Origin of the sequence: Geminicoccus sp. (assembly GCF_036263595.1) — a bacterium.
In the GTDB taxonomy this organism is placed as follows: Bacteria; Pseudomonadota; Alphaproteobacteria; order Geminicoccales; family Geminicoccaceae; genus Geminicoccus.
On record NZ_DATAGQ010000152.1, the window covers coordinates 1 to 54,148 of the forward strand.

The 54,148-nt window shown below is 66.1% G+C and carries 56 protein-coding genes; 26 read left to right on the plus strand and 30 right to left on the minus strand.

Annotation, left to right across the window (positions count from 1 at the left end; genetic code table 11):
• The coding region (locus VHL31_RS16260) for an SDR family NAD(P)-dependent oxidoreductase (RefSeq protein WP_329662280.1) at positions 1-899 on the minus strand (899 nt) is incomplete at its 3' end.
• Complete coding sequence (locus VHL31_RS16265; RefSeq protein ID WP_329662281.1) at positions 896-1,330, minus strand: ribonuclease domain-containing protein; 435 nt, start codon at positions 1,328-1,330, stop codon at positions 896-898. The genes VHL31_RS16265 and VHL31_RS16260, both read right to left, overlap by 4 nt.
• 150 nt (positions 1,331-1,480) lie before the next feature.
• On the opposite strand from VHL31_RS16265, the gene VHL31_RS16270 reads away from it, so the two are divergent.
• Positions 1,481-1,834 carry a helix-turn-helix domain-containing protein gene (locus VHL31_RS16270; protein WP_329662282.1) on the plus strand — a complete coding sequence of 118 codons (354 nt, stop codon included), beginning with the start codon at positions 1,481-1,483 and terminating at the stop codon, positions 1,832-1,834.
• 47 nt (positions 1,835-1,881) lie between these two features.
• Complete coding sequence (locus VHL31_RS16275) at positions 1,882-2,268, plus strand: VOC family protein (protein ID WP_329662283.1); 387 nt, start codon at positions 1,882-1,884, stop codon at positions 2,266-2,268.
• Positions 2,269-2,285: 17 nt separating this feature from the next.
• Here the strand turns inward: VHL31_RS16275 and VHL31_RS16280 are convergent, their stop codons facing one another.
• The 3 genes from VHL31_RS16280 to VHL31_RS16290 are packed head-to-tail and all read right to left on the minus strand — an operon-like array spanning position 2,286 to position 5,432.
• Positions 2,286-3,563 carry an amidohydrolase family protein gene (locus tag VHL31_RS16280; protein WP_329662284.1) on the minus strand — a complete coding sequence of 426 codons (1,278 nt, stop codon included), beginning with the start codon at positions 3,561-3,563 and terminating at the stop codon, positions 2,286-2,288.
• 52 nt (positions 3,564-3,615) lie between these two features.
• Positions 3,616-4,500: a DMT family transporter gene (locus VHL31_RS16285; protein WP_329662285.1), complete on the minus strand. Its 885-nt coding sequence runs from the start codon at positions 4,498-4,500 to the stop codon at positions 3,616-3,618.
• The gene (locus VHL31_RS16290) at positions 4,500-5,432 is read right to left on the minus strand and encodes a DMT family transporter (protein WP_329662286.1); all 933 of its coding nucleotides are present in this window, start codon (positions 5,430-5,432) and stop codon (positions 4,500-4,502) included. Before VHL31_RS16290 ends, VHL31_RS16285 begins: the two co-directional genes overlap by 1 nt.
• Positions 5,433-5,551: 119 nt before the next feature.
• Here VHL31_RS16290 and VHL31_RS16295 point away from each other — a divergent pair, with 119 nt between their 5' ends.
• Entirely contained in the window at positions 5,552-6,046 is a 495-nt protein-coding gene (locus VHL31_RS16295; protein WP_329662287.1) for an RT0821/Lpp0805 family surface protein, read from the plus strand.
• A gap of 10 nt (positions 6,047-6,056) precedes the next feature.
• Here the strand turns inward: VHL31_RS16295 and VHL31_RS16300 are convergent, their stop codons facing one another.
• The 8 genes from VHL31_RS16300 to VHL31_RS16335 form a co-directional block, all read right to left on the minus strand.
• Complete coding sequence (locus VHL31_RS16300; RefSeq protein ID WP_329662288.1) at positions 6,057-6,515, minus strand: GFA family protein; 459 nt, start codon at positions 6,513-6,515, stop codon at positions 6,057-6,059.
• 133 nt (positions 6,516-6,648) lie between these two features.
• Complete coding sequence (locus VHL31_RS16305; RefSeq protein WP_329662289.1) at positions 6,649-7,680, minus strand: histone deacetylase family protein; 1,032 nt, start codon at positions 7,678-7,680, stop codon at positions 6,649-6,651.
• On the minus strand, positions 7,677-8,582 hold the full coding sequence (locus VHL31_RS16310) for a nitrilase-related carbon-nitrogen hydrolase (protein ID WP_329662290.1): 906 nt from the start codon (positions 8,580-8,582) through the stop codon (positions 7,677-7,679). Before VHL31_RS16310 ends, VHL31_RS16305 begins: the two co-directional genes overlap by 4 nt.
• Before the next feature lie 176 nt (positions 8,583-8,758).
• Positions 8,759-9,826, minus strand: a complete 1,068-nt coding sequence (locus tag VHL31_RS16315) for a hypothetical protein (protein WP_329662291.1) — start codon at positions 9,824-9,826, stop codon at positions 8,759-8,761.
• 362 nt (positions 9,827-10,188) lie between these two features.
• Positions 10,189-10,908, minus strand: coding sequence for a cytochrome c biogenesis CcdA family protein (locus VHL31_RS16320; RefSeq protein ID WP_329662292.1), 720 nt, complete (start codon positions 10,906-10,908; stop codon positions 10,189-10,191).
• Between the two features lie 13 nt (positions 10,909-10,921).
• Complete coding sequence (locus VHL31_RS16325) at positions 10,922-11,317, minus strand: thioredoxin family protein (protein ID WP_329662293.1); 396 nt, start codon at positions 11,315-11,317, stop codon at positions 10,922-10,924.
• Positions 11,318-11,393: 76 nt separating this feature from the next.
• Entirely contained in the window at positions 11,394-11,942 is a 549-nt protein-coding gene (locus VHL31_RS16330) for a regulatory protein RecX (RefSeq protein ID WP_329662294.1), read from the minus strand.
• Positions 11,939-12,979, minus strand: a complete 1,041-nt coding sequence (locus tag VHL31_RS16335) for an extracellular solute-binding protein (RefSeq protein WP_329662295.1) — start codon at positions 12,977-12,979, stop codon at positions 11,939-11,941. Before VHL31_RS16335 ends, VHL31_RS16330 begins: the two co-directional genes overlap by 4 nt.
• A gap of 197 nt (positions 12,980-13,176) precedes the next feature.
• Here VHL31_RS16335 and VHL31_RS16340 point away from each other — a divergent pair, with 197 nt between their 5' ends.
• Positions 13,177-14,478 carry a sorbosone dehydrogenase family protein gene (locus VHL31_RS16340; RefSeq protein WP_329662296.1) on the plus strand — a complete coding sequence of 434 codons (1,302 nt, stop codon included), beginning with the start codon at positions 13,177-13,179 and terminating at the stop codon, positions 14,476-14,478.
• A gap of 21 nt (positions 14,479-14,499) precedes the next feature.
• Here the strand turns inward: VHL31_RS16340 and VHL31_RS16345 are convergent, their stop codons facing one another.
• The 3 genes from VHL31_RS16345 to VHL31_RS16355 are packed head-to-tail and all read right to left on the minus strand — an operon-like array spanning position 14,500 to position 17,280.
• A complete protein-coding gene (locus VHL31_RS16345) occupies positions 14,500-15,294 on the minus strand; it encodes an ABC transporter permease (RefSeq protein WP_329662297.1) in 795 nt (264 codons plus the stop codon).
• A 2-nt stretch (positions 15,295-15,296) separates the two neighbouring features.
• A complete protein-coding gene (locus tag VHL31_RS16350; RefSeq protein WP_329662298.1) occupies positions 15,297-16,190 on the minus strand; it encodes an ABC transporter permease in 894 nt (297 codons plus the stop codon).
• A gap of 4 nt (positions 16,191-16,194) precedes the next feature.
• Positions 16,195-17,280, minus strand: coding sequence for an ABC transporter ATP-binding protein (locus tag VHL31_RS16355; protein ID WP_329662299.1), 1,086 nt, complete (start codon positions 17,278-17,280; stop codon positions 16,195-16,197).
• A gap of 192 nt (positions 17,281-17,472) precedes the next feature.
• On the opposite strand from VHL31_RS16355, the gene VHL31_RS16360 reads away from it, so the two are divergent.
• The 16 genes from VHL31_RS16360 to VHL31_RS16435 all read left to right on the plus strand — a co-directional run bounded on the left by VHL31_RS16360 (position 17,473) and on the right by VHL31_RS16435 (position 32,258).
• The gene (locus tag VHL31_RS16360; protein ID WP_329662300.1) at positions 17,473-17,967 is read left to right on the plus strand and encodes an RbsD/FucU family protein; all 495 of its coding nucleotides are present in this window, start codon (positions 17,473-17,475) and stop codon (positions 17,965-17,967) included.
• 34 nt (positions 17,968-18,001) lie between these two features.
• Positions 18,002-18,913 (plus strand): sugar phosphate isomerase/epimerase, encoded by a 912-nt coding sequence (locus VHL31_RS16365; RefSeq protein ID WP_329662301.1) that lies wholly within the window; start codon positions 18,002-18,004, stop codon positions 18,911-18,913.
• Positions 18,914-18,920: 7 nt separating this feature from the next.
• Complete coding sequence (locus tag VHL31_RS16370) at positions 18,921-19,769, plus strand: sugar phosphate isomerase/epimerase (protein WP_329662302.1); 849 nt, start codon at positions 18,921-18,923, stop codon at positions 19,767-19,769.
• A gap of 10 nt (positions 19,770-19,779) precedes the next feature.
• Positions 19,780-20,838 carry a sugar phosphate isomerase/epimerase gene (locus VHL31_RS16375; protein WP_329662303.1) on the plus strand — a complete coding sequence of 353 codons (1,059 nt, stop codon included), beginning with the start codon at positions 19,780-19,782 and terminating at the stop codon, positions 20,836-20,838.
• 10 nt (positions 20,839-20,848) lie between these two features.
• Positions 20,849-22,033 carry a Gfo/Idh/MocA family oxidoreductase gene (locus VHL31_RS16380; RefSeq protein ID WP_329662304.1) on the plus strand — a complete coding sequence of 395 codons (1,185 nt, stop codon included), beginning with the start codon at positions 20,849-20,851 and terminating at the stop codon, positions 22,031-22,033.
• 32 nt (positions 22,034-22,065) lie between these two features.
• Positions 22,066-23,238, plus strand: coding sequence for a Gfo/Idh/MocA family oxidoreductase (locus VHL31_RS16385; RefSeq protein ID WP_329662305.1), 1,173 nt, complete (start codon positions 22,066-22,068; stop codon positions 23,236-23,238).
• Between the two features lie 72 nt (positions 23,239-23,310).
• Positions 23,311-23,898: a DJ-1/PfpI family protein gene (locus tag VHL31_RS16390; RefSeq protein ID WP_329662306.1), complete on the plus strand. Its 588-nt coding sequence runs from the start codon at positions 23,311-23,313 to the stop codon at positions 23,896-23,898.
• Between the two features lie 14 nt (positions 23,899-23,912).
• Positions 23,913-24,770 carry a FadR/GntR family transcriptional regulator gene (locus tag VHL31_RS16395; RefSeq protein WP_329662307.1) on the plus strand — a complete coding sequence of 286 codons (858 nt, stop codon included), beginning with the start codon at positions 23,913-23,915 and terminating at the stop codon, positions 24,768-24,770.
• 168 nt (positions 24,771-24,938) lie between these two features.
• Positions 24,939-26,027, plus strand: coding sequence for an ABC transporter ATP-binding protein (locus VHL31_RS16400; RefSeq protein ID WP_329662308.1), 1,089 nt, complete (start codon positions 24,939-24,941; stop codon positions 26,025-26,027).
• A 73-nt stretch (positions 26,028-26,100) separates the two neighbouring features.
• On the plus strand, positions 26,101-27,576 hold the full coding sequence (locus VHL31_RS16405) for an extracellular solute-binding protein (protein WP_329662309.1): 1,476 nt from the start codon (positions 26,101-26,103) through the stop codon (positions 27,574-27,576).
• Positions 27,577-27,647: 71 nt separating this feature from the next.
• Positions 27,648-28,583, plus strand: coding sequence for a sugar ABC transporter permease (locus tag VHL31_RS16410; RefSeq protein WP_329662310.1), 936 nt, complete (start codon positions 27,648-27,650; stop codon positions 28,581-28,583).
• Position 28,584: 1 nt separating this feature from the next.
• The gene (locus VHL31_RS16415; protein ID WP_329662311.1) at positions 28,585-29,454 is read left to right on the plus strand and encodes a carbohydrate ABC transporter permease; all 870 of its coding nucleotides are present in this window, start codon (positions 28,585-28,587) and stop codon (positions 29,452-29,454) included.
• Between the two features lie 4 nt (positions 29,455-29,458).
• Positions 29,459-30,556, plus strand: coding sequence for an ABC transporter ATP-binding protein (locus VHL31_RS16420; RefSeq protein WP_329662312.1), 1,098 nt, complete (start codon positions 29,459-29,461; stop codon positions 30,554-30,556).
• Complete coding sequence (locus VHL31_RS16425; RefSeq protein ID WP_329662313.1) at positions 30,553-30,894, plus strand: hypothetical protein; 342 nt, start codon at positions 30,553-30,555, stop codon at positions 30,892-30,894. Before VHL31_RS16420 ends, VHL31_RS16425 begins: the two co-directional genes overlap by 4 nt.
• A 41-nt stretch (positions 30,895-30,935) precedes the next feature.
• Complete coding sequence (locus tag VHL31_RS16430) at positions 30,936-31,880, plus strand: sugar kinase (protein ID WP_329662314.1); 945 nt, start codon at positions 30,936-30,938, stop codon at positions 31,878-31,880.
• Positions 31,881-31,970: 90 nt separating this feature from the next.
• Positions 31,971-32,258, plus strand: coding sequence for an HlyU family transcriptional regulator (locus VHL31_RS16435; RefSeq protein WP_329662315.1), 288 nt, complete (start codon positions 31,971-31,973; stop codon positions 32,256-32,258).
• A gap of 21 nt (positions 32,259-32,279) precedes the next feature.
• Here VHL31_RS16435 and VHL31_RS16440 read toward each other — a convergent pair whose 3' ends face one another.
• From VHL31_RS16440 to VHL31_RS16455, 4 genes are all read right to left on the minus strand, one after another.
• Positions 32,280-33,584 (minus strand): hemolysin family protein, encoded by a 1,305-nt coding sequence (locus tag VHL31_RS16440; protein ID WP_329662316.1) that lies wholly within the window; start codon positions 33,582-33,584, stop codon positions 32,280-32,282.
• 148 nt (positions 33,585-33,732) lie between these two features.
• On the minus strand, positions 33,733-34,344 hold the full coding sequence (locus tag VHL31_RS16445; RefSeq protein WP_329662317.1) for a transporter substrate-binding domain-containing protein: 612 nt from the start codon (positions 34,342-34,344) through the stop codon (positions 33,733-33,735).
• A gap of 21 nt (positions 34,345-34,365) precedes the next feature.
• Complete coding sequence (locus VHL31_RS16450; protein ID WP_329662318.1) at positions 34,366-34,578, minus strand: hypothetical protein; 213 nt, start codon at positions 34,576-34,578, stop codon at positions 34,366-34,368.
• Between the two features lie 346 nt (positions 34,579-34,924).
• The gene (locus VHL31_RS16455) at positions 34,925-36,451 is read right to left on the minus strand and encodes an altronate dehydratase family protein (RefSeq protein WP_329662319.1); all 1,527 of its coding nucleotides are present in this window, start codon (positions 36,449-36,451) and stop codon (positions 34,925-34,927) included.
• A 394-nt stretch (positions 36,452-36,845) separates the two neighbouring features.
• Between VHL31_RS16455 and VHL31_RS16460 the strand changes: the two genes are divergently transcribed.
• From VHL31_RS16460 to VHL31_RS16470, 3 genes are all read left to right on the plus strand, one after another.
• A complete protein-coding gene (locus VHL31_RS16460) occupies positions 36,846-37,595 on the plus strand; it encodes an ABC transporter substrate-binding protein (protein ID WP_329662320.1) in 750 nt (249 codons plus the stop codon).
• Positions 37,596-37,675: 80 nt separating this feature from the next.
• On the plus strand, positions 37,676-38,332 hold the full coding sequence (locus VHL31_RS16465; RefSeq protein ID WP_329662321.1) for an amino acid ABC transporter permease: 657 nt from the start codon (positions 37,676-37,678) through the stop codon (positions 38,330-38,332).
• 8 nt (positions 38,333-38,340) lie between these two features.
• Complete coding sequence (locus VHL31_RS16470; protein WP_329662335.1) at positions 38,341-39,075, plus strand: amino acid ABC transporter ATP-binding protein; 735 nt, start codon at positions 38,341-38,343, stop codon at positions 39,073-39,075.
• Between the two features lie 8 nt (positions 39,076-39,083).
• On the opposite strand, the gene VHL31_RS16475 is transcribed toward VHL31_RS16470, so the two are convergent.
• Positions 39,084-40,127, minus strand: a complete 1,044-nt coding sequence (locus tag VHL31_RS16475) for an HlyD family secretion protein (RefSeq protein WP_329662322.1) — start codon at positions 40,125-40,127, stop codon at positions 39,084-39,086.
• 16 nt (positions 40,128-40,143) lie between these two features.
• Positions 40,144-41,685, minus strand: a complete 1,542-nt coding sequence (locus VHL31_RS16480; protein ID WP_414653755.1) for an MFS transporter — start codon at positions 41,683-41,685, stop codon at positions 40,144-40,146.
• 137 nt (positions 41,686-41,822) lie between these two features.
• Between VHL31_RS16480 and VHL31_RS16485 the strand changes: the two genes are divergently transcribed.
• On the plus strand, positions 41,823-42,737 hold the full coding sequence (locus VHL31_RS16485; RefSeq protein ID WP_329662324.1) for a fatty acid desaturase family protein: 915 nt from the start codon (positions 41,823-41,825) through the stop codon (positions 42,735-42,737).
• A 15-nt stretch (positions 42,738-42,752) separates the two neighbouring features.
• On the opposite strand, the gene cobT is transcribed toward VHL31_RS16485, so the two are convergent.
• The 4 genes from cobT to VHL31_RS16505 all read right to left on the minus strand — a co-directional run bounded on the left by cobT (position 42,753) and on the right by VHL31_RS16505 (position 47,310).
• Complete coding sequence (gene cobT, locus VHL31_RS16490) at positions 42,753-44,672, minus strand: cobaltochelatase subunit CobT (protein WP_329662325.1); 1,920 nt, start codon at positions 44,670-44,672, stop codon at positions 42,753-42,755.
• Between the two features lie 30 nt (positions 44,673-44,702).
• Positions 44,703-45,719 carry a cobaltochelatase subunit CobS gene (gene cobS / locus VHL31_RS16495; RefSeq protein WP_329662326.1) on the minus strand — a complete coding sequence of 339 codons (1,017 nt, stop codon included), beginning with the start codon at positions 45,717-45,719 and terminating at the stop codon, positions 44,703-44,705.
• Positions 45,720-45,938: 219 nt separating this feature from the next.
• Entirely contained in the window at positions 45,939-46,661 is a 723-nt protein-coding gene (locus tag VHL31_RS16500; protein WP_329662327.1) for a hypothetical protein, read from the minus strand.
• A 31-nt stretch (positions 46,662-46,692) separates the two neighbouring features.
• A complete protein-coding gene (locus VHL31_RS16505; protein WP_329662328.1) occupies positions 46,693-47,310 on the minus strand; it encodes a J domain-containing protein in 618 nt (205 codons plus the stop codon).
• A gap of 179 nt (positions 47,311-47,489) precedes the next feature.
• Between VHL31_RS16505 and VHL31_RS16510 the strand changes: the two genes are divergently transcribed.
• Positions 47,490-48,467 (plus strand): NAD(P)H-quinone oxidoreductase, encoded by a 978-nt coding sequence (locus VHL31_RS16510; protein ID WP_349262465.1) that lies wholly within the window; start codon positions 47,490-47,492, stop codon positions 48,465-48,467.
• Here the strand turns inward: VHL31_RS16510 and VHL31_RS16515 are convergent.
• Positions 48,421-49,650: a TIGR03862 family flavoprotein gene (locus VHL31_RS16515; protein WP_329662330.1), complete on the minus strand. Its 1,230-nt coding sequence runs from the start codon at positions 49,648-49,650 to the stop codon at positions 48,421-48,423. The genes VHL31_RS16510 and VHL31_RS16515 overlap by 47 nt on opposite strands.
• 103 nt (positions 49,651-49,753) lie before the next feature.
• Here VHL31_RS16515 and VHL31_RS16520 point away from each other — a divergent pair, with 103 nt between their 5' ends.
• Positions 49,754-50,026 carry an HU family DNA-binding protein gene (locus tag VHL31_RS16520; RefSeq protein ID WP_329662331.1) on the plus strand — a complete coding sequence of 91 codons (273 nt, stop codon included), beginning with the start codon at positions 49,754-49,756 and terminating at the stop codon, positions 50,024-50,026.
• Between the two features lie 260 nt (positions 50,027-50,286).
• On the opposite strand, the gene VHL31_RS16525 is transcribed toward VHL31_RS16520, so the two are convergent.
• The 3 genes from VHL31_RS16525 to asnB form a co-directional block, all read right to left on the minus strand.
• Positions 50,287-51,168: a ferritin-like domain-containing protein gene (locus VHL31_RS16525; protein WP_329662332.1), complete on the minus strand. Its 882-nt coding sequence runs from the start codon at positions 51,166-51,168 to the stop codon at positions 50,287-50,289.
• 159 nt (positions 51,169-51,327) lie between these two features.
• Complete coding sequence (locus VHL31_RS16530; RefSeq protein ID WP_329662333.1) at positions 51,328-52,485, minus strand: FAD-dependent oxidoreductase; 1,158 nt, start codon at positions 52,483-52,485, stop codon at positions 51,328-51,330.
• 11 nt (positions 52,486-52,496) lie between these two features.
• Positions 52,497-54,148: asparagine synthase (glutamine-hydrolyzing) (gene asnB / locus VHL31_RS16535; RefSeq protein ID WP_329662334.1), on the minus strand; the 1,652-nt coding region annotated here is incomplete at its 5' end.

The following is a 54,148-nucleotide window of genomic DNA, read 5'->3' on the forward strand; positions in this document are numbered from 1 at the left end:
ATCTTGGAGCGGGCGGCCGCGTCCACCATGACCGTCTTCAGCATGTCCGTCAGGATCGAACCAGGCCCCACGCCGTTGACCCGCACGCCCTTGTCGGCCAGCGAGAGCGCCATGACGTTGGTGAGCTGGTTCAGCCCGCCCTTGCTGACGACGTAGGGTGTCTGGTTCGGGATCGCCAGCACACCGTTCACCGACGACATGTTCACGATGGCACCCTGTCCTTGCGCCGCCATCACCCTGGCCGCCGCCTGGCCGCACAGGAAGGCGCCTTTCAGGTTGACGCGCAGGACAGCGTCGAAATCGGCCTCTTCCAGCTCGAGAAAGTCGGCGGCACGGATGATGCCGGCATTGTTGACAAGCACGTCGAGCCGGCCGCCAAAGGCCACGGCAGCGTCGATCAGCCCCTGGGCGGACGCACGGTCCCCGACATCCGTCTCGTGGAACAGCGCCTGGCTGCCCTGCCGGCGAAGTGCCTCGGCCAGGGCTTCCCCTTGCGCACGATCGACATCGGCGATCACGACCTTGGCGCCCTCGGTGGCGAAGGCCTCGATGCAGGCGCGCCCGATCCCCTGGGCCGCCCCCGTCACGACCACGGTCTTGCCGGCAAAACGCATTCTCGCTCCGTTCCCATGCGGTTGCGAGGCCGAAGCCTCGATGACGAGCCGGGCGTCGTCGCGCTCGGCCGCCACGTCCTGCAGCACGCGAAGCACGGCGTCCAGGCCGCCATCGCGCCCCTGGTGCCAGACCATCTCGATCGGGCCCCGGACATCCGTGCGCAGGACGTCGAACAGGGCGTCGAGGTTGCGGATGCTGCCCGGCCCGCCGCCGATCGCCTGCGCCACGGCGTCGAACACCTCCTGGCGCCCGGCCAGCCCGGCGCCGATGACGATCCGGATCATTCGGGCACCTCGTGGAAGCTGTCATAGTGATCGACGGTGACGAAGATCAGCCGGTCGCTCGAGAACACGAGGCGCTTGGCGCCGCGGCGGCCGCAGTCGAAGTCGAGGTCCGCCTCGGTCCAGCGGCGCCCCCGGCGATCCGGCAGCCTGCCTTCCCGATTGCCGAATCGATCGCCGCCGATGGCGCGTCCTTCGGCGACGTCGCACAGGTCCTCGCCGGGCCGCCAGCCAAGGCGCTGCGCCTGCCGCTTGGTGATCCATCGCTCGGGCAGCCTGCCTTCGGTCCTGATCGTTTCCACGGCCGCAACGAAGCCGTCCAGGTCGCGCAAGCCCAGGCTTCGGCCGAACGCCCGCAGCTCCGCCTCGTCCGCGAACGCCGCGAAGGGCAGGAACAGCAGGGTCAGCAACAGGATGTGCAGGAGCTTGCGCATATACGTCCACCCGAGCGCCGTCTGACTGGACCGCTGCGGCCGATCGAGCCGGTCCAGCGGCATCCCGCTCATAAAGAACGCCGCGTCGCCCAAGGGATTTGCGACCCGGGGATGACGCGGCGTCAAGGTGGTACGTGCGACACCGATAAGATGGAACGCCAGCCGGCACATTTCAACGGCATCAACCACTTTCAAGCATCACAAACAGCGATCAACAGACACTGTCCGGTGATTGGCGGGACCTGCGGCATCACGGGACGTTGCGTCGCAGCACCAGCCAGGACTACCGGCGTGGGGGGCGGGGAAACTCCGAGGACTCACATGCTCACCCAACCGTTGATGACGGTGCGCGACGTGGCCGAGATGCTCAAGCTGAAGGAAAGCACGATCCGGCAGATGATCGCCGCTGGCAAGCTGCGTGCGATCAAGTTCGGCCGGGAGTGGCGGGTGACCCAACGCGATCTGGAAGCCTGCCTGGAGGCACACGCTTCGAAGGTCGCCTAGCAGCGCCACTCCAGCACCAGCGTCAACTTGGCCCGGGAGAGTGTCGGATGGCAAAACACGGTCGGTTCGTATGGAACGAGATCAACACGCGCGATCCGGAGGCGGCCAAGCGCTTCTTCGGCGCCACGCTCGGCTGGACGTTCCAGGCCGTGCCGCTGCCCGAAGGGCAGACCTACTGGCTGCTCCAGGCGGATGGCGAGGTGGTCGGCGGAATCTTTGACATGAGCGACCCCATGTTCGACGGCATTCCTGAGCACCTGATCGCCTATGTCGAGGTCGACGACGTGGATGCGCGGGTCCGCAAGGTGGCCGAGGCCGGCGGGCAGGTGCTGCGCGAGCCCTGGACCGTTCCTGGCTTTGGCCGCATCGCCATCGTGCGCGCGGTGGGCGGTGCGGTGATGGGCTGGAAGACGACCCTGCCCGAGGCCGGCTGACCAGCGGGTCATGGAGGTCAGGCCGGGGAGATGCCCCGGCCGAACGTCACCATCCCGGGCCGCCCCGGCACGTTCAGGCTGCTCGTCCTGGGCGCGGACCTCGCCAGGACCTTGCCGCCGCGGATCACGTGCAGCCTTGGCGGCTTGATCCGCACGGCTTCGACCGGGTCGGCCGCGTCCAGTACGATCAGGTCCGCCTTGCAGCCCGGCGTGAGGCCATAGCCTTCCAGGTTCATGATCGAGGCCGGGACCGAGGTGACCGCGTCGAAGGCGGACCGGATCTGGTCCATCGACGTCATGGGCACGGCATGCACGCCCATATGGGCGACTTCCAGCATGTCGCCCGAGCCCATCGAGTACCAGGGGTCCATCACGCAGTCCTGGCCGAACGCCACCGGCACCCCGGCCGCCTGCAGCTCGGGCACGCGGGTGAGGCCGCGTCTGCGCGGATAGGTGTCGTGGCGGCCCTGCAGGGTGATGTTGATGAGTGGGTTGCTGATCGCGGCCATCCCGCTTTCCGCGATGAGTGCGATCAGCTTGCTGGCGTAGTAGTTGTCCATGCTGTGCATGGAGGTGAGGTGCGAGCCGGTGACTCGGCCGCCCAGGCCCAGCCGCTGCGTCTCGTAGGCGAACTGCTCGACATGGCGGGAAAGGGGATCGTCGCTCTCGTCGCAATGGAGGTCGACCATCCGGCCGAGATTGGCGCCGAGCTCGCACATCTCGGTCACCGAGCGCCGGCCGTCCTCCATGGTCCGCTCGAAGTGCGGGATGCCGCCGATCACGTCGACGCCCAAGTCCAGCGCGCGCATCAGGTTCTGCATGGCAGTCGGCGAGCGGTAGAGCCCGTCCTGGGGGAAGGCGACGAGCTGCAGGGTCAGGTAGGATGACACGCGGGCGCGCAGCTCGACCATCGCCTCGACGCCGACCAGCCGGTCGTCGCACACGTCGACATGGGTGCGGATGGCGCCGATGCCCTGCGCTACCGCCATGTCGCAATAGCGCAGCCCACGCTCCAGCAGGGCTTCCTGCGTGAGAAGCGGCTTCAGCTCGTTCCAGAGCGCGATCCCTTCCAGGAGCGTGCCGGACCGGTTGAGCCGCGGGAGGCCGAGCGACAGGGTCGCGTCCATGTGGAAATGGCAGTCGATCAGCGGCGGGCTGACGAGGCGCCCGTCAGCGTCGATCTCCTCGAGCGCCGTCGCCTGGATGTTCGGTCCCACCGCCTGGATCAGGCCGTCGGAGATGAGGATGTCCACGCCGGTCTGGCCGTCCGGCAGGGTCGCGTTGTGGACGATCATGTCGAGCTGCAACGGGCGCTCACTTCCAAAGAGGTTCCGGCGAGAGGGCCGCTCAATCTTGCCGTGGGCGATCCTGCCAGACGATCAGGATACCGGCCATCACGATGAGCAGGGCGCCGAACAACATCCACATCGTCGGGCGGTCGCCCCAGACCAGCCAGCCGCTCAGCATGGTCAGCGGAATCGACACGTACTTGAACGGCGCGGCAAAGCTCATCTCGCCGATGCGGAATGCCCTGATATAGCAGAGATAGGCGCCCACGAGCAGCACGGCGCCGGCCGCGAGCAGGCCGAACTCAGGCAGGCCCGGAAGGCTGAGATCTCCCACCGAGGCCAGGCCGCCGCCCAAGGTGATCATGACCAGGGTCGTGATCGTGATCGAATCGGTGGGGATGTTCTTGTCGATCCGCCGGGTGACCAGATCGCCCAGTGCCTGAAGGAGGGCGGCCACCAGCGGCAGCACGACCCACCAGGAAGCGCTCGTGCCCAATGGATCGGTCACGAACAGCATGCCGGTGAAGCCCAGCAGCACAGCACCGATGCGCGCGCGGCCCAGCCGCTCGCCGAGTACCAGGCCGCCCAGGGCGACGCCCCAAAGGGGCGAGGTGAAGACCAGGGTGTTCGCGATCGCGATCGGCAGCTGGGCCACGCCGGACAGGTAGGCGAACACCACGGCGATCTCGATCAGTCCCCGGAACAGCACGAGCGGATGGGCCAGCGTGCGCAGGGACGGGCGCCATCCCCCGAGCCATGCGACCGCCACCACCAGGACGATGCTCATCAGGCCGCGCAGGAACAGGATCTCGGGGATGGTGATCCGCTCCGTCAGCAGCTTCACCAGCGTATCGCCGACCGACCAGAAGGCGACCGCGCCGATGACCAGGGCGGCAGCCCTGAGATTGTCCTTGCGGAGGGGAACGACCTTGCTTGGATCCATCAGGCCGCCTGCATCCGCACGCGCTCGCGGTAGAAGATGAGGCAGCCCGACGCCACGATGAGGAGCGTGCCGGCCAGGTCCCAGCGGTCCGGGACGTCCTGCCAGATCAACAGGCCCAGGATCATGGCGGTCAGGATCGACAAATAGCGGATCGGTGCCAGGAAGCTGATCTCGCCCAGGCGGCTGGCGCGGATATAGGCGAAGAGTGCCAGGGCCGTGATGAGGGCCGAGCCGCCCAGCACCGCCACGAGCGCGAGGGACACATTCGACCAGGGGGCCGCCGGGAGCGAGACGAAGCCGCTTCCCATCATGGCGCTGGCCGTGGAAACCGCCACAACGCCGCTCGGGAGGTCGTGGGGGAGCCTGCGAGTGACCAAGTCCCTGCCCGCGGACAGAAGTGCGGCCAGCAGGGGCAGCAGGAGGGCCGGCTCGAACGCCGTGGAGCCCGGCCGGATCGCGACCAGGATCCCGATGAAGCCCACGACCACGGCCGACCAGCGCCAGATCCCCACGCGCTCGCCGAGCACGGCGGCGCCGAGGGCGGTCGCCAGCAGCGGCGTCGTGAAATACAGGGCGGTCACGGTCGCGATCGGAAGGAGCATCAGCGACGTGAACATTGCCCAGGACAGGGTCGCCTCGAACAACGCGCGCACGAGGTTGGTGGGCTCCAGCACCTGCCGGGTGGACCAGATCGGCAGCTGCGACCGGAACACGATCAGGTAGATCAGGACCATGAACACCCCGCGCACGGCCAGGATCAGGCCGATCTGGGCGCCGCCGCCCGTCAGCACCTTCACCAGCGCGTCGTTGAGCGTGAACAGGGTCGACGCTGCCGCCATCAGCAGTGCGGCGCGAAGATTGTCGGTGGCGATAGGCAGGGTGGGCTCCGGCGCGGACGACGTCCGGTAGCCTGCCCGGGGAACGCATGGCAAGCGCGACCCTTGCATCCATCTGCGGGATGACAGCGTTCATTCAGGAAGAATGAAGTAGGATCCATCGGGGTCGGGTGGCCGGTCCGGACGGGCTGGCGTGACATGGTCGGAGAGGTGCGATGCGCAGGTTGGTGATGGCGACGCTGATGGCCGGATCGCTGGTCGGCTGCTCGACCGGGCCCAGCTACAATCTGTACGCCGACAACACCAAGTCGACCTGGGGCACCGTCCTGGGCGGTGCCGGTGGCGGGCTGCTCGGCGCCTCGCTGGGGGAGGATGCCGATGGCGACCGGGCGCTGGTCTACACGGCGATCGGCACGCTGCTCGGTGCGATGATCGGCAACTCCGTCGGCCAGTCGCTGGATGCGGCGGATCGCGACTATGCCGAGCACGCCGCCAGCGAGGCGCTGGAGTACAACCGCTCCGGCTCGGCCTCGTCATGGCGCAATCCCGACACGGGACATTACGGCTACACCACCCCGATCCGCACCTACGGGTCGAACGGCCAGGACTGCCGGGACTTCGAGACCACGATCTATGTCGACGGCCGGCCGGAGACCGCACGCGGGACCGCCTGCCGGCAGCCGGACGGCACCTGGCGCGTCGTCGGTTGAGGAGAGGCGATCAGGAGCCGGCCTGCTTCATGTAGGCTTCCGTCAGCCAGGCGAAGTCCTCGAATGCCGGCAGCTGCTCGTAGCTGTGGACGGCTGGCGTGGTTGCCCAGGGGAGCTTCTCGCTCGTCCAGGTCTCGACATAGGGCGTGAACCAGCCAGGGTTGTCGAGCATGGTCGGGCGGAGGTTGACGAACCAGTCCATGCCGTCCGCCCGCGTGAACATCCAGCTCTTGCAGTGCGGGCAGAAATAATGCCGGTGGGCACCGTGCAGCCCGCCGATGACGGGCTCGCCCTGCGTGACGGTGAACCCGTCTCTGGGAATGGCCGCACTGAGCGAGTAGGCGCTGGCGGACATGCGCTGGCAGCCCGTGCAGTGGCAGGCCATGGCGAGTAGCGGCGGCTCGCTGATCCGGATGCGGACCTGGCCGCAGCGGCAGCCGCCGTCCTGGGGAAATGGTGGATAGCTCATCGGCTTGCCTTCTCCTGAGCCGGCGATCGCCATGCCGCGATGTGAAGGCCGTGGATCGCGAGGGCGACCGTCCAGCGGTGGATCGGACCACGGAAGACCGGAACCATGGATGCCGGTCGGTGCCTCCGCCCCGCTACCCTTGCTCGAAGCCCTCCAGCACGCCCACCGCGTTCACCCCGATCTCCTCGACCGCATAGCCGCCTTCCATGACGAAATGGGTCGGCAGGTCCAGGCGCGCGATCCGGCGGCCGATCAGCGGGAAGTGGTCCGTTTCCAGCCTGAAATGCGAGATCGGGTCCTTGGCGAAGGTGTCGACGCCCAGCGAGACCACGACCGCGTTCGGCCGATAGGCAACCAGGCGGGCGCAGGCCGCTTCCAGGGCCTCGTTCCAGGACGGCCAGGCGGTGCCCCAGGGGAGGGGATAGTTGACGTTGAAGCCTTCGCCCGCCCCGGCGCCGGCCTCGTCGGCATGGCCGAGGAAATAGGGATATTCCTGCTTCGGATCGGCGTGGATGTTCAGGACCAGCACGTCGGCGCGGTTGTAGAAGATTTCCTGGGTGCCGTTGCCGTGATGGTAGTCAACATCCAGGATTGCCACTCGGTTGGCGCCCTGGTCCAGCAGGTGCTGGGCGGCGATGGCGGCATTGTTGAAATAGCAGTAGCCGCCGAAAAAGTTGCTGCCGGCATGGTGGCCGGGCGGGCGGCAGAGCGAGAAGATGGCACGCTCGCTGCCGCGTGCGATGGCGGCGGCACCGGTCAGGGCGACGTTGGCGCCGGCGCGGATCGCCCGCCAGGTGCCGCCGGTGATCGGCGTGCCGGCATCGATTGAGTAGTAGCCGAGCTTGCCGTCGATCGCGTCCGGCAGGACGCGGCGCAGCCCCGGCGTGGGCCAGACCAGCGGCAGGGCGTCATAGTTGCCATGCACCTTGACCCACTCGTCCCAGGCGGTTTCGAGGAAGGCGACATAGTCGGGGGCATGAACCCGGCGGATCGGTTCCAGACCGAACTCGACCGGCGCCTCGACGGGGCCGAGCCCGACCGCCTCGACCCTTGCCCGCACCAGTTCCGCGCGCTCCGGCTTCTCGAAGCAGGGCTGCAGCTGCCCGTCAATCAGTTCGGAGCGTCCGTGGTGCAGGGCATGGTCCGGGCTGAAGATCGTCCTCACGCACGGTCTCCGATGGTCACTTCCTCCACCTTCACATGGCCGGCGGGCCAGGGCCCGGGCCAGACCTCGAAGCCTTCCCGGCGGCGACGGCGGATCTCGCCCACCGGCAGGTCGCGGGCGATCAGCACGTCCCCGCCAGCATCGCGCGGCTCCAGGAAGGCGAAGATGCCGGTGTCGCCGAACATGGCCTCGCAGGGGCCGTAGACGGCAGCGCCGCTGAAATTGGTGCGGGGTTCCGGCAGGAGTACCGTGCCGACGCAGCCGACAACGCCCACCAGCGTGCCGAGCTCGATCGCGCGTGCCTTGGCGCAGCCGAACACGCGATGGTAGCCCGACCGCTTCGCCGTGTTCGAGGGGACGAGCAGCAGGTCGATGTCCAGGCCGGACAGGATCGTCGACAGGGCGGGCAACTCGACGTCGAGACAGATCAGCATGGCGATGCGCAGGCCTCGCCAGGTGGCGACGCGAACGGTCGAGCCGGTCGCCAGCGCCCAATCGTTCGGGTCCTTCTCGGAGGGGACCAGGCAGAGCTTGTCGTGGGTGAGCAGCGTGCCGTCGGGGAAGACCATGTAGGCGCGGTTGACGAAGCCCGCGCCCGCGGCGGCCGGTCCCGACCAGGTGCCAGCCACGAGCGCCACCCCATGCCGGGCCGGCAGGTCCCGCACCCTTTCGAGCAGGCCGGCACCCGTTTCCGCCATGAACCGGGGCTCGTCGTTGGGCTTGAGCGACGTGCCGCCCCACAGCAGCGTCTGCTCGACGTTCCATTCCGGCAGCACCAGGATTGACGCCCCGGCCGCAGCGGCCTCGGCCATCCTGCGGTCGATCCGCGCCGCCAAGACGTCGAGGTCGGCCGGCTGGTCGCCTGCGTCGTAGGCCCAAAGGGCCAGGCTGATCCGCTCCACCACGCTCTCCCGCCAACTGTGCGACGGCGGTCGCTATAGCGGGTGGTGGTGTTCGGTTAAAGGATGGAGGGGCCAAGTTCGGCAGCGAAGGATTCGTCCCTGCTCCGAAAAGAATGAGGCAGGGACATCGCCCTGCCTCATGCTGAGCCTCAAGGGAAAGATCCCCCTGGTCCCGCTTAGCTCTCTAGCTTGCAGACAACCGCATGAGCGATCACCCATGCACCATCGTAAGGCGCGCTGGACGAGGTAAGCGGAAGTGTGACGCTGTAGCCGTCCACCTCAGGATCGAAATACTGCGTGTGACCATACTGGCCGGGCGCCACAGTCGTAGGCTTGGCGTCGTCGGCGTAAACGTGCAGCTCCTTCATCACGAAACCATCGAACAGATCATACGTAATGGTAGCTTCCGAACCATCCCACGTGATGGCCAACTGACCAACCTTGGTGCCGTTGCTCGTCCTATTGAGGCCTGCTCCGGCCCAGATGTCATAGTAGTTCGGGGTTCCTGAAGTTGTGTTGACCAAGTTGATCGCCCAACCCCAGCGATTCTTGCTGAGCCTCAGGCTATCGAGGCTTTCTGGGTTGCTCTTGCTATCAGTCGTGAAGACAAACTGACCCTTGGCGAAGGCGGTCTGGCAGTTCTCCAGGACAGGGGTTCCTTCGTCACAGCATACGCTGTAGACGCCATAGTACCACCAGCGACCCGGCTCCTCGACGTTGATTGGTTTGTCGCCGCCAAACGCTGTCTGATCCGCCGTATTGCCACCGGAGTCCTCGACGTTTTTCACCTCAGCGTGAGTTACGACATATAGTTTTAGGCCGCATGCCTTAGTGATGTCTGTAATAGAGAGATCAGCTAGTAGAATCTTGAAAGTATATTCGGTTGTTCCGGTTGCATCGGGAAAAGGAGATTTGCCGGTGATGAATGGGAACTGGCCCGGGATCGGTATCCCAGCATTAGGTCCATTCTTCACTGCCGGAAGAAGGGTCAGATCCGTACCAGCCCAGAGATGAAGCGTTCCGAACTTCGCAGTGGGCTGAGTAGTCGTATCCAGCTTGTAGGTCACGTATAGGTAAGTCGTGTCATTGCTGACGGTCACCGTGCCGACCTTGATGGTCTGGCCGGCTGTAAGATCCCATACAGTTGGGACGCATGTTGCTTGTGCGAGACTGATGCCTGTACTTGACGCTACAATAGCAGCAGTCAGAATAGTCGTCGAACGCAGTAAGGAGCGCCTCAACATTTAATTTTCCTCCCGCCGGAAATATCGGTCAACAATGCCTGTCGCAGGCGGAGCACATATTATAGTTGGCTCAGAATTGCTGGCCAATTTCCGTGCTGTACCAATCTCGTGCACTCAAAACTTAATCGAGTATGCACGGCGATGTCAGGGTAGTTTACTCCTGTACTATGACGCAAGAGGAATTGTCGCCTTATGGTTATGCACTTGTCTGCAGATATACACTATAGAAGTGTATTACACGCGAACCTGCAAACGATGGTAGGCATCGCCGGGCTTGCCCGCGGCTCAGACGACCGAAGCACAGGGCGTGACACACTGGCGGAATCGCAGTGGTCGGAAAGTCCAGGTGGTTATTTCCTGATCTAGAACCGGGTCGTCAGCTCGGTCAGCCATGCCGGCGAGGCATCGACCAGGATGGTCTCGATGCGCTTGTCCAGGCCCGTCAGGACGGCGGTGCCCATGACCAGCAGCAAGATGCCGAGCGCGATCTTCGCGCCGTTGCCGGTGCTCTGCAGCCGGCGGCGCCAGCGCAGCATCGCCTCGCGGGACAGCGTCCCCAGCAGGAGCAGGGGCAGGGCGGCGCCAATGCCGAACGTGAGCATGGTCGCTGCCACCGCGGGCAGGTCCTGGCCCTGGGCGGCCAGGACGGACGTCGCGCCCAGGGTCGGGCCGACGCAGGGGCTCCAGACGGCACCGAGCAGCAGGCCCACGCCGAACTGGCCGCCGAGGCCCGTGCTGGAGAAACCGCCGAAACGATGCTCCGTCCAGCCCCCGAGCGAGCCGGCAGCCACGGCGAAGCGTGCCTGGAGCGGCGGCATCACCAGGACCAGGCCGATCGTCAGGATCATGAAGGCGGCGAAGTAGCGGAACAGGCCGGCATCCAGGCCGATGGAGAAGCCGATCGTGGCGACGAACAGGCCGACCGCGACGAAGGACAGCGCCAGGCCAGCCGCCAGGGCGGCCGGGCCATAGCGGTGCTCGCTGGCGGCGGTGCCGAGCACGATCGGCAGCAGCGGCAGCACGCAGGGCGAGAGCACCGACAGGATGCCGGCGAGCAGGGCCAGGCCCAGGGTCGCGATCATGGGATCGTGGTGCTCAGGCGGTCTTGCCGAGCAGAGCGGCGATCGAATCCTGGTTCGTGTCGCCCACCGAGCGGCCGACCTCCTGGGCTCCCTTGAACGCGATCAACGTGCTCTGCATCCGGGCGCCCAGGCTGCGAACGACGTCCTTCTGGCTGTCGAAGTCGACCTCGAGGATCACGAGGTCGGCGAATTCGGGCCGGGCCGCCAGCTCCTCCAGGATCGGCCGCTGCGCCTTGCAGGTCGGGCACCATGGTGCGGTGATGTCCACCAGGATCGGCTTGCCCTGTTCCTGCGCCTTGGCGAAGGCCTGCTCCGTATAGGCCATCGTCTCGGCGGCGAATCCGGCGGCGCTCCAGACGCAGAAGGCCGGCACGGCGAGGGCAAGGAGGAGTCGACGGCTCAGTGGCATGGAGCGCTCCAGCTTCCGGGATGAAGAAGTCGTTCATCCCTACGCTGGGGATCGGCTTACGGTTACATCGTCGCGCTCAGGGCTGGTCCGGGGGCTCGTCCAGGGCGGCACGTGCGATCTCCATGGGGAAGCCGTGGCCGATCAGCTTGGCGAGGTCGGCGCGGCGATATTGCGCGCGTTCCTCCTCCGGCCGATGCCAGCCCAGCCGCCGCTTGCGCACGAAGGCAGCCGCCGCGGCCGCTTCCGGCTCCGGCACCTCGTCCGTCAGGGACTCGTAGGCAGCCTCGACGGTGGTGCGATCGACACCCTGCCTCGCCATGTGATGCCGGATGCCCAGCTTCGACACGCCCCTGGCCACGAGGCTGCGTCCACGGCCGCGGGCGAACGCCGCATCGTCGACATAGCCCAGCTCCGCCAGGCGTTCGATCGCCCGGTCGATCGGCCGCTCGTCGATCGCGGTCGGATCGGCCGACGGGTCGGGCGGACGAAGCTTAGCCAGCTTGCGCAGCAGCACGCGGCGGACCGAGGCGCGGCTGGCCGAGATGCGGGCGAGGTAGCGCAGCCCGGCCGTGAAGAGTTCCCGGACGAGCTTCGCCTCGTCCGGATCGACCTCGGATTCGCTCACTTCTTCAGGCGCGTGAACACCCGGTTGCGCAGCTCGCGGGTCTTCTCGCCGCACTCGCGCGCGGGCTTGAGCCGGTCGGCATATTCGGGCGGGGCGACGACGGCCGGGTCATTGGCCAGGGCGGGCTCCATGAACTCAGTCGATCCCTTGATGCCATTGTTGTAGCCGGTGAAGTTGGATGCCTGGGCAATGTTCTCCGGCTTCATCATCCAGGCCAGGAACTTCCTGGCGCCCTCCTTGTTCGGCGCGCCCTTCGGGACCACGAAATTGTCCTGCCACATGGTGATACCCTCCTTGGGGTATACGTAGATCACGCTCGGCTTGTTCATCTTGGTGCGGTGCGCCGAACCGTTCCACTGGTGATGCATGATCACCTCGCCGGCGGTCATCCGCTCGATGGCACCGTCGGACTGGTACATCGCCAGGAAGGGCTTCTGGTTCTCGAGCACGGCCAGGATCTTCTGGGCGTCCTTGCTGTCCTCGCTGCAGACATCGATCCCGGTGAAGTAGGCGGCCGCGTTCCAGAGCTCGACCTCGTCGTTGAGGGCGGCGATCTGGCCCCTCAGCTCTTCGGGCGGCTCGAAGAAGGATTTCCAGCTTTCCTCGAGCTTGCCGCCCGGTACACGGGCGCTGTCGTAGGTGAAGCCGGTCGTGCCCCACATGTAGGGTATGCTGTACTGGCGGCCGGGATCGAACCAGGGGTCGGTGAACTTCTCGTCGACGTTGGAGAAGCCATCGAGCGTTTTCGCGTCGAACGGTTCCAGCAGGTCGGCCTGGATCATCGTGCCGACCATGTAGTCGCTCGGCACCACGACATCATAGCCCGTGGCCCCTGCCTGCAGCTTGGCGAGCAGAGTCTCGTTGGAGTCATAGACGTCCAGGACGACGGTCGTGCCGGTTTCCGCCTCGAACTTCTTCAGGAGCTCCGGCGGCGTATAGTTGGTCCAGCTGTAGAGATTGACCGTGTCGGCCTGCGCGCCGGCGGTCCCACCGACCAGCAGGGCGACGGCCGCAGTCGTCGCCAGAAACTTGTTCATCCCTGCTCACCCTGTGTCGAGCCCTGTCCCATCGCCCACGATCTTGGCGACGGATGCGGCGGGACGGAAGCGGATTGATGGAGAGGCCTCGCTCGCGGACCGACGGATCGGACGCAGAATGCCCCACCTGCCGGCTTCTCCGGTTCCAAGGATGACGGGCTTTGGCTAGCGTCGCCCGCGGCAAAGAGGGGAACGCCATGAATCTGATCGGCCTTGTCGGCCGTTTCATCGCGCTGGTCGGGTCGGGCACGGTCCTGGTCCGGCACCGGGGCGGCCCGCCAGCTGTGCAGGCCGTGGGCACCACGCCGGCGATCCCGCCAGCCAGGTCCCAGGGCAGCATCCCGACGCTCAAGATGCCGACGGCCAAGGGATGGCCGCAGGGGCAGACGCCGGTGGCGGCGCCAGGGCTCAAGGTCAATGCATTCGCAACGGGACTGAAGCATCCGCGCTGGATCCAGGTGCTGCCCAACGGCGACGTGCTGACCGCCGAAGCGCTGACCATCGCGAACCCGATCAAGGGTGCCGTCGACCTCGCCATGTTCAGCACGATGCAGCGGGCCGCGGCCGTGGGCGAAAGCCCGAACCGCATCACCCTCTTGCGCGACAAGGACGGGGACGGCGTGGCCGAGACCCGGAGCGTCTTCCTGGACAAGCTGAACCAGCCGTTCGGCATGGCGCTCCTGGGGAGCACCTTCTATGTCGGCAACACCGACGGCCTGATGGCCTTCCCCTACGACGCCGGTGCCGACCGCATCACCGGGCCCGGGCGCAGGCTGACCCAGTTCAAGCCAGGCGGGCACTGGACCCGCAGCATCCTGCCGAGCCCGGATGGCTCGAAGCTGTATATCGGCGTGGGCTCGCTCAGCAACATCGCCGAGAACGGCATGCAGGTCGAGGAAGGCCGTGCTGCGATCTACGAGTTCGACGTGGCGAGCGAGACGAGCCGCATCTTCGCATCGGGTCTGCGCAATCCTGTCGGCCTGGCCTGGGAGCCGACCACCGGCGTCCTCTGGACTGTGGTCAACGAGCGCGACGGCCTGGGCGACGAGACCCCGCCCGACTACCTGACCTCGGTCCAGGACGGCGGCTTCTATGGCTGGCCCTACTGCTACTGGGGCAAGACGGTGGACGACCGGGTACCGCAGGACCCCACCCTGGTCGCAAGAGCCATCCAGCCCGACTACGCCCTGGGCGGTCACACCGCGTCGCTCGGCCTTTGCTGGCTGCCGGCCGGTACGCTGCCCAACTTTCCCGACGGCATGGTGATCGGCCAGCACGGCTCCTGGAACCGCAGCAAGCTCAGCGGCTACCGCGTCGTGTTCGTCCCCTTCGAGAACGGGCGCCCGTCGGGCCCGCCGCGCGACATCCTGACGGGCTTCCTCGCACCTGACGAGAGCGTGTCCTATGGCCGGCCCGTGGGCGTGACGATCGGACCGGACGGCTCGCTGCTGATAGCAGATGACGTGGGCGACGTGATCTGGCGCGTGACCGGCGCGTAGTTCCGGTTGGCAGCGGCCGGGTCACCGCCTGACCCGGCCGACCAGCCATGACGCCGCCACGAACAGGATCGAGATCGCCAGCATCAGGGCGGAGACGGCGTTGACCTCCGGCGAGATGCCGATGCGGATCATGCCGAAGATGTAGATCGGCAGGGTCGTGGCACCGGCGCCCGCCACGAAGTAGGTGATCACGAAGTCGTCCAGGCTGATGATGAAGGCCAGCATCGCGCCGGAGATGATGCCGGGCCAAAGCTGCGGGAGCACGATGCGGACGAAGGTCTGGCGTCGGTTCGCGTAGAGGTCCTGGGCGGCTTCCTCCAGGCGCGGGTCCATGCCCTCCAGCCGGGCACGGATCGGCAGATAGGCGAAGGGGATGCAGAACACGGTGTGCGCCAGGATCACCGTGCCCAGGCCCAGGCGAAAGCCCAGCATGATGAAGAACAGGAGCGTCGCCACGGCGGTAACGATCTCCGGCACGATCAGCGGCAGGCTGATCAGCGCGTTCACGCCGTCCTGCCCGGGAAAGCGCGCGCGGTTCATGCCCAGTGCCGCCAGCGTCGCGATCACCGTCGAGAGCACCGTGGCGGTGATCGCCACGGTCAGGGAGTTGCGGAACGCCCGGACCAGATCCGCATTGTCCAGCACGATGCCGAACCAGCGCGTGCTGAAACCGGTCCAGATGGTGGCCTGCTGGTTGTCGTTGAAGGCCAGCGCCAGCAGCACCACGATCGGCGCATAGAGAAACACGAAGAAGAACCATGATACCGGCTTCAGGCCGGGAAAGCGGAACAGGGGGTTTCTGGCAGGGTCGGTCATGGTCAGGCGGCTCCCGGTGCACGGCGGTAGCGCCAGAGGTAGAACATCATCGCGAGCAGCACCGCGGCCAGCAGGGCCATGGAGAGGGCAGCACCGAACGGCCAGTTGCGGGCAGCACCGAACTGGCTCTGGATCAGGTTGCCGATCATCAACGCCTTGCCGCCGCCCAGCAGCTCCGGCGTCACAAAGGCGCCGAGGCAAGGGATGAAGACCAGGATGCAACCGGCGGCGATGCCCGGCATCGCCAGGGGGATCACGACCCGGCGCAGGGCACGCCAGCGGTCGGCGCCCAGATCATAGGCCGCCTCGACCAGGCGCCAGTCCATCTTCTCCAGGCTGGCATAGATCGGCAGCACCATGAACGGCATGAATGTGTAGGTCAGGCCGACCGCGATCGAGAAGGTCGAGTAGAGGACGCCCATGGGCTCGTTGCGCAGGCCCAGGCCCATCAGGACCTGGTCGATCAGCCCGTTGTTCCGGAGCAGCAGGATCCAGGCATAGTTGCGGACCAGCAGGTTGGTCCAGAACGGGATCGTCACCAGGAAGATCAGGATGTTGCGCCGTCGCTCCGGCTGCAGCGCCATGAAGAGCGCGGTCGGGAGCCCCACCGCGAGGGTCAGCACGGTGGTAAGCGCCGCCAGCCAGATGGAGCGAAAGAAGATCTGCAGGTAGTCGGTGTTCAGCAGCAGGCTGTCGTCCAGGTCCCGCTCGAACAGGAACTGGACATAGGGCTCGCTCGTGAAGCTCCCCCAGCTGACGCCGCCGCCGCTGCCGCGCTCCATGAAGGAGATCGCGGCCATGATGGCGACCGGCACCAGCATGAAGAAGCCGATCGTCAGCACGGACGGGGCGATCAGCCAGGCCCGCCGCCGGCCCTCGCCGGTCTGTCTTGCCATGGCGTCAGTCCCCCACCACGCGGATGGCTTCTGGCGGGATGCGCACCCGCAGGGGCGACCCGGGCTCGATGCCGCCGATGGCGCCTCGCCTATTCTGGACCCGTGCCTGGAGCTCGGTCCCGTCGGGCAAGGCGACGGTGCAGATCGTGTCGTTGCCGACATAAAGGATGGTGCGCATGATGGCCGGCATGCCCTGGCCCTCCTCGCGGACGAGATCGACGCGCTCGGGCCGTACCGCCAGCGTCACGTCCGAGCCGGCGCCAAGGCCGGGGATGGCGATGCCCTCCAGCTCCGTGCCCGAGGGCAGGCGATAGAGGGCGCGGCCTCCGATCGATTCCAGGCAGCGCGCTGCCAGGAAGTTGGTCTCGCCGATGAAGTCGGCGACGAAGCGGGAGGTCGGCTGCTCGTAGATCTCGGTGGGCGTGCCGATCTGCAGGATCCGTCCGCCGCTCATCACCGCGATCCGGTCCGACATGGTCAGCGCTTCCTCCTGGTCGTGGGTCACGAACACGAAGGTGATCCCGGTCTCGTGCTGGAGACGCTTCAGCTCGATCTGCATTTCGCGGCGCAGCTTCAGGTCCAGGGCGGAGAGCGGCTCGTCCAGGAGGAGGACCTTGGGCTTGCCGGCAAGCGCCCGGGCCAGCGCCACACGCTGCTGCTGGCCTCCCGAGAGCTCGCGCGGCAGGCGCTTCTCGAAGCCGTTGAGCCGGACGAGGTCCAAGGTGCGGCGCACCTCGGCGTTGATCTCGCTCCTGGGACGGTTCTGCATCTCCGGCGCGAAGGCGACGTTGCGCTGGACGTTGAGGTGCGGGAACAGCGCGTAGGACTGGAACACCGTGTTCACCGGCCGGCGGAACGGCGGCAGGCTCTCGATACGCTGCCCGTGCAGATAGAGCTCGCCCTCCGTCGGCAGCTCGAATCCCGCGATCAGCCGGAGCAGGGTGGTCTTGCCGCAACCGGACGGGCCCAGCAGCGTGAAGAACTCGTTCTCGCGGATGGTGACGGAGACGCGGTCCAGCGCCGTCACCGCATCGGCCGCCGCTCCGAACCGCTTGGTCAGACTGCGCGCTTCGATCGCGTCGCCCTTCATCCACCCACTCCACGTCACCTGCGTACGCGGACCTTAGCGAAGCGTTGGCCGCAGGAAAGGCGGTCGAACCTGCAGCGCACGCCGCTGCAGCCGAAATCGCAGCGCAGCTCGATCCGGTGGTTGATTCGTCGCGAAAGATCGGATTTTTTAACAGCCAAGCGGACGCGACCAGACGTCCCTGAGGGAGGTGACATGCTGATCGGGATCAACCCGCATCTGAGCGGGGATCTCCTGGCGCTCTTGCGCGACATGGGGCACGGCGACCGGATCTGCCTGGCGGACCGGAACTTCCCTGGCCCGGCCATGGCGGCGGATGCCGGCGTGCCGCTGATCCGCACCGACCTGGACACGGTCGGCATCGGCCGGGCGATCCTGTCGGTCTTCCCGCTGGACGGGTTCGTGCGCCATCCGGTCATGCGCATGGAGATCTCCGGCGCGCCGGACGAGATGAACGAGGCCCACACGGCCTTCCTCGGCATGATGCACGAGGTGGCTGGGCCGCACTGGACGATGGGCTCGATCGAGCGGTTCGCGTTCTATCCGGAATCGACCAGATGCCGAGCGATCGTCTGGACGCTCGACAACCGCGCCTATGCGAACTTCATCCTGACCAAGGGCGTGATCGCGGCGGGCGGCAAGGTCGCCGTGCCCGGCCCCGCCGAGAAGAAGGCGCTCGGCCTCGACTGAGCCGCAAAGCGCGAGAGAACTGGGAGGCAGACGGATGCATCGGACCTCGATCGGCACCTGGGCCTACAATGTGGGTCCCTATGGCGCCAACCCGATCCCGTTCGACGAGGTGCTGAGCAAGCTGGCCGAGCTGAAGTTCGACGGGTTGGAACTTGGCGGCTTCAACGGCTATCCCAACCCGCAGAACCATCCGACCAAGGACGATCGCGCGGCCCTGGTCGACAAGGTGAAGAGGCACGGGCTTGCCTTCTCCGGCTTCGCGCAAGACCTCTGGTCGCAGCAGCTCCTGAACACGCGCGACACCACCGACTATCGGTTGGCGTTCAAGGAGAACGCCCAGTTCGCGCAGGACCTGGGCATCAAGGGGATCCGGGTCGACACGGTGCAGCCGCCGACGATCCATCGCGAGGCCGACTATGACGACCTCATGAAGCGGCTGGTCGAGACCTGGGACTGGTGCATCAAGACCGCGGGCGACCACGGCCTCTATGTCACCTGGGAGTTCGAGCCGGGCTTCGCCTTCAATAAGCCGTCGGACGTGCAACGGGTGCTGGACAAGCTGCAGCACGACAATTTCGGCGTGATGTACGACACCTGCCATGGCCAGATGATCGCGGTGAACGGCACACGGCAGGAAGGCAAGAAGGAGACGCTGAAGGGCGGCCAGCTGGAGTTCATCCAGCGCCTGTCCGGGCGGATCAACCACATCCACCTGATCGACAGCGACAACACCTGCCACAAGGACGCCGAGGGCAACGACGAGACCAGCGCCCATCCGCCGTTCGGCGAGGGTGTCTTGAACTTCGACGAGCTGGTGCCGGCGCTGGCCAAGGAGAAGGTGGGGCACGACTGGTGGACGGTCGACCTGTGCTTCTGGCCGGAAGCCTGGCCCTCGACCGAGAAGTGCAAGGCCGCGCTCGACGAGCTCAACAAGAAGTACGGGTGAGGCTGCCATGCTGCTGGGTTTCAACCTGCTGCTGTGGACGACCCACGTCACCCAGGAGCATTTCCACCTGTTCGAGGAGATCAGAAAGACTGGCTATGACGGCGTCGAGCTGCCGATCTTCGAGGGCGACCCCGAGCATTTCCGCAAGGTGGGCCAAGTCGCCAAGGATGCCGGCCTGCGGATAACGGCCGTGACCGTGCTGCCGGACGAGCAGACCTCCGCGATCAGCCCGGATCCGGCATCACGGGCGAACGCGTTGAAGCGGCTGCACTGGGCATTGGACTGCCTGTCGGCCGCCGGCGGCGAGCTGCTGTGCGGCCCGTTCTATCAGCCGCTCGGCGTGTTCACGGGCGAGCCGGCCACGACCGAGGAGCGGGCCGGCATCGTCGAGGTGCATTCACAGGCTGCCGACTATGCCGCGAAGCTGAACCTGAAGCTCGCCGTGGAGCCGCTCAACCGGTTCGAGTGCCATGCGCTGAACACGGTCGAGGACACCGCAGCGGTCGTGACGAAGGTCGCTCGACCCAATTACGGGATGCTCTACGACACGTTCCACCAGAACATCGAGGAAAAGGATCCGGTTGGGGTGATCCTGCCGAACATCGCGCAGATCAACCACGTGCACGTGTCGGAGAACGACCGCGGCACGCCAGGCAAGGGCCACGTGCCATGGGATGCCACCTTCAAGGCGTTCAAGAAGGGCGGCTACCAGGGCTTCTACACCATCGAGGCGTTCGGCCGTGCCTTGCCAGCGCTTGCGGCCGCGACCCGTGTCTGGCGCGACTTCTTCCCTTCCCGGGACGAGGTCTACCGCTTCGGCCATGATTTCCTGCGCGAAGCCCACGCCAAAGCCTGAGGACAGACTGATGAAGACGATGAAAGGGCCGGGCCTGTTCCTTGCCCAGTTCGCCGGCGACCAGGCCCCGTTCAACAGCCTCAAGTCGATCTGCGGCTGGGCAGCAGGCCTGGGCTACAAGGGCGTGCAACTCCCTGGCTGGGACACGCGCCTGATCGACCTGGCAAAGGCGGCCGAGTCGAAGGATTACTGCGACGAGATCAAGGGCACCGCGCAGGAAGCGGGGGTCGAGATCACCGAGATCGCCACCCACCTGCAGGGCCAGCTGGTTGCGGTCCATCCGGCCTATGACGAGGGCTTCGACGCGTTCGCGGCCCTGCATGTGCGTGGCAACCCGAAGGCACGGCAGGAATGGGCGGTGAGCCAGGTGCTGGCCGGGGCCAAGGCCAGTCGCCACATGGGCCTGGACGTCCATGTCACCTTCAGCGGGGCGCTTGCCTGGCCGTACATCTATCCCTGGCCGCCGCGCCCGGCCGGGCTGATCGACACCGCCTTCGACGAGCTGGCCAAGCGCTGGAAGCCGATCCTGGACGCGCATGAGGAAGTGGGCGTCGACCTGGCCTTCGAGATCCATCCGGGCGAGGACCTGTTCGACGGCGCGACGTTCGAGATGTTCCTGGCGCGGGTGGGCAACCACCAGCGATGCAACATCAACTACGACCCCTCGCATTTCTGCCTGCAGGGCCTGGATTACCTGGCGTTCATCGAGCACTACCACGAGCGCATCAAGGCGTTCCATGTGAAGGACGCCGAGCTCAACACGTCGGGCAAGCAGGGCGTCTATTCCGGCTTCCAGGACTGGCCGCACCGGGCGGGACGGTTCCGCTCGCTGGGCGACGGGCAGGTCGATTTCGGCGCGATCTTCAGCCAGCTGGCCGTCTACGACTATGACAGCTGGGCGGTGCTGGAGTGGGAGTGCGCGATCAAGAACAGCATGGATGGCGCGCGCGAGGGTGCCGAGTTCATCGCCAACCACATCATCAAGGTGAGCGAGGGCAGCTTTGAGGACTTTATCGGCCAGGGCGCCGATACCTCGGTGGCGCGCCGCTCGCTCGGCCTGGATCGCTAGGAGCGGATGAATGGTCGGTGAGAGCAGCCAGGCCAAGGCGTCCCGGCGCAAGCTCAGGCTCGGCATGGTCGGCGGCGGGCAGGGGGCGTTCATCGGCGCCGTCCACCGCCTGGCCGCGCGGATGGACGACCGCTACGAGCTGGTGGCCGGCGCCTTTTCCTCCACGGCGGAGAAGTCGAAGGCGTCCGGGGCGGAACTGGGCCTGCCGGAGGCGCGCTGCTACGGCAGCTATGCCGAGATGGCCCAGCGCGAGGCGCGGCTGAAGGAGGGCATCGACGTCGTCGCGATCGTCACGCCCAACCATGTGCACGTGCCGGCGGCGCTGGAGTTCGTCCGGCGCGGCATCCACGTCATCTGCGACAAGCCGCTGACCGTGGGCCTGCGTGAAGGCAAGCGGCTGGCCGACGCGCTGGCCAAGCAGCCCGACGTCGTGTTCGTCCTGACGCACAACTATACGGGCTACCCGATGGTGCGGCAGGCGCGGCAGATGGTGGCGGACGGGCTCCTGGGGAAGATCCGGCTGGTCCAGGCCGAGTATGCCCAGGACTGGCTGACGACCAAGCTGGAAGACAGCGGGCAGAAGCAGGCGGCCTGGCGTACCGATCCCAAGCAGTCCGGCCCGGTAGGCGCGGTCGGCGATATCGGCACGCATGCGATGAACCTCGGCGCCTTTATCAGCGGGCTGACCTTGAGCGAACTGGCAGCGGACCTCACCAGCTTCGTCGAGGGACGGGTGCTGGACGACAATGCCCACGTCATGCTGCGCTTCGAGGGCGGTGCCAAGGGCATGCTCTGGGCCTCGCAAGTGGCACCCGGCAACGAGAACCGGCTGGTCGTGCGGGTCTATGGCGAGAAGGGTGGCCTGTCCTGGTCGCAGGAGGATCCGAACTACCTGCAGTTCGCGCCCTATGGCGAGCCGCCCCGCCTGATCACGCGGGGCGGTGCCGGATCGGGGCCGGTCGCCGGCCGGGTGACCCGGGTGCCGCCCGGGCATCCGGAAGGGTACCTGGAGGGCTTTGCCAACATCTACACGGATGCGGCGGAGCTGATCTCGGCGAAGATCGAGGGCCGCGCCCCGGACGAGGGGGCGACGCTCGTGCCGGGTATCCGGCAGGGTCTGGAAGGGGTGAAGTTCTGCGAGGCCGTCGTCGAGAGCAGCCGGAAGAACGGTGCGTGGGTGAAGGCTGCCGTGTGAACGGCAGGATCGAGGGAGGCTAAGGAAATAAGATGGCGAAGAAGCCCCTGCGCATCGGCATGGTCGGCTACGGCTTCATGGGCCGGGCACATTCCAATGGCTGGCGCCAAGTCGAGCGGTTCTTTCCCGAGCTTGGCCGGGTTCCCGTCCTGCAGATGGCCTGCGCGCGGGACGAGGGAAAGCTGAAGGCGTTCGCGGATGCCTGGGGCTACACCCAGACCACGACCGACTGGCGGCAGGTCGTCGAATCGCCAGATGTCGACGTGGTCGACATCTGCGTGCCGAACAACCTCCATGCCGAGATCGCGAGCGCTGCGGCCAAGGCCGGCAAGGCCATCACCTGTGAAAAGCCGCTCGCCATGACGGTGGCCGAGGGCGAGCAGATGGTGGAGGCGGTGGAGGCCGCCAAGGTGCCCGCCATGGTCTGGTACAATTATCGGCGCGTGCCGGCCGTGACGCTCGCCAAGCAGCTGGTCGACGAAGGCCGGATGGGCAAGGTGTTCCACTACCGTGCCAACTTCCTGCAGGACTGGACGATCTCGCCGGACGTTCCCCAAGGCGGGGCCGGGGTCTGGCGGCTCGATGTCGAGGCAGCCGGCAGCGGCGTCACCGGCGACCTCTTGGCCCACAACATCGACACGGCGATGTGGCTGAACGGGCCGATCGTGAAGGTGGTGGCCGATACGGAGACCTTCGTGAAGGAGCGCCTCCATGTCGAGACCAAGACGAAGAAGCCGGTCGGCATCGACGATGCCTGCGCCTTCCTGGCCCGCTTCGCCAACGGCTCGATGGGCCTGTTCGAGAGCACCCGCTATGCGCGCGGCCACAAGGCGCTCAAGACGTTTGAGCTGAACGGCGAGGACGCGTCCTTCTCGTTCGACCTGCACGACCTGCAATACCTGAACTTCTTCGAGTACAAGAGCCGCCAGACCGGCGAGAAGGCGGAAGGCCACCTGACCGGCTGGCGCAAGATCCACGTCACCAACGGCGAGCACCCCTACATGAGCCATTGGTGGGTGCCCGGGCTGATCGTCGGCTACGAGCACAGCTTCGTCCATGCCTGCGCCGACTTCGTCGCCGGCTTCGACAACGGGTCGGCGGTGCGGCCGGACTTCAGGGATGCACTGCAGACCCAGAAGGTGTGCGAGGCGGTCCTGCGCTCGGCCAAGAGCGGGCAATGGGAGGAGACCGGCGCGCAGCTTTGATCGAGGTGCGCGCCCTTCAGTGAAGAGACGAATGCGCGTCCGCGCCAACGGAACGACAGGGAGCTAGATCACATGCCAGGCAAGAAGATCCTCATGCTGACCGGCGAGTTCAGCGAGGAGTACGAAATCTTCGTGTTCCAGCACGCCATGGAGGCGGTCGGCCATACTGTGCACGTGGTGTGCCCGGACAAGAAGAAGGGCGAGTTCATCAAGACCTCGTTGCACGACTTCGAGAACGACCAGACCTATACCGAGAAACCCGGCCACAACCACCTGATCAACCAGACCTTCGCCGAAGTCGATCCTGCCAGCTACGACGCGGTCTACTGCGCCGGCGGGCGCGGCCCGGAATATATCCGGATCGATCCGCGGGTGCAGCGGATCGTCAAGCACTTCCACGACGCGGACAAGCCGATCTTCACGATCTGCCATGGCGTGCAGATCCTGATGGCGGTGGATGGAGTCCTGAAGGGCAGGAAGGTGGCGGCCCTGCAGTATTGCGAGCCGGAAGTGCGGCTGGCCGGCGGCATCTATGTCGACGTGGAGCCGGATGGCGCCTACCGCGATGGCAAGCTCGTGTCCGGCAAGGGCTGGCCGGGGCTGGCGGCGTTCATGCGCGAGTGCCTCGTCGTGCTCGGCACGCATATCGAGCATCGGTGACGCGGGAAGCCATCATGTCCGGGCTTCCCGCCCTGGTTGCGCCCGTAGCGGTGGCATGGCTGCGGCTCTATCCGCGGACGGGGCTGCACGGCCGTCTCGTCCATCAACTGGGCGAGCGGATCGGCCGGGGGGAGCTGGCGCCGGGCGAGGCGCTGCCCCCCATCGACGACATGCTCGAACTATTCGGGGTCAGCCGGACCTCGATCCGTGAGGCGATGCGGGTGCTGGCCGCCAAGGGGCTGATCGAGCTTCGGCAGCGCACGGGCGGCCGCATCCGCCCCATGGCCGACTGGAACCTGCTCGATCCGGACGTACTGGCGTGGATCGATCCGTTCCGGCTGGAGCCGGGCCTGATGGCGGAACTGGTCGAGGTGCGCTTGGCCATCGAGCCGCAGGCGGCCCGCACCGCAGCGCTGCGGGGCACCGAGCAAGATGTGAACCTGATCACCGGCTGCCTCACGACCATGGAGGTCAGCGCGCTCGATCCGGACCTGGCAGCCTTCTACGCGGCGGATCTGGCGTTCCACGCCAGCATCTTCGACGCTTCCCACAATCGCTTCCTCACCCAGCTGGGACGGGCGCTGATGCCAGCGCTCGACCGTGCCTTCGACCTGCATCGCCACCACGTGCTGCGCCGTGCCGATTCCACCCATCTGCGCTGGCGGATCTGCCCGATGCATGCGGCGATCCTCGAGGCCATCCGCGCCCATGACCCGGTCGCGGCGGAGCAGGCAATGAGGCGGGTGATCGAGAACGCGATCAGCGAACTGGCCTATTTCGAGCAGCGGGGACCGAACCCGTGGGACGACGGGGAAGCCGCGCAGGTGCCGGGGTCCGAGGGTGCCGCGCTCGAAGTGCACCCTGGTGAGTAGGGCGAAAAAATCGGACTTTTTCGGCTGGCAAGATCAGGCTACAGTTTGCGCAACAGGGACGGTGTCGGTGCCGAAGAGCCGTAGCAAGCGGTCAATGGCATCTCATCGTGACACAGGGTTGGCTAAATCGCGCAGGTCCGGGAAAGGGCCGCGCACAGGGGGACAGGCTTGTCCGACTTGATCGTGCAGGATGTCGTCAAGCGATTCGGTCGCGTGACCGCCTTGGATGGCATGAGCTTCGACGTCCGCGAAGGCGAGTTCTATTGCCTTCTCGGCCCGTCGTCGGCCGGCAAGACGACCATGCTCCGCGCGATCTCAGGGTTGGAACGGCTGGATGGCGGCACGATCTCGGTTGGCGGCCGCGACATGGCGGCCATGCCGATCCAGGGCCGCGGCATCGCGATGATCTTCCAGACCTTCGCGCTCTATCCCCATCTCACGGTCCGGCAGAACTTCTCCTACCCACTGGAAAGGGCGGGCGTCGCGTCGTCGGAGACTTCCAAGCGGGTAGGGGAGACGGCGGAACTCCTGCGAGTCAGCCACACGCTCGACCGACTTCCGTCGACCCTGTCCGGCGGCGAGCAGCAGCGTGTCGCGATCGGCCGCGCCTTGATCCGGCGGCCGAAGCTGCTGCTGCTGGACGAGCCGCTGACCAACCTGGATGCGAAGCTTCGCCACGACACGCGGGCGGAGTTCAAGCGCCTGCATCGCGAGCTTGGCATGACCATGCTGTACGCGACTCCGGACCAACTGGAGGCCCTCACCATGGGTCAGCGCGTCGGCGTCATGCAGAGTGGCCGGGTCGTCCAGGTGAACACGCCACGCTCGCTCTACGCGGCACCGATGAACACCTATGTGGCCGGCATGGTCGGATCGCCCGCGATCAACCTGGTCAAGGGCAGGGTGACGCGTCGCAACGGTGGCTACTTCGTCGAACTGCCGTTCGGCGCGCTGCCGGCGGACCATTGGGGCATGCACCTGAGCGGTGGTGAACAGGTGCTCTATGGCGTGCGCCCGCATGACGTGCTGCTCGGCCACGAGCCCAGCCGCGGCCCAGGCTTCGACGCCGTGGTTCATCTGACGGAGCCGCTGGGCGACGTCACCTTGCTCGACCTCGAGGTCGGCGGTGCCGCCATGAAGATGGCGCTGCCGGAAGAGCGTGCGGCGAGTATCGGGCCTGGCACGGAGATCCAGGTCACCTTGTCGGCGGCGGACGCGCACTTATTCCACGCCGAGACGGGCGTCCGCATCGCTTGAGCGACGGCCCGTGCGCATGACGTGAATTCGCGAACGGTGCGACCAACGCACCGCCATAGGGAGGTAGAAGCAGATGAAGAAAAGCTGGAGAGGCTGGCTTTACGGTGCCTCGATGATGGCCGTCCTGGTCGGTGGCGCCGGGATCGTGCCGACATCCGCCCAAGCTGCCGACATCACCATCAACATGGCGGCGCCGGACTGGCCGCCGACGCGGTTCATGAAGGAAGAGTTCGACCGGTCGTTCAAGTCGAAGTCCGGCGACAACATCCAACTCGTGATGGACTTCATTCCCTGGCCGAGCTTCTACGAGCGCGTCGCCGCCTCGCTCACCTCGGGTGAGAAGAAGTACCAGATGATCGTGACCGACAGCCAGTGGCTGGGGTCGTTCGTGGACGGCGGGTACTACAAGGACCTGACCGAGATCATGAAGAAAGATCCCGAACTCAGCGCGATCATGAAGGACATTCATCCGGCACTGGTGTCCGCCTACTCGACCTACCCGAACAAGTCGCGCAAGTTCATCGAAGAAAATCCATTCCCGGCGCCGGATACGAGCTATTACGGCTTCCCGCAATTCCCGGACACCTACGTCACCTTCTATCGCCAGGACCTTTTCTGCAACGAGAAGGAGGCGGCGAAATTCCAGGAGACGTTCAACGCCAAGCTGCCCTGCACCTACGAGGACTGGCAGGACGTCGACTGGACGATGTACGAGAACATCGGCAAGCACTTCATGCGCAAGAAGGGCGAGCCGCTGGGCGACGGCGTGGCCGATGACGACTTCTTCGGCATCTCGTACCAGGCCGGCAAGGGCTATGACTTCTCGACCATGCAGGTGAACGCGTTCATCTGGCAGGCGGGTGGTGACATCTGGGACGAGACCAAGCAGCCGGAAGCCCAGGCGGAAGGGGTCGTGAACAGCGACACCAACGTGAAGGCGTTCGAGCACTATCTCAGTCTCATCAAGTACATGCCGCCCGTGGCCGCGACCGGCCAGGCCGACATCTTCGTCATCCAGGACCTGTTCATGCAGGGCAAGGTGGCGTCGACGATCGACTGGGTGGGCCTGGGCGAGCCGGTGCTCGATCCGAAGACCTCGCGCGTGCACGACAAGTCGGCCTTCGCGCCGGCGCCGGGTACCCGCAAGGAAGACGGCACGATCGACCGGACCGGCAATATCGGCGGCCAGCCCTTCGTGCTCACCACCTGGAACAGCCCCGAGGTCGATGCCGCGGGCATCGAGGTCGTGAAGTGGTGGCTGCAGCCGGACACGCAGAAGAAGTTCGTCGCCAATGGCGGCCAGTCCGGCCTGATGTCGGTCATGGCGGATCCGGAGTACGACAGCCTGCGGCCCTGGAACCGTGCCCACAAGGAGATGATCGACTGGCAGCGTGACGTCTGGCACGTGCCGGAATTCTTCGAGCTGCTTACCCAGCAGCAGGAAGAGTTCGACAAGGCGATCACCGGGCAGGTCTCTGCCCAGGAGGCGCTCGACGCGGTGGCCAGGTTCCAGCAGCAGACGCTGGAGGATGCCGGCCGCATCGAGTGAGCCGGTTCCGTTGAAGACTGGGGCGGGTCCGCCATGACCCGCCCCTTCCTTGATGATTGGACCCAGAGATCATGGCGAGCAGCGCTGTCGTCGCGCGTGAGATGAAGTCCGAGGGCGGTTTCCTCGCCTGGCTGCTGGCGCCGCAGCGGCGCGGCCCACTGCTCGTGGCGCCGGCACTCATCGTGCTGTTCTTGATGAACATCTTCCCGCTGCTCTGGTCGTTCGGCCTGAGCTTCTACAATTACAGCGCACGCAAGCGCGAGGCGCCGGACTTCGTGGGGCTGCGGTTCTTCGAACGCGTGGTGACCGACCCGGTCGTCTGGGAGCGCTTCAAGACGACCGCGATCATCGTGTCGAGCTCGGTGCTGCTCCAGCTCGTCGTCGGCTTCCTCCTGGCGATGCTGTTCCAAAAGCAGTTCCCGCTGCGCCGCATCCTGCTGATGCTGGTGCTGACGCCGATGATGCTGTCGCTGGTCGCGGTCGGCGTATTCTTCAAGCTGTTCTACGAGCCCACTTTCGGCCTCGTCAGCCAAGCCGTCGCCCTGTTCACCGGTGACCGCTATGCCCTGCTGGGGTCGCCCACCGGTGCCATCATCGGCGTCGTCGTCGCCGATGCCTGGATGTGGTCGCCGTTCGTGATGCTGCTGGTGCTGGCGGGCCTGGTATCCGTGCCGAAATATCTCTACGAGGCCGCGGAGATCGACCGTGCCTCGCCCTGGCGGCGCTTCAGCACCATCACCTTTCCCTACATCAAGAGCCTGCTCCTGCTCGCCGTGCTGTTCCGCACCATCGAGACGTTCAAGCTCTTCGACGTGGTCTACATCCTGACCGAAGGCGGCCCCGGCACCGCCACCGAGACGATCGGCGTCTATGTCTACCGCCTAGCCTTCCAGTACTTCCGGACCAGCCAGTCGGCGGCGCTCGCCTACATCATCTTGTTCGTCGTGATCGTGCTCACCTCGCTCTATCTCTACGCGGTCAACCGCCGCGCCCAGGAGGTCGACTGACATGGCCAAGTCCCGCGAGATCGGCCGGGCCGGCTGGGGCTGGACCGCCTTTGCCGGCATCATCAGCCTGATCTACTTCTTCCCGGTCCTGTGGATCATCATGACGGCGTTCAAGACCCGTCCCGATGCCCTGGCGGTCCCGCCGAAGTTCTTCTTCACGCCGACACTCGACAACTTCATCGGCGTGTTCTTCCGCGCAGTCATCAGCGGCGGCGGCTCCGCCCAGGCGACCGAGTTCCCGCTCTATTTCTTCAACTCGATCTTCATTGCCGGCGTGTCCTGCCTCCTGGCGCTGATCATCGGGACGCTCGCCGCCTATGGGTTCTCACGCTATCCGCTCAAGGGCAACGACACCTACATGTTCATCATCCTGACGACCCGCATGATGCCGGCGATCGTCGTGGTGATCCCGATCTTCCTGATGTTCCGCGAGGTCGGCCTGTCCGGCACCTATGCCGGCATCATCTTCCTCTATACCGCCTTCAACCTGCCGTTCACCATCTGGATGGTGAAGTCGTTCTTCGAGGAGCTGAACGGCGAGATCGAGGATGCCGCGCGCATGGACGGCGCCACCGAGCGCCGCCTGTTCTTCGGCATCTGCCTGCCGCAGGTGAAGGCAGGCCTGGCCGCCACCTTCGTGTTCGGCCTGATCCTGACCTGGAACGAGTTCCTCTTCGCGCTGCTGCTCACCGGCGTCGACACCCGCACCGTGCCGGTCGCGGTGGCCCGCACGCTGGGCGGCGAGATGGGCGTGGACTATGGCCTGCTCGCGGCGATCGTCACGCTGTTCCTGATCCCGATCTTCTTCGTGACGTTCCTCCTGCAGAACCAGCTCCTGCGCGGCGTCACCTTCGGCACGGTTCGGAAGTGAGGCCATGACGACCATCGACATCAAGAACGTCACCAAGGTCTACCCGAACGGCTTCAAGGCCGTGGAACGGATCAACCTCTCGGTCGGGCAGGGCGAGGTGATGTGCCTGCTGGGTCCTTCCGGCTGCGGCAAGACCACCACCTTGCGGATGGTGGCCGGGCTCGAGGACATCACCGACGGCGAGTGCCAGATCGGCGGCAAGCGGGTCAACGACCTGCTCGCCCGCGAGCGCAACGTCGCCATGGCCTTCCAGTTCTATGCGCTCTACCCGTCGCTGACGGTGGCGGAGAACCTGAAGTTCCCGCTGCATGCAGAGGGACGTTCGGCGGCGGAGATGGATGCGAAGGTCCGGCAGGTGGCCAGGACGCTGCAACTGGACAGCGTGCTCGACCGCAAGCCTTCGCAGCTCTCCGAGGGCGAGAAGCAGCGCGTGGCGGTCGGCCGCTCGATCATCCGGGATCCGGAATGCTTCCTGTTCGACGAGCCGCTCTCTCGCCTGGACGTCACCTTGCGCGAGCAGATGCGCGGCGAGATCAAGGAAGTGCTGTCCGGCCTGTCCAAGGCCACCGTGATCGTCACCCATGACCAGCTGGAAGCGCTGACCATGGCGACCCGGATCGCGGTCATGCGCGCCGGCGTGATCGAGCAGGTAGCCACGCCTCACAACATCTTCGCCAAACCCGCCAACCTGTTCGTGGCCGGCTTCATCGGCACGCCACAGATGAACCTGATCCCGGCCGTCTATACCGGCATGTCCGAGGGGCATCATGCGGCCTTCAAGCTGCCTGGCGGCCAGCAGATCCTGCTGCAGGTCGATCCTGCGGTGAGCCGGCTGGAACCGGGAACGGCGATCACGCTGGGCATCCGGCCGCGCAACCTGACGCTGGTGCAAGAGCCGGTTGCCGACGGGCTGACCTGCCAGGTCGACATCGTCGAGCCCATGGGGGCCGAGACACTGTCCCATCTCTCGGACGGGACGCTGTCGATGCGGGTCGTGTGCGACTGGCGAGTCCAGATCGACGAAGGTGATCGGGTCAATGTCCGGTTCCAGCCGGGCTATGTCCATGTGTTCGGCCCGGACGAGCAGGCGGTGCGCTCATGAGCAGTCCCACGACGACGGGCGGCCTCTCGGCCCGGCAGGCGAAGACGGTCGAGTACGCGATCATCGGGCTGTGCTGCGTCGCGCTGATCATGATCTTCCAGCCCTTCTCGATCGGGCTCTTCACCGCAGGATGCATCCTCGTCGTGATCGGCGGGCTGGCGTTCAATCTCGTGCCGCTGTGCCGGCCGGGCGTCAGGGTCGGCTCGCTGCTCAAGGCGACGGGCATCATCCTCCTGATCCTGGTGATCGTGGCCTTGCTGGGCATCGGCTCGGCGCAGGTCTACGTGAACCGGCTGGCGGCCGATCGCGCGGCGACCGAGGCACAGCAGGCCGAGTAGCCAAGCTCCATTTCGGCAGTCTTCCGGAGAGGCGAAGGACGGTGCGCTACGACGTTGCGGCCATCGGGTTCTATACGCTCGACATTCTGGGACGGCCGGTCGACGCCATTCCGCCGGGCGGCGGCGTCGCGTTCGTCGACGAGATCAGGCTGGTCGTGTCCGGCACGGCCGGCGCCACCGCGGTCGACTTGGCGAAGCTCGGGATGCGCTGTTTGGCAGCAGGGGCGGTCGGCAGCGACGAGCAGGGCCGGTTCGTCCTGGACAAGCTGCGCCGGCATGGAGTTGACGTGTCGGCGATGCAGCGGATCGAGGGCGTGCCGACCTCCACGACGATCATGAACGTGCGCAGCAATGGCGAGCGCCCAGCCCTGCACATGCGGGGTGCCTCCGATCATTTCCTGACCCAGGAAGCGGCCTACCCGCAGCTGCTCGACGCCAGCTTCATTCACCTGGGCGGCACCGGGTTCCTGCGCGCCATGGACGGCGAACCATCGGTCCGGCTGCTGAAGGCGGCGAAGGAAGCAGGCTGCACCACGACCTTCGACCTGATCGCGCCCGGCGACGATGGGCAGGCGCTGGTCGAGCCGCTCTTGCCGTTCATCGACTATTTCATGCCCTCGATCGAAGAGGCCCACGCCTTGTCGGGGCATGCTGATCCTGCCGAGGCAGGCAAATGGTTCGTCGACAAGGGCGTTCGGGTGGCTGCGATCACCATGGGTGCCGAGGGCTCCGTGGTGGTGGATGCCGATGGGCGCGTCTTGCGCCTGCCTGCTTTCGAGGTGACGGTGTCCGATACCACCGGATGCGGCGACGCCTATGTCGCGGGGATGATCTGCGCCACGGCGCGGGGGATGGACCTGGAGACGGCCGCACGATTCGCCAGCGCCGCCGCCGCCCTGGTCGCGACGGGGCTGGGCTCGGATGCCGGGATCGTCGGTTTCGAGGAGACGCTGAAGGCCATGCAGACGCTGCCCTGCCGTCGCTGACAGAAGGGAAGCCCTCAGCAGGCTTGCCGCCGGCGCCGCGCTGCGTCACATGCGACGGCATCATCAGGCCTGTGAGGGAGGATCGTGCGGATGTTGGGCAAGCTCATGGGCAAGCTGTTCGGTGGCGGTTCGGGCGGAGCCGCAGCGGCACCGGCCCAGGCCGTCGAGTACAAGGGCTATGAGATCCTGGCCGAGCCGATGTCGAACGGCGGCCAGTTCAACGTGGCCGGCGTGATCCGCAAGAGCTTCCCGGACGGGGCGAAGGAGCACCGCTTCATCCGCGCGGACACCCATGGCTCCCGCGACGATGCGGCGGGGCATTCGGTGCAAAAGGCCCAGCAACTGATCGACGAGCAGGGCGACCGCCTGTTCCGCTAGCGCCGCCGAGGTGCCGCCCGTTCAGCCGATCTCGGCCAGTTCGCCGCCAACTGGGTGGACGGGTGGCGTCACCAACACCTTGTCGATCCGGCGCCCGTCCATGTCGACGACCTCGAAGCGCCAGTCCTTCCAAAGGAAACTGTCCCCGGTCTCCGGGATGCGTCCCAGCTGGGAGAGCACGAAGCCCGCCAGGCGCTGGTAGGCCTCGTCGTGGTCCAGTCCTTCGATGCCGATGGTATGCTCGACATCGTGGATCGGCATCAGCCCGTCGACCAGCCAGGATCCGTCGTCGCGCCGCTGGGCCTCATAGGCGTCGTCGGCTCCCGCTTCCGCGATGTCGCCGGCGATCGCGGCCATCAGGTCGGCCGGTGTCACGATCCCTTCGAAGGCGCCGTACTCGTCGACCACGACCGCCAGATGCACGGGCGCGTCCTTGAACAGGCGAACGAGGCGCGCCGCGTCGATCGTGTCGGGGACGACAGGTGGCTGGAACAGCTGGATGCTGCCGCTGATCGGGCGATCGTCGCAGACCGTGGCGAGCAGGTCCTTGGCCTGCAGCACGCCTACGACCTCGTCGTCCTCGCCCAGGATCGGGAACCTGGACCGCTCCGACGTCCCGATGCTCTCGGCCACCGCCGCGAGCGAGGTGGTGGCGGGGAAGCTGACCACCTCGACCCTGGGTGTCATGATGGCGCGAACGGGCAGGTCGGCGATGCGCAGGAGGCCCTGCATCATTGCGCCGGCCTCTTCCTCGATGACGCCAGCGGCTCGGCTCTCCTCGATCAGGAGGCCGACCTCCTCTTCCGTCGGCGCTTCCCGCGTTTCCGCGGGCATGCGCAGCAGGCGAAGGACGCCGTTGGTGGACTGCTCCAGCAACCAGACGAGGGGGGCCGCAACCTTGTCGATGAGCAGCATCGGGCCAGCCACGAAGGCCGCAAGGCGCTCGGAGTATTGCAGGGCGATGCGCTTGGGCACCAGTTCGCCGACCACGAGCGACAGCCAGGTGATGCCGGCGACGACGAGCCCGAAGGCGGCCGGGCCGCTATAGGCCCCGGCGAACGGCAGGATCCAGGCTTCGACATAGACGGACAAGGTGGCGCCACCATAGGCGCCGGCCACGATGCCGATCAGGGTGATGCCGATCTGGACAGTCGAGAGCAGGCGCGACGGGTTGTCCTGCAGCTTCAGGGCCAGGGCAGCACCGCGGTGGCCGGCCTCCGCATCCGCCTGCAGCCGGGGCCTCCTTGCCCGCACGAGGGCCATCTCGGCCATGGCGAAGAAGCCGTTCAAGAGGACGAGCGCAACCACGACCAGAAGTTCGAACACCTACCCTCGCAAGAGGTCGACAACGATCTCCCAAGGATGTGTCCTCGATGGCATGGAGGGAAGCCCGGATCGACCGAGAACCGTAAAGAACTCCGGCAGTGGCATGGACAGTGGGGTGGATGCCATGCAAAGCCCGCCTTCGGTGCGGCTACTCGGGCAAGGCATTCAGCGTATAGAGTGCCTTGACCAGATCAGATGGCTCGGCGTCGCTGCCGAAAGTCGCGTGGAAGAGGTCGATGATCTGGCCGCTGCGATAGAGACGGGCCAGTGCGCGGTCGACCGCGAGGCGGAAGCTGCCATCGTCCCTGGCGAGCGCCAGCCCATAAGGCTCATTCGAAAAGAACCGGGTGGAAATCATCAGCTTGTCCCGATCCGGGCTGCTGCGCCACTGGTAGAGCAGGATGGCACCGTCGCCGAAATAGGCAGCCAGGTTGCCGGTGACGAGCTGCTTCAGCCCCTCCTCGTGGCTGGGCATCGGCACCAGCTCGGCCTCGAACTGATGGGCGTCCAGCACGGCCTGCAGGCCGGCTTCGGTCGTGGTGCCGGCGCGCACGCCGACCTTCTGTCCCTCGAGCTGCTCGAAGCTCTGCGGACCGTCCTTCCGGTAGAGCAAAGTGGCGCCGGTGGCGAAGGTCGGCAGGGAGAAATCGACAAGGCTGCGCCGCGACAGCGTCATCGTGGTGGCACCGCACATCAGGTCGACCCTGCCATCCTGCAGCTCCTCGAACCTGTCTTCCGTCGCGACCGGCAGGTAGCGCACGTCGAGCTTGTCCAGCTTGAGCTACGCCTTGATCTCGGCCGCCACGACACGGCAGAGCTCCACGCTGTAGCCGGCCGGCTCACCGATCTCGTTCTTGTAGGAGAACGGTACGGCATCGGACCGGTAGCCGAGGGTGATGGTCTTGGTCTGCTCGATGCGGTCGAGCGTGGCGGCATCGGCGATCCCGCTCGTGAGGCTGGCGACGGCGATCAGGAGGGCGGGCAACATGCGCATGGCGAGGCGTTCCGAAAGTCGAGGGCCTTCGACTCCTAGTGCCTCAGCCGCGCTGCGACCAGCACCGCGGCCTTACAGATGTAGAACAGCGGCGGAGGCATTTGCCTGGCCCGTTCCTCATCTCGGCGGGATGAGGGAATGGCGCCTGTCAGGCTGCTCCGCGATCGGGATCTTCCAAGCGACTGCACGATGATGCCTGCCGCGGAACGCCAGGGAGCCGGCGAACCGGCTCCCCTGTCTTGACGGTGATTTCCAGAAGAACAGAAGCGGCCGCCGGCCGAGTGCGCCGGCGGGGAGAAGGGTTTCCAGCCGGTGCAAGCCTGGCGCACCGGCTGGAGGCCCCCGATTACATCACCGCGCCGACCATCCATGGCACGAACTCGTGGTCGCCCACGCCCAGATCCTCGGACTTGGACGGGGTGCCGCTGGCGACCTCGATGACCTTGTCGAAGATCCGCTGGCCGACCTGCTCGATGGTCTCCTCGCCGTCCACGATCGTGCCGGCGTTGATATCCATGTCCTCTTCCAACCGGCGATACATGGCCGTGTTGGTCGCGACCTTGATCGACGGGGTGGGCTTGAAGCCGAAGCAGGACCCGCGGCCGGTGGTGAACACGATCATGTTGGCGCCGGAGGCAACCTGGCCGGTGGCCGAGGCCGGGTCGTAGCCGGGGCTGTCCATGTAGACGAAGCCACGCGCCGTGACCGGCTCGGCATACTTGTAGACGCCATGGAGGTTGAGCGTGCCGCCCTTGGCGGTCGCACCCAGCGACTTTTCCAGGATGGTGGTGAGACCGCCCGCCTTGTTGCCCGGCGACGGGTTGTTGTTCATTTCGCCGCCGTTGATGGAGGTATAGTTCTCCCACCACTTGATCCGCTGGATCAGCTTGTCAGCGATCTTCTGGTCGACGGCGCGGCGCGTGAGCAAATGCTCGGCGCCATAGATTTCCGGCGTCTCCGAGAGGATCGCCGTGCCGCCATTCTGGACCAGCAGGTCGACAGCATGGCCGAGCGCAGGATTGGCGGTGATGCCGGAATAACCGTCGGAGCCGCCGCACTGCAGGGCCAGGCTGATCTCCGACACGGAGATCGGCTGGCGGGCGTACTCGTTCACGTCCGGCAGCATCTCCTTGATCACCTCATGCGCGCGCTCGATGGTCTTGCGCGTGCCGCCGGTGGCCTGCATCGTCATGGTGCGGAAATGCGGGCCGGGCTTGATCTGGTAGGCGTCGAGCAGGAAGTCGATCTGGTTCACCTCGCAGCCCAGGCCGATCATCAGCACAGCCGCGAAGTTCGGATGACGCGCGAAGCCCCAGAGCGTGCGCTGCAGGTTGCCATAGCCTTCGCCGGCATCCGCCATGCCGCAGCCGGTCCCGTGCGTGATCGCGACAATGCCGTCCACGTTCGGGTACTGGGCCAGGACCTCCTTGGGGAAGCGCTCGGCGATGAACTTGCAGACCGTGGCCGAGCAGTTCACCGTCGACAGTACGCCGATATAGTTGCGCGTGGCGGCCCGGCCGTCATGGCGCAGATAGCCGGTGAAGCTCGGACGCTGGTCTTCGGGCACGTACTCAATCGGCTTGACGTCGGCGCCGACCGCATAGTCGCGGTCGAAGTCCTGCATCACGCAATTATGGACATGCACATGCTCGCCGGGTGCTATGTCCTGGCTGGCGAAGCCGATGATCTGGTTGAACTTGCGGATCGGCTCGCCCTTGGCGATGGGCCGTACCGCAACCTTGTGGCCGGCGGGGATCCGCTGGCTGGTGCGCACGTCCTCGTTGCCGAGATGCGTGTTCGGCAGGATGTCCAGCCGCGCCACGACGGTGTTGTCGTTGGCGTTCAAGCGGATGGTCAAGGCAAGGTTGGTCAAGGTTTTGGGGTCCCGGGCTGATCCGCGCACATCATAAGCGTTCCAAGTGCCGGTACCAGAGGCGCATGTCGGCGGATGGGACACGCTTGCCGCGTTCGGAGGTCATCCGATGCTGGCTGTCGGCTTCTGCTGGACGGGAAGATTGCATGCCGCTGCGTTAAGCATTTCCGGCTGTCCTGCATAAGGTCTCTGATGGTGCCGTTTGCAAGAGGCCCCGACAGCCAATGTGGCGGATCCGTCACCTAAAATCTCGGTGGTGTCGCAAGTGAGCGGAGGACCCCCCGAACGAGGCAGGCCGATCCATGATAGCGTGACGGGCAGCGAGGCTTTAGTGGTGCGCGCGCAGCCAGGCCAAGAGCGTCCGCCACCTTTTCAATACAAGGGGAACTTCGCAATGCGCTTCAAGTCGGTTTTCGCCAGCGTGATCGCACTCTCGATCGGCTTTGGCAGCCTGCCTGCCGGGGCCGAGACGCTCAGGGTCGGGACGGAGGCACAAGGCATCCCCTTCGCCTTCCTGAATGACCAGAACCAGATCGACGGCTTCATGGTCGAGCTGATCAAGGTCATCGGCGAGAAGGTCGGTTTCGATGTCCAGATGGAGCCGATGGAATTCTCGGCCCTGATTGCGTCCCTGACCTCGGGCAAGATCGATCTGATCTCGGCGGCCATGTACAACACCCCGACGCGCGCCGAAGTCGTCGACTTCTCCGACGACGTGTACAGCTTTGGTGAGGGCATGGTCGTCAGCAAGGACGACACCAAGGAGTACACCTCGTTCAAGGACGTGGAGGGCGAGATCGTGGGTGCCCAGCTCGGCACCGTGTATATCGCCGCCCTGGAAGAGGCCGGCATCTTCAGCGAGGTGAAGGCCTACGACACGATCCCGGCCGTTATGAACGACGTGAACGCCGGTCGCATCAAGGCAGGATTCGTCGACTATCCGGTAGCCTCCTACTATCTGGGCCAGGGCCAGTTTCCCGAGGTTCATCTGGTCAAGACCTACAAGGCGGCCCTGCCCGGCAGGATCGGCATCATCACCGCCAAGGGCGACACCGAGCGCATGGCCAAGATCAACGCAGCGATCGCCGAGCTGAAGGAGAGCGGCGAGCTCGACAAGATGATTGAGAAGTGGAGCCTGAGCTGAGGCAGGATCCTCGAACCTTTCGATGAACACGAGGCGGCGGCCGGGGTCCGGCCGCCGCCTGAACGTTGAAGAAGGTCGGTATGGGCAGCTTTCTTCAGGACATGGTCAACTTCCTGCCGGCGTTGATGAAAGGGATCCAGCTCACCCTCATCGTCACGATCGGCTCGATCGTCTTCTCGACCGTGCTGGGACTGGTCTGGGCGATCATGCGGCTTTCCAGCAACCGCGCCCTCAGCCTGACCAGCGCCACGATCGTGAACCTGCTGCGTGCCATCCCGATCCTGGTGCAGCTCTTCTACATCTATTTCGTGATGCCGGAGCTGGGCGTGGCACTCACCGCGCTGCAAGCAGCGATCATCGGCCTGGGGATCGCCTACTCGTCGTACCAGGCGGAAGACTTTCGTGCCGGCATCGAGGCGGTGGATCACGGGCAGACCGAGGCGGCGCAGTCGATCGGCATGTCGCGCGGCCTGATGATGCGCCGGGTGATCCTGCCCCAGGCGGTCCGGATCATCCTGCCGTCCTATGGCAACACGCTGATCATGATGCTGAAGGACAGCTCGCTCGCATCGACCATCACGGTCGCCGAACTGTCCCTGCAGGGCAAGCTGATCGCCTCCTCCACCTTCAAGAACACGGCGGTGTTCACGACGGTGGCGCTGCTTTACCTCGTGATGTGTCTGCCGCTGATGGCCTTGAGCCGCTGGCTGGAGAAGCGCATGGGCCGGAGGCGCTGATCGTGCCGATGATCGAGTTCCAGGACGTCCACAAGAGCTTCGGTGCGCTGGAGGTCCTCAAGGGCGTGAACGCCACCGTCGGCAAGGGCGAAGTGGTCTGCATCATCGGCCCGTCCGGCTCGGGCAAGTCGACCATGCTCCGCTGCGTCAATGGCCTGGAGAACTACCAGAAGGGCAAGGTGCTGGTCGAAGGCCAGGCCGTGAATCGTGATGACAAGTCGATCCAGCAGGTCCGCATGGAAGTCGCCATGGTCTTCCAGCGCTTCAACCTGTTCCCGCACCGGACGGTGTTGGAGAACGTGATCGAGGGCCCCGTTTATGTGAAGGGCGAGAAGAAGCCATCCGCGGAGAAGCGGGGACGAGAACTTCTGGAGCGGGTGGGCCTCGCCGAGAAGGCATCGGCGCACCCGCAGCAGTTGTCGGGCGGCCAGCAGCAGCGGGTCGCGATCGCTCGTGCACTGGCGATGCAGCCGCGTGCCATTCTGTTCGACGAGCCTACGTCCGCCTTGGATCCGGAACTGGTCGGCGAGGTGCTGACGGTGATGCGCGATCTGGCGAAGGAAGGCATGACGATGCTGATCGTCACCCACGAGATCGCGTTTGCCCGAGAGGTCGCCGATCGCGTGCTGTTCATCGACGGAGGCGTGATCGTGGAACAGGGGCCTCCATCGGAGGTGCTGGTACGGCCAAGCCACCCCCGGACGCAGGATTTCCTCCACCGCGTGCTGCATCCGATCGACTGACCGCCGTCTCAATCGACGGCCGCTGCCGTATCCACCCTCACCACGACCGACATGCCCGGTGCCAGCTGGTCGGAGAGCGGCTGCCCCTGGTCGACCGCGATGCGGACAGGCAGGCGCTGGGCGACCTTCGTGAAGTTGCCGGTCGCGTTGTCCGGCCGGATCACCGTGAACTCCGAGCCGGTCGCGGGGGAGAAGCGCTCGATATGGCCGGTCATGGCCGCGCCACGCAGGGCATCCACCGTGAAGCTGGCTGGTTGACCCACCTTCATGCCGTAGAGCTGCGTCTCCTTGAAGTTGGCGACAACCCAGGTCCGATCCGGGACCAGGGCCATCAGCTGGGTACCGACGGCGACATACTGGCCAAGCCGCGCGCCGACCTCGCCCAGGCGCCCGGCCTCGGGTGCAACGATCCGCGTGTTCTGGAGATCGATCTGGGCGAGCTGGAGGGCTGCTTCGGCACCCTGGACGGCTGCCTGCAGTGACTGCCGGTCGACCAGGATCGAGGTGACGTCCTCATGCAGCACGTCGAGGGCAGCCTTGGCCTGATCCAGCGTGGCCCTCGCCTGCGCTTCCGCCAGCTGGCGCTGCTCGCCTTCCTGGGCAGTCGTAAAGCCGCGCTCCAGTAGAGGGCGTATACGCCGCCATTCGGCCTGGGCTTGATCGAGCGCCGCCTGGGCGCTCTGGACCTGGGCCTCCCCGGACTTGATTCTGGCCTCGGCGGAATGGCGCCGCTGTTCGGAGTTGGCGAGCGCCGCGTGACGGCCGGCCAGGCCCGCTTCGGCCTGCTTCACCTTCTGTGCGAAGATCCGGTCGTCGATCCTAGCGAGAAGCTGACCTGCCTCGACCTTCTGGTAGTCCTGCACCGGCACCTCGGTGAGATAGCCGGATAGTTGTGGCGAGATGGTGGTCACCTGGCCTCGCACATAGGCGTCCTCGGTGACCTGCACCGAACTGACGAATGGCGGCAGGCGCCAAGCATACAGGACGAGGACCACGCCGCCGATGCCCAGGGCCAGGGCAATCAGGCTCGTCGGTGAACGGAGGATGTTCATGCCAGGCCGTATCCTATCATCCATTGGCCTCCGAGGTGTTGGGGTAAAGTTCCTGTTCCAGGTGGCGCAGGAAGCGATGCGCGATCAGCGCCGCAAGGGTCAGGATCGCGATCACGGCGATGAGGTGGTAGGCATCGTTGTAGGCAAGAATGGTGGCTTCCCGGGTCACCTGCTGGGCCAGCGTTGCCAAGCCCTCGGCCTTGACGAGCGCCGGGTCGGTCAGCACCTGGCCATAGGCGTTGCCTAGCCGGGCGACCCGTCCTGCCACGATCGGGTCGGTCAGCAGGATCTGCTCGACGAGCTGGTGGGAGTGGAACTTTTCGCGGACCGTCACGAACGTGCCAAAGATGGCGGATCCCAGCAGGCTGCCCAGGCTCTGGGTCGTCAGGAAGACCACGAAGAAGCTGAGGATGTATTTCAGGCCGCGTGCTACGGCGTGGGTCATGCCGGCCATCATCGTGGGCGGCAGGAACAGCGCCAGCGATGCGGCGATCAGGCCCTGGCTCAGATAGATGTCCTGCGGGCGGGTGAGGTTGGTGGCCTGGGACTCCAGGCCCGCACCGAGTGTCAGGCAGGCGAGGGCGGCCATGTGGAAGTAGGCCGTGCGGCCTGGTTTCAACAGGAAGGCGCAGGACAGGCCCACGGCCATCGTGACGACGAGGACGACCAGATAGAGGTCGATGGTCTGCTCGTTGGAGATGTTCACGACCTGGAAGAACCCGGTCGTGCCAACGTTCTGGATCGAGAGGAGCAGGCGGATCAGGAGGATCGTGACAGCGAAGGTCATGACCTCGCGGCTGGCGAGCCAGCGGATGTCGACGAGCGGGTTCGCCCGGTGCAGCTCGATGATCACGACGGCGGTCAGCGCCAAGACGGCTACCACCAGCATCCAGCCTAGCCAGGGGACCTCCATCCACCAGTAGTACCGCCCCACAGACAGGACGATGGCGGTCAGGCCGAAGCCGATGGCGATGAGCCCGTAGCTTACGATGTCCATCTGCTCGATCACCTTGGCGCGTGGCGGGCTGGTCAGCGGCAGGAGATAGACCAGGGCGAAGCAGATCGCGGCGAGCCCGATCTCGACGAGATAGAGTTGCTGCGAGAGGCCGATGTCGAGCAGGTCTGGCGACATGATGCGGGCCAGCGGCATGGCAAGGTTCAGGTTCAGCATGGCAAGACCAAGACCCAGGGTCAGCCGCTTGGGCGCGCTGAAGGCCTCCAGCATGTACAGGAAGGCCAGTGAGGAAAGCGGTGATGCGGCGATGCCGCTGAAGAATCGCACCACGACCGCGGACTGCAGGTCGTTGATGAACAGGTGCATCGCCGCCACCGGGATGAACATCAGGATCCCGATCTCGGCGAAGCGCCGCAGGCCGAACTGGGTGCGGATCTTGATGAGCAGCAGCGCCAAGCTGACGTTCGGCGCCATGTAGGCGGCCGTCAGCCACGACGCCTCGACGGTGGTGGCACCCAGCGAGCCCTGGATCTGCAGGACGTTGGTCGAGATGAAGTTCATCCCCAGCCCCTGGGTCAGGGCCAGAAGCAGGGAGGTGAACATGTAGCAGGCAGCCAGCAGCGGCTTGTCCGGTACCAAGCTTGCCGGAGGCGGAACTGGTGCTGCCGTGGTGGGTGCGGTGCTCACTGCGCGAGGCGCGTCTTGACAAGAGCGCGGTCCGGGCCCGATCCACCCGGGCCATGGCCATCACCGATCACCGCGCGCTCCTCTCCAGCATCGATCCGGCCAGCCGGCGCGAGCTTACCCGGCTCTCGGACCTGCCAGGTCTGTTGCAGCTGGCGGCTCATCTTGGGCTGATCGTGGTCCTGGGCACGCTGATCCAGCTCGGGGTGCCGGGCTGGCCTTTCCTGATGCTGCCGCAGGGGATCGCGATCGTCTTCCTGTTCACGGCGCTGCACGAGACGATCCACAAGACGGCCTTCCGCTCGGCCTGGCTGAATACGGCGGTCTCGCACCTGGCCGGCTTCCTGATCCTCGTTCCCCCGGCCTGGTTCAAATACTTCCACCTGGCCCACCACCGGTACACGCACGATCCTGACCATGACCCGGAGCTGATGGCCCCGAAGCCCGAGACCCTCTGGCAATACGTGGCCTATCTGTCCGGCCTGCCGCTCTGGCGTTCAATGGCGCAGACCGTGCTCGCCAACGCCAGGAACGGTGGCGATGCATCCTTCGTTCCCAGGGGCGGACGGCGCAGGGTCATCATCGAGGCCCGGGCCATGCTGGTTGGCTACGCGCTGCTGGCAATAGGCTCCGGGCTGGCGGGCTCGACCGCACTGCTATGGCTGTGGATTGTCCCGGTGCTGCTGGGCCAGCCATTCCTGCGCGCCTACCTGCTCGCCGAACACGCGCGCTGCCCGCATGTCGCGAACATGCTGGAGAACACGAGGACCACCTACACGACGCGGTTCGTGCGCTTCCTCGCCTGGAACATGCCCTATCACGCGGAGCATCATTCCTATCCGACCGTGCCGTTCCACAAGCTGCCGGCACTGCACGCGATCGCGCGTGAGCATCTGCGCCAGACCGAGAACGGCTATGGGCGCTTTCATCAAAAGTTCGCGCAGGCGGTATCGGAACGGACGGAGGCCTGAGGCCGCCTGCTCCGATCAGGCGGCCCGCCGGCGCCCGCGCCCGGGCCCGTCGTCATCCAGCTCGAACAGTTCCGCCAGCTGCTTGAGCATCGTGCCACCCAACTGTTCCGGATCGGAGATCGTCACGGCGCGCCGATAGTAGCGCGTGACGTCATGGCCGATGCCGATGGCAAGCAGCTGGACCGGCGAGGTCGTCTCGATCTGCTCGATGACCTGGCGCAGATGCTTCTCCAGATAGTTGCCGGGGTTCGACGACAAGGTGCTGTCGTCGACCGGCGCGCCGTCGGAGATCACCATCAGGATGCGGCGCTGCTCGGGGCGGGCCAGCAGGCGCTCGTGCGCCCACATGATCGCCTCGCCATCAATATTCTCCTTGAGGAGGCCCTCACGGAGCATCAGGCCCAGCGCGCGCCGGCCGCGACGCCAGGGCGTATCGGCCGCCTTGTAGATGATGTGGCGCAGGTCGTTGAGCCGGCCGGGATTGGGCGCCTTGCCTTCGCGCAGCCACTGCTCGCGTGACTGGCCACCCTTCCAGGCGCGCGTGGTGAAGCCCAGGATCTCGACCTTCACGCCGCAGCGCTCGAGCGTGCGCGCCAGGATGTCGGCGCTCATCGCCGCCACCGCGATCGGACGTCCACGCATCGACCCGGAATTGTCGATGAGCAGCGTCATGACCGTATCGCGGAAGTCTGTTTCCTTCTCGACCTTGAACGTCAGGGCGTGGCTGGGATTGATCACCACGCGGGCGAGGCGGGCGGCATCCAGGATGCCCTCGTCCAGGTCGAACAGCCAGGAGCGCTGCTGCTGGGCCATCAGCTTGCGCTGCAGCCGGTTCGCCATCTTGCCGATCATGGCATGGAAGCGCTGCAGCGACATGTCGAGCTGGCCGCGCAGGCGGGTCAGCTCCGACGGCCCGCACAGTTCTTCGACCGTGACGACCTCGTCGAACTTCTTCGCATAAACCTTGTAGGCGTTCGGGTCGTTCTGGGTGGAGAGCGGCCTCGGCCGGTTGGAAGCGGGCGCTTCACCCTCCTCCTCGCCACCCATCTCCGTCATCGCATCCTGGGTTTCCCCACCTTCGCCTTCCTGGGCCTCGGTCGCGTCCTGGGCGGCACTGGTCTCCTTGGTCTGGCTGTCCTGCTGCTGGTCGTCGCCGCTGCCGTCGTCGCCCTGCTCGCCGCCTTCCTGGCCGTCCTGCTGATCGTCGTCCTGGTCTTCGCTATCGTCCTGGCCCTCGCCTTCCTCGGGAAGTTCCTCCGTCGTGAAGCCCAGATCGTTCAGGAGATCGCGCATCTCGATCGCGAACTGCTCCTGGTCCTCCAGCAAAGACTCCAGCTTCGGCAGGTGGCCCGCCATGTGCTGGGCGAGATAGTCCCGCCACGGCTCCAGGGCCTTGGCGAAGGGGGCCGGCAGTTCCGTCCCTAGCAACTGCTCGCGGGCGAACAGCTCCACGATCTCGGCCATGTGGCCGGCCTGCTCCTGCCCGCCAATCTCGATCGGCTTGGCCCTGGCTTTCCAGGCGCTCTGCAGGTTCTCGCGCACGCCGGCCATCCGTGAGGAGCCGAAGGCCTCGACCCGCACCTGCTCCATCTTGTCGTAGACGAGCTGGGCGATCTCGCCCGTCGGCGCATGGCGTGCATGCAGCTTGGCGTCGTGGTGGCGCAGCCGTAGCGCGGACTGGTCGCCCTCGCCGCGGATGCGGGCGAGGTCGGCGCGGGCAAAATCCTGGCGCGGCGTCGGCAGGCGCACGCCTTCCGCAGGGCGGTTGTCGGCTGGCCGCCTGGCGTCCCCGGCACGGAACTGGACCTCCAGCGACGGCTTGCCGGCCATCGCGCGCACGGTGGCACCGACCACGCGCTGGAACGTGTCGACACGCTCGCGCGCAGACTGGTTCGGCTCAGCTGTCGCGCCGGGGCGCGATGTGACGGCTGCCACGGATCCGCGTCCTCCTCGAAAAGAGCCGGGTCAGGCCAGCGCCAGGCGGGTCGCCGATTCCGGCAGCTCGTGGCCGAAGCAGCGCTGGTAATACTCGGCGATGGTCGAGCGCTCCGCCTCGTCGCACTTGTTCAGGAAGGTCAGGCGGAAAGCCAGCGGCAGGCTCTTGAAGATCCGCGCGTTCTCGGCCCAGGTGATTACCGTGCGCGGCGACATGACCGTCGAGACATCGCCGGCGATGAAGCCGTTCCGGGTCAGGTCGGCCAGGCTCACCATCTGCGAGACCTGCTTGCGGCCTTCCGCTGTGTCGTAGTCCGGGCACTTCGCCAGGATGATCCGTACCTCGGCATCGTGCTCCAGATAGTTCAACTGGGTCACGATCGACCAGCGGTCCATCTGGCCCTGATTGATCTGCTGCGTGCCGTGATACAGGCCCGACGTGTCGCCCAGGCCCACCGTGTTGGCCGTGGAGAACAGGCGGAAGGCCGGGTGCGCGCGCAGGACCTTGTTCTGGTCGAGCAAGGTCATGCGGCCCTGGCTTTCCAGGACGCGCTGGATGACGAACATCACGTCCGGGCGACCTGCGTCATACTCGTCGAACACGAGCGCCACCGGGTTCTGCAGGGACCAGGGCAGGATGCCTTCGCGGTACTCGGTGACCTGCTTGCCGTCCTTCAGGACGATCGCGTCCTTGCCTACCAGGTCGATGCGGCTGATGTGGCTGTCCAGGTTCACCCGCACGCAAGGCCAGTTCAGCCGGGACGCCACCTGCTCAATGTGCGTCGACTTCCCGGTGCCGTGATAGCCCTGGATCATCACCCGCCGGTTGTAGGCGAAGCCCGCCAGGATCGCGAGCGTGGTGTCGTGATCGAAGCGATAGGCTTCGTCCAGGTCCGGCACATAATCGGTGCGTCGGCTGTACGCGCTGACCTCGAGGTCGCTGTCGATCCCGAACGTCTGACGCACCGACACGCGGATGTCCGGCGTGGCGGGTAGATCGATCCGGTTCGAGGGATCGAGAAACGTGCTCTGGTCGGCAAGAGTCATGACGGATCCGAAGACGCGGAGGAAGCGAGGCTGAAGGCGCATGGCGCTGGACGAGGGCCAGCCCGAACGAGGGCGCCGCACCCGCAGCGCCCACCTCGACGGGCTGGAAACTAGCAGAACGTCCGGTCCATCGCCAACCCTGGCAGGGCGAGACAGACGTGGTCGATGGTCACCCTTGCGACAAGGGAAGCAGGCTCATTTTCGACAGAAACCGCAGCTTCAGGAGGATGCTTGCGGGAGCATGGCGCGAAGGTAGCGCTGGACGAAAGGCGGAATGGCGTTCTCGTCGAGGTCGGCGGGTTCCCGAACGAGCCGGACGTCCGAGAACTCCGGCATCGCTTCGGAGGCCAGGAAGCCGAGCACCCGCTTCCTCAGCATCTCCGCCGGCATGTCCGTGCCGATTTCTCGCATGAGCGCCGTTCGGCCCCCCTCGATCACGACGGTCCAGCCATGGCCGACCTGAACGTCCTCCCTCGACAGGCCGGTTTCCTCCTCCAGCTCGCGCAGCACGTTGCCCAGCAGATCGACACGTCCGTCCGGCAGGACATCCGCCAGTTCGGGCGTGCCGGCCGGAAAATAGATGCGGCCGGCATTCGCGGTATGCGCCGCCATGACGCCCAGAAGGTAGGCGCCGTCCGAGCTGCGCAAGGCCGCCATGGCGAAGCAGTTGCCGGTGCCGGGATCGGGAAAGCCCTGGTCGCGCAGCATCAGGAAGGCCGCATAGTCGCTTGCGAGGTAGCGCACCTTCAGCCTGTCGCCGACCAGGCGCCGTTCCCGCGCGACAAGCACCTGTCCATTGTAGAGCGCCGGGTTCGTGGCCGTCAGCTTTGCCCAGTGGTCCTCGATCGCCGACCGCCGCTCGTCGGCCCACGGCCAGGCGGCGTAGTCCAACCGCGCATCGATGTCCGCCACCCACTGCATCGCCGGCTCCTGGCTGGTCACCGCAGCCTGTCCTGCGCGGCTCGCGCCACCGTCAGCGAGCCTCGGGATGGGCGAGCAGCCAAGTATAGGCGGCGTTGATCTCCTTCAGCCGTTCCTCCTGCTGGCGGTCGCCGCCGTACAGGTCGGGGTGATGCTTCTTGGCGAGCGACTTGTAGCGGGTCTTCAGCTCGGCCACGGTGAAGCCGGGGTCCAGCCCAAGCGTCCTGGCATGGACCTGCGCCGTGGTGGGCGGCCGGCGCGGCGGGCCCTCCTCGCGGCGATGGCTGCTGAAGCCATGCGCGTGCAGCAGCTCGAACGGATCCTTCAGCCGCATCTCGGCCGCGCTGAGGCCTGTCGGCCAGGTCGGCCGGCTCCAGGTCACGTCGTCGCGGCGGTGCGCATCGATCTCCTCGGCGGCCATCCCCTGGAAATAGTCCCAGCGCTTGTTGAACTCGCGCACGTGATCCAGGCAGAGCCACTGGTACTGGCGTAACTCCTGGCGGGACAGCGGTGCCCGATACTCGCCGCAGGCCGCACATCCGGGCCAGGCGCAGGCTTTCGTGGCGCCACCGATCCTGGCGCCGCCGCGCACGTGTTCACGGCCGCCTTGCGCAGGACGCAGGGGTGCCTCGGCGATGATCTGAGCGCGGGTTCGAGCAGTCGTGGTCATTGTTCCCGGATCATGGGCACGCCAGGTTGAGCAGACAAGATCGTCGTGCCGGACGGCACAGCAGATATGTGCATGTCGATCATGCACGTGCACAAGTGTGGTGCCGCCGGGCTGCGACCCCCTGGCGTATGACCGCCTGCAGGAAGGAAACAATCATGGCCCCGTCATTGCCTGGCGGCATGCGCTACGTGAAGATCCTGCGTCCCGGCGGGCCGGAGGTGCTGGAGGTCGATCGGATGCCGCTGCCCGAGCCGGGGCAGGGCGAGGTGCTGATCAAGGTCGCGGCTGCCGGGGTAAACCGACCGGATGTTTTCCAGCGGATGGGCAGCTATCCGCCACCGCCGGGAGCTTCCGACGTGCCGGGCCTGGAGGTCGCAGGCGAGGTGGTCCGGCTCGGCCAGGGCGTCGCCAGCCCGGCGCTGGGCGAGCATGTCTGCGCGCTGGTGGCCTCAGGTGGGTATGCCGAGTACTGCATTGCTCCGGCCGTGCAGGTCCTGCCCGTTCCCAAGGGCTGGCGCGACCTCGATGCCAGCGGCCTGCCCGAAACCTTCTTTACCGTCTGGACGAACGTCTTCGAGCGCGGAGGGCTGAAGCGCGGCGAGCGGCTCCTCGTGCATGGCGGGACGTCGGGCATCGGCGTGACCGCGATCCAGTTGGCCGCCGCCATGGGGGCGGAGGTGTATGCGACCGCAGGGTCGGCGGAGAAGGCCAGGACCTGCGAGGAGCTCGGCGCTCGCCGCGGGATCGACTACCGCAGCGAGGACTTCGTCGCCGTCGTCAAGGAAGCGACCGGCGGGAAGGGGGTGGACGTCATCCTCGACATGGTCGGCGGCGCTTATGTGCCGCGCAATCTCGAGGCGGCGGCTATCGATGGGCGAATCGTGCAGATCGCCTGGCTGCAGGGCAGCCGGATCGAGGCGGACTTCACCAAGCTCATGGTCAAGCGGCTGACCTGGACCGGCTCGACCCTGCGGGCACGGCCGGTCGAGGAAAAGGGACGCATCGCCCAGGCCCTTCGGACGCAGGTCTGGCCTCTCCTGGAGGGCGGCAGGATCAAGCCGGTGGTGCATGCGACGCTGCCGCTGGAACAGGCCGCGGAAGCCCACCGCCTCATGGAGAGTTCGGTGCACGTGGGCAAGATCCTGCTCGTTCCGTGAGCCAGGCAGCCACGCCGTCGGCCGCCGCCACACCGGTGGAGAAGCAGGCCTGGAGGAGATAGCCGCCGGTCGGCGCCTCCCAGTCCAGCATCTCGCCGGCCAGGAACAGGCCCGGGCACTTTCGCAGCATCAGCCGCTCGTCGACCTCGTGCAGTGCCACCCCGCCGGCCGTGCTGATCGCCTCGGCGATCGGGCGCGTGCCGACGATCCGGATCGGCAGGCTCTTGATGGCCGCAGCCAGATCCGAAACGTCGCTCTGCGGCGTCACGCCGGCCTCGCGCAACAGGGTTGGCACGGATGGCGGCAGCTTCAGCCGTTTGGTAAGCCAGGTCGACCAGGACATGCTGCCGCGTGGGCGCTCGAGGCGGTCCAGGATGGCATGGAGATCGAGGTCGGGCTTCAGGTCCAGCTGCAGCAGGGCCTCTCCCTCGCGGTGGAGCTGCGTGCGGAGCGCCCGGCCCAAGGCATAGACGAGCTGGCCCTCAATGCCATAGGCGGTCAGCTGGATCTCTCCCTTGGCCTGCGCCGGTCCCGCGCTGCCAGCGAGGTTCTTGAGCGGCTGGCCCTCCAGACGGGTGCGGGCCACGTCGGACCAGGGCACGATCATGCCGATATTGGCCGGCTCGAAGTCACGTACCTCGATGCCGAGGCCTGCCAGCAGACCTCGCCAAGCACCGTCCGAGCCGAGCCTGGGCCAGCTTGCTCCACCCAGGGCGAGAATGCAGGCATCGAAGCGCAAGACATGCTCGCCCTCGGCATCTCGTAGCCGGACCGCGCCGGAAGGCTCGATGCCGACCAGCCTGGTACGCAGCTTCAAGTTCACGCCCAGCCGAGCGAGGCGCGCGAGCCAGGCCCGCAGGAGGTCCGTGCTCTTCAGCGCCTTGGGGAAGATCCGCCCGCTGGTGCCGACGAATGTTTCCGCCCCCAGCCCATCCGCCCAGTCCCGCAGCGCCGTCCCGTCGAACGCCTGCAGAAACGGCCGGAGCCAGTTCTGCTCCGATCCGTATGGAGGCAGAAACTGGTCGACCGTTCCGGCATGAGTGAGATTGAGGCCGCCTCTGCCCGCGATCAGGAACTTGCGTGCCGGCGCCGGGGAAGCATCGACGACAACTGCCTTGATGCCATGAACGGCCATTCGCTCGGCAGCGATCAGGCCGGCTGGCCCCGCGCCCACGATCAGCACACTGGATTTGCCGCTGCGGAGACCGGGGAGGCTATCGGTATTTGCAACCATCGATTGCCATGTTAATGCGCGATTCACTTTCAGCCATGAAGCGGAGTACTCCATGACCCTGGACGAGCTCAATTCTGCGGTCGCCGACAAGGCCAACATGACCAAGGCCGAGGCCGGCAAGGCGGTCCGCGCCATGCTGGAGAGCATCCAAGCGGCGCTGAAGGCCGGTGACAAGGTCACCATCACAGGATTCGGGTCGTTTGAGGTCGCCCAGCGCGCGGCGCGCGAGGGACGCAACCCCCAGACCGGCAAGACGATCACCATCGCCGAGTCGAAGGTCGTCCGCTTCAAGTCTGGCAAGGGCCTGAAGGACGCAATCGCCTGAAGAAACAAAGCACCGCCGGCCAAGTCTTATTCAATAATTAGATAGATGCTCCTGCCATCGAGGCTACTTTTTCCCGCCAGCTCAAGAACCAGACGAAGTCTGGCGTGAATATTGCTCCCGGTTTATCTGAGACGACGGCTGAGACGTTCGCTTCCTGGTTGATGAATCTGAGGCTGGGGCTCGTAGGCCTTGGCGGCTCCGGGGCCGGATCGGGCAGGCGGGATGATGGCGGGAAGAGGCCACCAACCTGCCGCGATCGCCTATCTGATCTTTCCGTTCATGCCGTTCGGAAAGAAGCCTCCCTTGGTGGCGTTGGTGCCGAGATAGACGACGTCCAGAACCTGTCGTGGCGTGCGGGAGAAGGCGAGCCCGTTCTGGTCGGTCGGGACGATGTTCACCCTGCTGTTGGCCGTCGGGCCCTGGTCGGTCTCGGTGGGGCCGTCGATGGCATTCCGGGCGCGACCGATGCGGTTGCCGAGAAAGCCCTTGCCGGCCCGGAGCAGCAGCGTCCGGATCTCGCCTGCATGATAGGCTTCGACGGCCAGAAGGCCCGCCGCAGCTTCAAGATAGGCCGAGGACGCGAGCGCCGGCGTAGCGCCCTTGTAGGCGGTGACGCCCACATCCTCGAACACGAAGGCGCCGAGCCAGAAATTTTCTTCGGTGGCAAACGGATCGAAGGAGCCGGACGGGCCGATGACGCCCGATGCCCGCGCCAGGGCGGTGAAGGATGACTGGAAGTCGATGCGCGGGCGCGCAACCTTCGCGTTGCCGAGCACGCCGCGCAGCAGGGTCACATGGGCCCGCTCGTCCTGGGCGATCTCCATCGCGATCTCGCGCTGGAACTTGGCCCCGAAGCTGACCTGGTGTCCCCCGGTGACGGTGCCGACGGGCTGCGAACCGGCGCTGACCTCACCAGGCGGCAGGCCGCTTCCATAGACGGCGCGGAGGTAGAACTCGGCCTCGAGATACTCGAGATTGAGGGCGAAGTTCAGGACGTCTAACTCCGTGATCGCCTGGGCGGACGCCGGCGTGGCGCTGGCAAGGAGCGAGCCGCCGCCCAGGCCGATGGCACTCGCTAGGCCAAGGGTGCGCGCCATCAGGCCGCGGCGGTCGGTGCCCGCCGGCGTAGCAGTTTCCGTCATCGAGATGCCCCTCTGTTCTTTCCGCTCCGCCTCACGTTCGCTTCGTGATGAACGGTCACGGCACTCTGCCTAGATCCTACTTTCCGGGAGGCCGGGCAGATGCACAGGACAACGCTTTTTAGTTTTCTTCGGCCTCGGGGGCTGGTCGCACGACGCGACTTACCGGGGTACAACAGCTCTGGCGAGGATCTGCCTGGCAAGTTGCGGAGCCGTCGTGAACTTGATGGCGGCTGCGGACAGCAGGCCCGCCGGTCCGCCTTCCGCACCATGGTCCACCAGGAGCGGCCGGTCGGTCAGTTCGATCGAGCCGGGGGCCTCGACGGGAAGCAGCCCGGCATGAACGTTACGAACGGCGTCCGGGCCGATGTCCAGCCATGGCAGCGCATCGGCCAAGTCGGCCATGAACGCCTGAAGCTCCTTCTCCGGTGCCTCGACCTTGTCGGGCTCGTCCGTCCACGGCGCATGCCATGTGCCGGCGAACAGGCCGCTCTCAATCGCATAGACGAACAGGACCGGCGCATTGGGCCGCCTCGCCTGCACAGCCAGCGCACCCTCGAAGGGCGCCGGGCGATCCAGCACCACGTTGAACGCCAGGGAAGGGCGGAACAGGTCCCGGCGGCGGATGGTCGGCAGATGCGCCAGCATCCCGTCGGTCCAGGGACCCGTGGTATTGACGACGCAGGATGACTGGATCCGTGTGCCATCGCTCGTGCGCACACCGGTGGCGCTCGAACCGTCCAGGACGACCTCCTGAACCTCCCGCCCGACCCTGAGATCGGCACCGGCCGCCTGCGCCCGTTCAGCCAATGCCCGCGTGAGCTTCACCGTGTCCTTTGCGACGGCATCGGTCCAAAGCGCACCGCCTTGCAGGCGCGGATCATGGAGTTGCGGCACGAGTTGCCGGGTCGCCGCGGCGCTTAGCACACGGCCCGCCTGCAGGTGCCGGTCGGGCCGAATGCCGTGGTTGCGGCTCCGTGCCAGGGCCGCGTCCATCGCGAAGGCGGCACGGAACAAAGCCGGGCGCTTCAGGCCACGGCCGGTGAGCGGCATCAGGCAGGGGAGCGGCTCGACCAGGCCCGGGAAGTCGCGCAGCCATTCCTGGCGAGCCCGAACCGATTCCCGATGACGGACCAGGTCGAGCGACTGCAGGTAGCGCAGCCCACCATGCAGGATCCTGAACCAGTTCGCCGACGTGCGCGTGGCGAAGCCGGCTTCACGTTCCAGGAGCACGACGGAGCGGCCGGCCCGGGCGGCCTCGAAAGCGAGGCACAGGCCGAGAACACCGCCACCGATGACGGCGATGTCGAACCTCTCCACCGTGCCTGGGCTCAAAGGCTGACGCCCCAGCGGCTCCGCCAGTCCTGGAACACCAGCATCGCCCAGATGATGTGGCTGTGGTTGGCGCGGTTGTCCCAATGCTCCGAGAGCAGCCGCTGGACCGTGTCCGCCTGGAACAGCCCGTCGGCCCGGAGACGCTCCGGTGCCAGCAGTTCCTCCGTCAGCGGCCGGAAGGCATCCTTCAGCCAGTGCTTGATCGGGATCGAGAAGCCCTGCTTGGTGCGGTAGACGCTCTCCTTCGGCACATGACGCGCCGTGACTTCCTTCAGAAGCGGCTTGGTCACCCCGTCCTTGAGCTTCAGGTCGGAAGGCATGCGGAAGGCGAGGTCGACAATCTCGACGTCGAGCAGCGGCACCCGCACCTCCAGCGAGCAGGCCATCGACATCCGGTCGGTCTTCACCAGGCAGTTGTCGACCAGGTAGGACTTCATGTCGACATGAAGGGCGCGATCCGTCTCGTCCCGACCACGCGCCTCGGCCATGTAGCGCTCGATATGCGATTCGGCGCGGTAGATCGATCCGGCGCCGAATCCAGGCGCGAACAACCGCTCGCGAAGTGCCCGGTCCACGAACATCCGCCAGCGGGCATGGCCCAGCGACGGATCAAGGCGGCCTCCCTCGACGAACCGCTTGGCCTTGTTGATCAGGCCCTTCTTCTGCGGGCGGGGCGGGATGCGATCGAGCATCGGCGCGATCACGCCGTCACGCACGAACGACGGCAGTCTCTCCCACCGGCCGGCCATGCCCTGGGCGACATAGGTATCATAGCCGCCGAACAACTCGTCGCCGCCATCGCCACTCAATGCCACCGTGACGTGGCGCCGGGCCAGGCGGGACACGAGGAAGGTCGGGAAGATCGAGAAATCCGCGATCGGGTCGTCCATGAAATGCATGAGATGGTCGAACAGGCCGCGCACGTCCGGCCGGATTACCTCGACCTCGTGGCGCACCCCAAGATGCTCCGCGACCCGCCGGGCGTGCGGTAGCTCGTCATAGGAGGCGTCGTCGAAGCCGATCGAGAAGGTGAGGGCGCCCTTGCCCATCTTCGCCACGACCAGCGAGCTGTCGACGCCGCCGGACAGCATGGCGCCGAGGGGCACGTCCGCCACCATCTGCCGCTGCACGGCAGCCCCCAGTGCTGCATCGAGGCGGTCGGCCCAGTCGTGCCGGCCGTGCTCGACCTGATCGGCCGCCGGCAGGTCCCAGTAGCGGCGCTCGCTGATCTCGCCGCTCGCGAGTTCGATCGCCAGCGTGCAGCCCGGCTCCAGCTTGCGGACGGCGCGAAACAGGGTGCGCGGTGCCGGGACGTACTCCCAGGTCATGAACTCGGCCAGGGCGTCATGGTCGAGTTCGCGGGGGACGAGGCCGCTCTCCAGGAGCGCCTTGATCTCCGAACCGAACACGACGTGGCCGGCGAGCCTCGCCACGAAGAGCGGCTTGATGCCGATCTGGTCGCGCGCCAGGAGGACGCGGCGCCGGGTCCGATCGTGCAGGGAGAAGGCGAACATCCCGTTCAGATGCTTGGGGAAGTCGTCGCCGTGCTCCTCGTAGAGGTGCACCAGCACCTCGGTATCCGACTTCGTGCGGAACCTGTGCCCGCGCTGCTCGAGCTCGGCACGCAGCTCACGGTAGTTGTAGATCT

What these genes read in the sequence shown, in the direction of transcription:
- VHL31_RS16370 (WP_329662302.1), top strand. Translation starts at nt 18,921, where the DNA reads ATGCTGCTGGGTTTCAACCTGCTGCTGTGGACGACCCACGTCACCCAG.
- VHL31_RS16265 (WP_329662281.1), bottom strand. Translation starts at nt 1,330, where the DNA reads ATGCGCAAGCTCCTGCACATCCTGTTGCTGACCCTGCTGTTCCTGCCC.
- VHL31_RS16395 (WP_329662307.1), top strand. Translation starts at nt 23,913, where the DNA reads ATGTCCGGGCTTCCCGCCCTGGTTGCGCCCGTAGCGGTGGCATGGCTG.
- VHL31_RS16325 (WP_329662293.1), bottom strand. Translation starts at nt 11,317, where the DNA reads ATGCCACTGAGCCGTCGACTCCTCCTTGCCCTCGCCGTGCCGGCCTTC.
- VHL31_RS16300 (WP_329662288.1), bottom strand. Translation starts at nt 6,515, where the DNA reads ATGAGCTATCCACCATTTCCCCAGGACGGCGGCTGCCGCTGCGGCCAG.
- VHL31_RS16405 (WP_329662309.1), top strand. Translation starts at nt 26,101, where the DNA reads ATGAAGAAAAGCTGGAGAGGCTGGCTTTACGGTGCCTCGATGATGGCC.
- VHL31_RS16425 (WP_329662313.1), top strand. Translation starts at nt 30,553, where the DNA reads ATGAGCAGTCCCACGACGACGGGCGGCCTCTCGGCCCGGCAGGCGAAG.
- VHL31_RS16355 (WP_329662299.1), bottom strand. Translation starts at nt 17,280, where the DNA reads ATGAAGGGCGACGCGATCGAAGCGCGCAGTCTGACCAAGCGGTTCGGA.
- VHL31_RS16335 (WP_329662295.1), bottom strand. Translation starts at nt 12,979, where the DNA reads ATGAACAAGTTTCTGGCGACGACTGCGGCCGTCGCCCTGCTGGTCGGT.
- VHL31_RS16520 (WP_329662331.1), top strand. Translation starts at nt 49,754, where the DNA reads ATGACCCTGGACGAGCTCAATTCTGCGGTCGCCGACAAGGCCAACATG.
- VHL31_RS16380 (WP_329662304.1), top strand. Translation starts at nt 20,849, where the DNA reads ATGGTCGGTGAGAGCAGCCAGGCCAAGGCGTCCCGGCGCAAGCTCAGG.
- cobS (WP_329662326.1), bottom strand. Translation starts at nt 45,719, where the DNA reads ATGACTCTTGCCGACCAGAGCACGTTTCTCGATCCCTCGAACCGGATC.
- VHL31_RS16420 (WP_329662312.1), top strand. Translation starts at nt 29,459, where the DNA reads ATGACGACCATCGACATCAAGAACGTCACCAAGGTCTACCCGAACGGC.
- VHL31_RS16340 (WP_329662296.1), top strand. Translation starts at nt 13,177, where the DNA reads ATGAATCTGATCGGCCTTGTCGGCCGTTTCATCGCGCTGGTCGGGTCG.
- VHL31_RS16470 (WP_329662335.1), top strand. Translation starts at nt 38,341, where the DNA reads ATGATCGAGTTCCAGGACGTCCACAAGAGCTTCGGTGCGCTGGAGGTC.
- VHL31_RS16460 (WP_329662320.1), top strand. Translation starts at nt 36,846, where the DNA reads ATGCGCTTCAAGTCGGTTTTCGCCAGCGTGATCGCACTCTCGATCGGC.
- VHL31_RS16410 (WP_329662310.1), top strand. Translation starts at nt 27,648, where the DNA reads ATGGCGAGCAGCGCTGTCGTCGCGCGTGAGATGAAGTCCGAGGGCGGT.
- VHL31_RS16295 (WP_329662287.1), top strand. Translation starts at nt 5,552, where the DNA reads ATGCGCAGGTTGGTGATGGCGACGCTGATGGCCGGATCGCTGGTCGGC.
- VHL31_RS16345 (WP_329662297.1), bottom strand. Translation starts at nt 15,294, where the DNA reads ATGACCGACCCTGCCAGAAACCCCCTGTTCCGCTTTCCCGGCCTGAAG.
- VHL31_RS16315 (WP_329662291.1), bottom strand. Translation starts at nt 9,826, where the DNA reads ATGTTGAGGCGCTCCTTACTGCGTTCGACGACTATTCTGACTGCTGCT.
- VHL31_RS16485 (WP_329662324.1), top strand. Translation starts at nt 41,823, where the DNA reads ATGGCCATCACCGATCACCGCGCGCTCCTCTCCAGCATCGATCCGGCC.
- VHL31_RS16360 (WP_329662300.1), top strand. Translation starts at nt 17,473, where the DNA reads ATGCTGATCGGGATCAACCCGCATCTGAGCGGGGATCTCCTGGCGCTC.
- VHL31_RS16415 (WP_329662311.1), top strand. Translation starts at nt 28,585, where the DNA reads ATGGCCAAGTCCCGCGAGATCGGCCGGGCCGGCTGGGGCTGGACCGCC.
- VHL31_RS16280 (WP_329662284.1), bottom strand. Translation starts at nt 3,563, where the DNA reads ATGATCGTCCACAACGCGACCCTGCCGGACGGCCAGACCGGCGTGGAC.
- VHL31_RS16475 (WP_329662322.1), bottom strand. Translation starts at nt 40,127, where the DNA reads ATGAACATCCTCCGTTCACCGACGAGCCTGATTGCCCTGGCCCTGGGC.
- VHL31_RS16275 (WP_329662283.1), top strand. Translation starts at nt 1,882, where the DNA reads ATGGCAAAACACGGTCGGTTCGTATGGAACGAGATCAACACGCGCGAT.
- VHL31_RS16480 (WP_414653755.1), bottom strand. Translation starts at nt 41,685, where the DNA reads ATGTTCACCTCCCTGCTTCTGGCCCTGACCCAGGGGCTGGGGATGAAC.
- VHL31_RS16385 (WP_329662305.1), top strand. Translation starts at nt 22,066, where the DNA reads ATGGCGAAGAAGCCCCTGCGCATCGGCATGGTCGGCTACGGCTTCATG.
- VHL31_RS16365 (WP_329662301.1), top strand. Translation starts at nt 18,002, where the DNA reads ATGCATCGGACCTCGATCGGCACCTGGGCCTACAATGTGGGTCCCTAT.
- VHL31_RS16505 (WP_329662328.1), bottom strand. Translation starts at nt 47,310, where the DNA reads ATGACCACGACTGCTCGAACCCGCGCTCAGATCATCGCCGAGGCACCC.
- VHL31_RS16270 (WP_329662282.1), top strand. Translation starts at nt 1,481, where the DNA reads ATGGAACGCCAGCCGGCACATTTCAACGGCATCAACCACTTTCAAGCA.
- VHL31_RS16510 (WP_349262465.1), top strand. Translation starts at nt 47,490, where the DNA reads ATGCGCTACGTGAAGATCCTGCGTCCCGGCGGGCCGGAGGTGCTGGAG.
- VHL31_RS16350 (WP_329662298.1), bottom strand. Translation starts at nt 16,190, where the DNA reads ATGGCAAGACAGACCGGCGAGGGCCGGCGGCGGGCCTGGCTGATCGCC.
- VHL31_RS16465 (WP_329662321.1), top strand. Translation starts at nt 37,676, where the DNA reads ATGGGCAGCTTTCTTCAGGACATGGTCAACTTCCTGCCGGCGTTGATG.
- VHL31_RS16320 (WP_329662292.1), bottom strand. Translation starts at nt 10,908, where the DNA reads ATGATCGCGACCCTGGGCCTGGCCCTGCTCGCCGGCATCCTGTCGGTG.
- VHL31_RS16525 (WP_329662332.1), bottom strand. Translation starts at nt 51,168, where the DNA reads ATGACGGAAACTGCTACGCCGGCGGGCACCGACCGCCGCGGCCTGATG.
- VHL31_RS16390 (WP_329662306.1), top strand. Translation starts at nt 23,311, where the DNA reads ATGCCAGGCAAGAAGATCCTCATGCTGACCGGCGAGTTCAGCGAGGAG.
- VHL31_RS16450 (WP_329662318.1), bottom strand. Translation starts at nt 34,578, where the DNA reads ATGCGCATGTTGCCCGCCCTCCTGATCGCCGTCGCCAGCCTCACGAGC.
- VHL31_RS16285 (WP_329662285.1), bottom strand. Translation starts at nt 4,500, where the DNA reads ATGGATCCAAGCAAGGTCGTTCCCCTCCGCAAGGACAATCTCAGGGCT.
- VHL31_RS16375 (WP_329662303.1), top strand. Translation starts at nt 19,780, where the DNA reads ATGAAGACGATGAAAGGGCCGGGCCTGTTCCTTGCCCAGTTCGCCGGC.
- VHL31_RS16435 (WP_329662315.1), top strand. Translation starts at nt 31,971, where the DNA reads ATGTTGGGCAAGCTCATGGGCAAGCTGTTCGGTGGCGGTTCGGGCGGA.